The 51,328-nt window shown below is 67.0% G+C and carries 47 protein-coding genes (1 of these 47 running past the window's edge); 22 read left to right on the top strand and 25 right to left on the bottom strand.

Annotated elements, in window-relative coordinates; translation table 11 throughout:
- Together N5E02_RS02405 and N5E02_RS02400 are read right to left on the bottom strand one after the other, a co-directional pair.
- A partial coding sequence (locus N5E02_RS02405; protein ID WP_279945791.1) for an ATP-binding cassette domain-containing protein occupies positions 1 to 662 on the bottom strand: 662 nt, incomplete at its 3' end.
- A gap of 2 nt (positions 663 to 664) precedes the next feature.
- Positions 665 to 1,846, bottom strand: coding sequence for an efflux RND transporter periplasmic adaptor subunit (locus tag N5E02_RS02400; RefSeq protein ID WP_279945790.1), 1,182 nt, complete (start codon positions 1,844 to 1,846; stop codon positions 665 to 667).
- Positions 1,847 to 2,083: 237 nt separating this feature from the next.
- Here N5E02_RS02400 and N5E02_RS02395 point away from each other — a divergent pair, with 237 nt between their 5' ends.
- The 4 genes from N5E02_RS02395 to N5E02_RS02380 all read left to right on the top strand — a co-directional run bounded on the left by N5E02_RS02395 (position 2,084) and on the right by N5E02_RS02380 (position 5,606).
- Positions 2,084 to 2,650: a hypothetical protein gene (locus tag N5E02_RS02395; RefSeq protein ID WP_279945789.1), complete on the top strand. Its 567-nt coding sequence runs from the start codon at positions 2,084 to 2,086 to the stop codon at positions 2,648 to 2,650.
- A gap of 41 nt (positions 2,651 to 2,691) precedes the next feature.
- Positions 2,692 to 3,408, top strand: a complete 717-nt coding sequence (locus N5E02_RS02390; protein WP_032954218.1) for a response regulator — start codon at positions 2,692 to 2,694, stop codon at positions 3,406 to 3,408.
- 3 nt (positions 3,409 to 3,411) lie between these two features.
- On the top strand, positions 3,412 to 4,488 hold the full coding sequence (locus N5E02_RS02385; protein ID WP_005416672.1) for an ATP-binding protein: 1,077 nt from the start codon (positions 3,412 to 3,414) through the stop codon (positions 4,486 to 4,488).
- 191 nt (positions 4,489 to 4,679) lie between these two features.
- Positions 4,680 to 5,606, top strand: a complete 927-nt coding sequence (locus N5E02_RS02380; RefSeq protein WP_279945788.1) for an ABC transporter six-transmembrane domain-containing protein — start codon at positions 4,680 to 4,682, stop codon at positions 5,604 to 5,606.
- Between the two features lie 96 nt (positions 5,607 to 5,702).
- Here the strand turns inward: N5E02_RS02380 and N5E02_RS02375 are convergent, their stop codons facing one another.
- From N5E02_RS02375 to N5E02_RS02365, 3 genes are all read right to left on the bottom strand, one after another.
- Positions 5,703 to 6,815: a crosslink repair DNA glycosylase YcaQ family protein gene (locus N5E02_RS02375; RefSeq protein ID WP_235649644.1), complete on the bottom strand. Its 1,113-nt coding sequence runs from the start codon at positions 6,813 to 6,815 to the stop codon at positions 5,703 to 5,705.
- Positions 6,816 to 6,886: 71 nt separating this feature from the next.
- The gene (lepB, locus tag N5E02_RS02370; RefSeq protein WP_315973896.1) at positions 6,887 to 7,489 is read right to left on the bottom strand and encodes a signal peptidase I; all 603 of its coding nucleotides are present in this window, start codon (positions 7,487 to 7,489) and stop codon (positions 6,887 to 6,889) included.
- A 162-nt stretch (positions 7,490 to 7,651) separates the two neighbouring features.
- Complete coding sequence (locus tag N5E02_RS02365) at positions 7,652 to 8,245, bottom strand: TetR/AcrR family transcriptional regulator (protein ID WP_139727151.1); 594 nt, start codon at positions 8,243 to 8,245, stop codon at positions 7,652 to 7,654.
- A gap of 254 nt (positions 8,246 to 8,499) precedes the next feature.
- On the opposite strand from N5E02_RS02365, the gene N5E02_RS02360 reads away from it, so the two are divergent.
- Positions 8,500 to 10,695, top strand: coding sequence for a TonB-dependent siderophore receptor (locus N5E02_RS02360; RefSeq protein ID WP_188238547.1), 2,196 nt, complete (start codon positions 8,500 to 8,502; stop codon positions 10,693 to 10,695).
- A 121-nt stretch (positions 10,696 to 10,816) separates the two neighbouring features.
- On the opposite strand, the gene N5E02_RS02355 is transcribed toward N5E02_RS02360, so the two are convergent.
- Both N5E02_RS02355 and N5E02_RS02350 read right to left on the bottom strand, forming a co-directional pair.
- Positions 10,817 to 14,164 carry an autotransporter outer membrane beta-barrel domain-containing protein gene (locus N5E02_RS02355; RefSeq protein ID WP_188238546.1) on the bottom strand — a complete coding sequence of 1,116 codons (3,348 nt, stop codon included), beginning with the start codon at positions 14,162 to 14,164 and terminating at the stop codon, positions 10,817 to 10,819.
- Between the two features lie 191 nt (positions 14,165 to 14,355).
- Positions 14,356 to 17,034: an autotransporter outer membrane beta-barrel domain-containing protein gene (locus N5E02_RS02350; RefSeq protein ID WP_188238545.1), complete on the bottom strand. Its 2,679-nt coding sequence runs from the start codon at positions 17,032 to 17,034 to the stop codon at positions 14,356 to 14,358.
- A 373-nt stretch (positions 17,035 to 17,407) separates the two neighbouring features.
- Between N5E02_RS02350 and N5E02_RS02345 the strand changes: the two genes are divergently transcribed.
- The gene (locus N5E02_RS02345; RefSeq protein ID WP_139727154.1) at positions 17,408 to 18,796 is read left to right on the top strand and encodes a phosphatase PAP2 family protein; all 1,389 of its coding nucleotides are present in this window, start codon (positions 17,408 to 17,410) and stop codon (positions 18,794 to 18,796) included.
- 79 nt (positions 18,797 to 18,875) lie between these two features.
- Here the strand turns inward: N5E02_RS02345 and N5E02_RS02340 are convergent, their stop codons facing one another.
- Together N5E02_RS02340 and N5E02_RS02335 are read right to left on the bottom strand one after the other, a co-directional pair.
- Entirely contained in the window at positions 18,876 to 19,247 is a 372-nt protein-coding gene (locus N5E02_RS02340) for a hypothetical protein (RefSeq protein ID WP_069138447.1), read from the bottom strand.
- A gap of 460 nt (positions 19,248 to 19,707) precedes the next feature.
- Positions 19,708 to 20,373, bottom strand: coding sequence for a TraX family protein (locus tag N5E02_RS02335; RefSeq protein WP_188238544.1), 666 nt, complete (start codon positions 20,371 to 20,373; stop codon positions 19,708 to 19,710).
- Positions 20,374 to 20,487: 114 nt separating this feature from the next.
- On the opposite strand from N5E02_RS02335, the gene pip reads away from it, so the two are divergent.
- The 8 genes from pip (at position 20,488) to N5E02_RS02295 (ending at position 28,567) form a co-directional block, all read left to right on the top strand.
- Complete coding sequence (gene pip, locus N5E02_RS02330; RefSeq protein ID WP_065177733.1) at positions 20,488 to 21,435, top strand: prolyl aminopeptidase; 948 nt, start codon at positions 20,488 to 20,490, stop codon at positions 21,433 to 21,435.
- 206 nt (positions 21,436 to 21,641) lie between these two features.
- Positions 21,642 to 21,941, top strand: a complete 300-nt coding sequence (locus N5E02_RS02325) for a hypothetical protein (RefSeq protein WP_065177732.1) — start codon at positions 21,642 to 21,644, stop codon at positions 21,939 to 21,941.
- A 293-nt stretch (positions 21,942 to 22,234) separates the two neighbouring features.
- Complete coding sequence (locus tag N5E02_RS02320) at positions 22,235 to 22,534, top strand: hypothetical protein (RefSeq protein WP_005416698.1); 300 nt, start codon at positions 22,235 to 22,237, stop codon at positions 22,532 to 22,534.
- 63 nt (positions 22,535 to 22,597) lie between these two features.
- Positions 22,598 to 25,357, top strand: coding sequence for a magnesium-translocating P-type ATPase (mgtA, locus tag N5E02_RS02315; RefSeq protein ID WP_188238542.1), 2,760 nt, complete (start codon positions 22,598 to 22,600; stop codon positions 25,355 to 25,357).
- Positions 25,358 to 25,388: 31 nt separating this feature from the next.
- Positions 25,389 to 26,126, top strand: a complete 738-nt coding sequence (locus tag N5E02_RS02310; RefSeq protein ID WP_065177730.1) for an MgtC/SapB family protein — start codon at positions 25,389 to 25,391, stop codon at positions 26,124 to 26,126.
- 239 nt (positions 26,127 to 26,365) lie between these two features.
- A complete protein-coding gene (locus N5E02_RS02305) occupies positions 26,366 to 27,421 on the top strand; it encodes an ATP-binding protein (RefSeq protein WP_164092826.1) in 1,056 nt (351 codons plus the stop codon).
- Positions 27,414 to 28,055 carry a response regulator transcription factor gene (locus tag N5E02_RS02300; protein WP_065186490.1) on the top strand — a complete coding sequence of 214 codons (642 nt, stop codon included), beginning with the start codon at positions 27,414 to 27,416 and terminating at the stop codon, positions 28,053 to 28,055. Before N5E02_RS02305 ends, N5E02_RS02300 begins: the two co-directional genes overlap by 8 nt.
- Positions 28,052 to 28,567 carry a DUF1697 domain-containing protein gene (locus N5E02_RS02295; protein ID WP_188238541.1) on the top strand — a complete coding sequence of 172 codons (516 nt, stop codon included), beginning with the start codon at positions 28,052 to 28,054 and terminating at the stop codon, positions 28,565 to 28,567. Before N5E02_RS02300 ends, N5E02_RS02295 begins: the two co-directional genes overlap by 4 nt.
- Here N5E02_RS02295 and N5E02_RS02290 read toward each other — a convergent pair.
- Both N5E02_RS02290 and N5E02_RS02285 read right to left on the bottom strand, forming a co-directional pair.
- Positions 28,564 to 28,956: a DUF3224 domain-containing protein gene (locus tag N5E02_RS02290; RefSeq protein ID WP_065177726.1), complete on the bottom strand. Its 393-nt coding sequence runs from the start codon at positions 28,954 to 28,956 to the stop codon at positions 28,564 to 28,566. The genes N5E02_RS02295 and N5E02_RS02290 overlap by 4 nt on opposite strands.
- A gap of 31 nt (positions 28,957 to 28,987) precedes the next feature.
- Positions 28,988 to 29,422: an EamA family transporter gene (locus N5E02_RS02285; protein WP_279945787.1), complete on the bottom strand. Its 435-nt coding sequence runs from the start codon at positions 29,420 to 29,422 to the stop codon at positions 28,988 to 28,990.
- Between the two features lie 303 nt (positions 29,423 to 29,725).
- Here N5E02_RS02285 and N5E02_RS02280 point away from each other — a divergent pair, with 303 nt between their 5' ends.
- From N5E02_RS02280 to N5E02_RS02270, 3 genes are read left to right on the top strand one after another with little or no spacing between them, the layout of a single operon-like run.
- Entirely contained in the window at positions 29,726 to 30,922 is a 1,197-nt protein-coding gene (locus tag N5E02_RS02280; RefSeq protein WP_139727160.1) for a cell surface protein, read from the top strand.
- A 13-nt stretch (positions 30,923 to 30,935) separates the two neighbouring features.
- Complete coding sequence (locus tag N5E02_RS02275) at positions 30,936 to 32,423, top strand: DUF6384 family protein (RefSeq protein ID WP_188238646.1); 1,488 nt, start codon at positions 30,936 to 30,938, stop codon at positions 32,421 to 32,423.
- 16 nt (positions 32,424 to 32,439) lie between these two features.
- Complete coding sequence (locus N5E02_RS02270; protein ID WP_188238540.1) at positions 32,440 to 33,873, top strand: hypothetical protein; 1,434 nt, start codon at positions 32,440 to 32,442, stop codon at positions 33,871 to 33,873.
- Here N5E02_RS02270 and N5E02_RS02265 read toward each other — a convergent pair.
- Complete coding sequence (locus N5E02_RS02265; protein WP_188238539.1) at positions 33,870 to 35,048, bottom strand: low temperature requirement protein A; 1,179 nt, start codon at positions 35,046 to 35,048, stop codon at positions 33,870 to 33,872. The genes N5E02_RS02270 and N5E02_RS02265 overlap by 4 nt on opposite strands.
- Positions 35,049 to 35,057: 9 nt before the next feature.
- A complete protein-coding gene (locus N5E02_RS02260; protein ID WP_005416705.1) occupies positions 35,058 to 35,324 on the bottom strand; it encodes a hypothetical protein in 267 nt (88 codons plus the stop codon).
- 203 nt (positions 35,325 to 35,527) lie between these two features.
- Here N5E02_RS02260 and blaL1 point away from each other — a divergent pair, with 203 nt between their 5' ends.
- Positions 35,528 to 36,397, top strand: coding sequence for a L1 family subclass B3 metallo-beta-lactamase (blaL1, locus tag N5E02_RS02255; protein WP_065186493.1), 870 nt, complete (start codon positions 35,528 to 35,530; stop codon positions 36,395 to 36,397).
- A 116-nt stretch (positions 36,398 to 36,513) separates the two neighbouring features.
- Here blaL1 and N5E02_RS02250 read toward each other — a convergent pair whose 3' ends face one another.
- Together N5E02_RS02250 and N5E02_RS02245 are read right to left on the bottom strand one after the other, a co-directional pair.
- Positions 36,514 to 37,053: a DUF411 domain-containing protein gene (locus tag N5E02_RS02250; protein WP_081275831.1), complete on the bottom strand. Its 540-nt coding sequence runs from the start codon at positions 37,051 to 37,053 to the stop codon at positions 36,514 to 36,516.
- A 481-nt stretch (positions 37,054 to 37,534) separates the two neighbouring features.
- On the bottom strand, positions 37,535 to 39,820 hold the full coding sequence (locus tag N5E02_RS02245; RefSeq protein WP_188238538.1) for an FdhF/YdeP family oxidoreductase: 2,286 nt from the start codon (positions 39,818 to 39,820) through the stop codon (positions 37,535 to 37,537).
- Between the two features lie 244 nt (positions 39,821 to 40,064).
- Here N5E02_RS02245 and fdhD point away from each other — a divergent pair, with 244 nt between their 5' ends.
- The gene (fdhD, locus tag N5E02_RS02240; RefSeq protein ID WP_188238537.1) at positions 40,065 to 40,904 is read left to right on the top strand and encodes a formate dehydrogenase accessory sulfurtransferase FdhD; all 840 of its coding nucleotides are present in this window, start codon (positions 40,065 to 40,067) and stop codon (positions 40,902 to 40,904) included.
- 204 nt (positions 40,905 to 41,108) lie between these two features.
- Positions 41,109 to 42,107, top strand: a complete 999-nt coding sequence (locus N5E02_RS02235; protein WP_164229117.1) for a TraB/GumN family protein — start codon at positions 41,109 to 41,111, stop codon at positions 42,105 to 42,107.
- A gap of 56 nt (positions 42,108 to 42,163) precedes the next feature.
- Here the strand turns inward: N5E02_RS02235 and N5E02_RS02230 are convergent, their stop codons facing one another.
- Positions 42,164 to 42,700: a peroxidase-related enzyme gene (locus tag N5E02_RS02230; RefSeq protein ID WP_065177715.1), complete on the bottom strand. Its 537-nt coding sequence runs from the start codon at positions 42,698 to 42,700 to the stop codon at positions 42,164 to 42,166.
- 106 nt (positions 42,701 to 42,806) lie between these two features.
- Between N5E02_RS02230 and N5E02_RS02225 the strand changes: the two genes are divergently transcribed.
- A complete protein-coding gene (locus N5E02_RS02225) occupies positions 42,807 to 43,688 on the top strand; it encodes an AraC family transcriptional regulator (RefSeq protein ID WP_065186496.1) in 882 nt (293 codons plus the stop codon).
- A 251-nt stretch (positions 43,689 to 43,939) separates the two neighbouring features.
- Here N5E02_RS02225 and N5E02_RS02220 read toward each other — a convergent pair whose 3' ends face one another.
- The 8 genes from N5E02_RS02220 to N5E02_RS02185 form a co-directional block, all read right to left on the bottom strand.
- Entirely contained in the window at positions 43,940 to 44,497 is a 558-nt protein-coding gene (locus N5E02_RS02220; RefSeq protein WP_065177713.1) for a TetR/AcrR family transcriptional regulator, read from the bottom strand.
- Between the two features lie 4 nt (positions 44,498 to 44,501).
- Positions 44,502 to 46,034: an MFS transporter gene (locus N5E02_RS02215; RefSeq protein WP_065186497.1), complete on the bottom strand. Its 1,533-nt coding sequence runs from the start codon at positions 46,032 to 46,034 to the stop codon at positions 44,502 to 44,504.
- Between the two features lie 150 nt (positions 46,035 to 46,184).
- Positions 46,185 to 46,928: a hypothetical protein gene (locus N5E02_RS02210; RefSeq protein WP_065186498.1), complete on the bottom strand. Its 744-nt coding sequence runs from the start codon at positions 46,926 to 46,928 to the stop codon at positions 46,185 to 46,187.
- The gene (locus N5E02_RS02205) at positions 46,928 to 47,548 is read right to left on the bottom strand and encodes a DUF3299 domain-containing protein (protein ID WP_065177710.1); all 621 of its coding nucleotides are present in this window, start codon (positions 47,546 to 47,548) and stop codon (positions 46,928 to 46,930) included. The genes N5E02_RS02210 and N5E02_RS02205 overlap by 1 nt, the downstream gene beginning before the upstream one ends.
- The gene (locus tag N5E02_RS02200; RefSeq protein ID WP_065177709.1) at positions 47,538 to 48,089 is read right to left on the bottom strand and encodes a DUF3299 domain-containing protein; all 552 of its coding nucleotides are present in this window, start codon (positions 48,087 to 48,089) and stop codon (positions 47,538 to 47,540) included. The genes N5E02_RS02205 and N5E02_RS02200 overlap by 11 nt, the downstream gene beginning before the upstream one ends.
- A gap of 2 nt (positions 48,090 to 48,091) precedes the next feature.
- Positions 48,092 to 49,345, bottom strand: a complete 1,254-nt coding sequence (locus N5E02_RS02195; RefSeq protein WP_188238536.1) for an ABC transporter permease — start codon at positions 49,343 to 49,345, stop codon at positions 48,092 to 48,094.
- Positions 49,338 to 50,033, bottom strand: a complete 696-nt coding sequence (locus N5E02_RS02190) for an ATP-binding cassette domain-containing protein (RefSeq protein ID WP_065177707.1) — start codon at positions 50,031 to 50,033, stop codon at positions 49,338 to 49,340. Before N5E02_RS02190 ends, N5E02_RS02195 begins: the two co-directional genes overlap by 8 nt.
- On the bottom strand, positions 50,030 to 50,563 hold the full coding sequence (locus N5E02_RS02185) for a DUF2796 domain-containing protein (protein ID WP_095377519.1): 534 nt from the start codon (positions 50,561 to 50,563) through the stop codon (positions 50,030 to 50,032). The genes N5E02_RS02190 and N5E02_RS02185 overlap by 4 nt, the downstream gene beginning before the upstream one ends.
- 32 nt (positions 50,564 to 50,595) lie before the next feature.
- On the opposite strand from N5E02_RS02185, the gene N5E02_RS02180 reads away from it, so the two are divergent.
- A complete protein-coding gene (locus N5E02_RS02180) occupies positions 50,596 to 51,069 on the top strand; it encodes a MerC domain-containing protein (RefSeq protein ID WP_164229112.1) in 474 nt (157 codons plus the stop codon).
- Between the two features lie 175 nt (positions 51,070 to 51,244).
- Here the strand turns inward: N5E02_RS02180 and N5E02_RS02175 are convergent, their stop codons facing one another.
- On the bottom strand, positions 51,245 to 51,328 hold the 3' portion of the coding sequence (locus N5E02_RS02175) for a LysR family transcriptional regulator (RefSeq protein ID WP_005416723.1). It continues 819 nt past the right edge of the window; only the last 84 of its 903 coding nucleotides appear in the window; the start codon falls outside the window, past its right edge; its stop codon occupies positions 51,245 to 51,247.

Genomic DNA, 51,328 nt, shown 5'->3' with positions numbered 1-51,328 from the left:
CGGCCGTCGGCGATCTCGATCACCCGCGCCGCGTTGGCGGCGATCGCCGCATCATGCGTCACCAGGATCACCGTGTGGCCCTGCGCGTGCAGGCGCTTCAGCTCGGCCATCACCTGCTGGCCACTGGCGTGATCGAGCGCACCGGTCGGCTCGTCGGCCAGCACGATCGCGCCGCCGTTCATCAGCGAGCGGGCAATGGACACGCGCTGCTGCTGGCCACCGGACAGCTGACCCGGCCGGTTCCCGGTGCGTTCGCCCAGCCCCAGCGCTTCCAGCAGCGTGCGTGCGCGCGCAGTGCGCGTCTGTGCGTCCACGCCCGCATAGACTGCCGGCAGCGCTACGTTCTCGGTGGCACTCAGGTTCTCCATCAGGTTGTAGCGCTGGAAGATGAAGCCGAAATGCTCACGGCGCAGGCGTGCCAGCGCGTCCGGCGCCATCTGTTCGGTGGCCTCGCCGTTCACGCGATAGCTGCCCTCGGTCGGCCGGTCCAGGCAGCCCAGGATGTTCATCAGCGTGGACTTGCCCGAACCCGAGGGGCCAATGATGGCGATGAACTCGCCGGCGTTGATGCGCAGCGAGACCTCCTTCAGCACCACCACCTCGCCGGCGGCCGAGCGATAGGCGCGCGATACGCCCTCCAGTTCCAGCAGTGCATGGGCCATGCTCACATCCCCAGCAGGCTGGCGCGTTCGGCGTCGCCACCGCTGGGCGCCTGTCCAACCACCACGTTATCGCCCGCTTTCAGGCCAGACAGGATCTGCACGGCGGTGGCGGTGCGCAGGCCGGTCGTCACCGCACGTTCCTCAGCGCGGCCCTTGGCATCGACCACGCGCACGGTGCCGCGGTTGCCATCCTTGTCATCCGGCTCGGCCAGTGCCGTCAATGGCACCTGCAGCGCGTTGGCGACCCGCGCCAGCTGCAGGGTCACTTTCACCGTCATCGAAGGCTTCAGCTTCAGGCCAGGATTGGCTACATCGAACAGCCCGGCGTAGTACACCGCTTTCGGCGTCTGCGCAGAGCTGCCCGCATTGCCGGAAGCGGCCTCGGCAATCGAGGTCGGCGCTGGCTCCAGCTGCTGCAGATGGGATTCATAACGGCGCCCGCTCGGCCCCAGCGTCGAGAACCACAACGGCAGGCCGGGTGCGACCAGTTCCACATCCGCCTCGGCGATCTCGGCACGCACGGTCATCGTATCCATCTGCGCCAGCATCACGATGGTTGGCGTGGTCTGCATCGAGTTCAACGTCTGCCCGGCCTTGGTGACGATGGCCACGATGTAGCCGTCGCTGGGCGAGACGATGCGGGTATAGCCCAGATTGATCCGTGCAGTTTCGACCTGGGTCACAGCCTGGTCGATCTGCGCCTGCAACGAGGCCACCTCCGAACGCGCCGCATCGCGTGCCACGCGCGCGGCTTCGAAGCCTTCCTGCGACACCAGGCGCGATGCCACCAGCTGCGACTGGCGCTGGTAAGCACGACTGGCCTGCGCATAGCGCGCCAGGCTGGCCGCATGCTGGGCACGCAGCGTATTGGTGGCCGCCTCGGCGCTTCGCAGCGCGATCCGCTGCGGTTGTGAATCGACCTCGGCGATCAGATCGCCGGCCCGCACGCGCTGGCCCAGCACCACATGAAGGCGCTTGACCTGGCCGGACACCTGCGCGCCCACCGCCACCAGCTCCTTCGGATGGACCCGGCCGACCGCCTGTACGGTCTTCTCCAGATCCGCCACCCTTGCCGGCGCGGTGATCAGCGCGGCATCATCGCCGCCTGCAAACGTCCACCATCCAGCACCGGCGGCCAACGTGGCCACGGCGGCAGCAATCATCCAGGTCCTGCGGTTGCTCATCGAAACGCCCGGTTGCGGGCAGTCACCCAATGCGACCGCCGGAGCCGCAGTCTGGAAGACACTGATGGACGTTTCTTGGAGCCACCGTGGAGATTGCATGGAGGCGCCGCGGCCGTTCAGGCACCAGCGCCACGCCTGAACGCGATAGCTCCGCGTCCACGCAATCTCGACACAATCTCGACCGAATCTCCATCAACGGTCGCTAGCCTCGTCGGCCTCGCCGACCGCCTGTTTGCCGTGTCCCTTTCCTACCCGGACCTGCCACCCATCGATGTGCGCCGTGCCTACGTGGCATGGTGTGCGCCTTCGCCATGGTTGATAGCACTGGTGCTGGCATCGACCAGCACGTGGATGTGGGTCGCGCCGTATCCGGGCCTGCCATTGCTGGCCGGCTTCGGGGCCGCCGCACTGGTGGGGTTCGGCAGTGATGGGCCCGGCCGCACCCGCCGCACCGGGTCCCTCGCATCGCTGGCCTTGATCGGCCTGGCGGTCTGGGCGGCAATGCACCCGGCCGCCAACGTCAACCTGCATCTGCTGCTTGCCCTTGCCACCACCGTGGTGGCCGCCCTGCTGGCAGTGCGCCTGCACACCATCGCGCGCATGGCTGCACGGCTGCAGGCCCGGGTGGACGCCACCCCCATGGCCTCGCGCTGGAGCAAGCTACCCTCGGCGGTGTCCACCCTGATGCAGCAGCAGCTGCGCGGCGCGGCTGCGGTGGAACCCAGCCTGCAGCGCACGCTGGTGCTGGCCACACTGGCCTGGGCAGCCAACGAGGAAGCACAGGCCATGGAGCGCCGCCGATGACCCAGCCCCTTCCCGCCCTGCCCTCGAACCCGCAGCACGCAATGAGACATGAACTCCGTAGCCGACCCGCGCCCCTGGTCCTGATTGCCGAAGATGAAGGCGAAATAGCCGATATCCTCGGTGCCTACCTGGCCCGTTCCGGCCTGCGCAGCGCACGCGCCGCCGACGGCGAGGCGGCGCTCGCCAGCCATCGCCAGCTGCGCCCGGACCTGGTGCTGCTGGACGTGCAGATGCCCAGGCTCGATGGCTGGCAGGTATTAAGCGAACTGCGGCGGCGCGGCAACACGCCAGTGATCATGCTCACCGCGCTCGACCAGGACGTGGACAGGCTGACCGGCCTGCGCGTGGGTGCCGACGACTACGTGGCCAAACCATTCAATCCCGCTGAGATCGTTGCACGCATCCAGGCCGTGCTGCGCCGCAGTGCCCCCACCGCCGCCGAAGAACCCAACGGGTTGATCCGCCAGGGGCCGTTCGAGATCGATCTGCGCAGCCACGAGGTGACGGTGCGCACCGGCGAGCAGGTGCACGCACTGAGCGTCACCCTCACCGAGTTCCGGCTGCTGGTGCATATGGCGCGCGCGCCGCGCCAGGTGCATGCGCGCGCGGACCTGCTGCATGCCTGCCTGCCCGAAGGTGATGCGCAGGAACGTACCGTCGACAGCCACGTCAGCAAGCTGCGGCGCAAGCTTGAAGAGGTGGGCGTGATCGGCATTCCCGCCACCATCCGTGGCGTCGGCTACCGTTTCCTGGACTGATCGATGAATCCCAAAGGCAAGAGCATCGGCCGCCAGATCACCCTCTCCATCACGGTCGCCTCGTTGTGTTCGACGGTGCTCTCGATCAGTGGCTTCTATCTGTTCTATTACCTGCTGGAGGTGTTCTATCCGCGCTGGTACGACGCGCCGGAAACGATCATGCCGTCCGGGCTGGAATGGCTGTGGATCGGCTTGACCGCCACCGTGGTGGTCATCTTCGCCACGCTGGTCGCCTCGCGCCTGACCCGGCGCATCATCACCCCGTTGAACTCGGTGGCCGAGAGCCTGCGCCGGGTGGCCAGCGGGGATCTGGAAGCGCGTGCACGTGGCGGCAACACCACGATGGCCGAAGCGGCCACGCTGGTCAGTGATTTCAACTCGATGGCCGAACGGCTCAGCCGGATGTCCGAGAACCGTGTGTTCTGGAACGCGGCGATCGCGCACGAACTGCGCACGCCGATGACCATCCTGCGCGGCCGCCTGCAGGGTATTGCCGAGGGTGTGTTCGAGCCGGGCCCCGAGCAGTTCAACAGCATGCTCACCCAGCTCGAAGGACTCACCCGCATCATCGAAGACCTGCGCGTGGTCAGCCTGGCCGAGAGCGGTCACCTCGATCTGCGCCTGCAGCGCAGCGACGTCAGCGTGCAGGTGGCCGCGGTGGTGGAAGCAATGTCCGACGCACTGGCCGAAAGCGGGTTTTCGGTGACCCTGGAGGCACGGCCGTCACTGGCGGACTGCGATCCGGCCCGCATCCGCCAGGCGGTGCTGGCGCTGCTGGAAAACGCACGACGCCATGCCGTCCCCTGCCCACTGCGGGTTCGTGTCACGCTGGCCGAAGGCCATTGCACCGTGACAGTGGAAGACGGCGGCCCCGGCGTGCCCGACGAGCTTCGCGACAGCATCTTCGAGGCGTTCCAGCGCACCGATGTCTCGCGATCGCGACAGAGCGGAGGCTCCGGCCTAGGCCTGGCCGTGGTGCGGGCGATTGCCGTGGCCCATCACGGAACGGCGCAGTGCCGCCCGACCGAACGCGGCGGCAGCGCGTTCGAGCTCCGTTGGCCGGTGCATGCGCGTCGTTGAGGACGCGGCAGACGCTGCCCTGGTAGCGGCCCACCTTTGATGGGCATTCGCTTCGCTGAACGGCGCCGGTTTCTCCACGCAATCTCCATCGATCCTCCATGCCCGCTCCAAAGGGCCGCAGATACTGGGCGCAACCCGGGAGATGGCAGGCATCCGTCCCCTGCCCTGTCCCCGACCCACCCAGGCATCCCATGAAACACCCCAACGATCCAGCGGCAGCCGCCGGCAGCATCGGGCAGCAGAATGCGGCCGCCACTCTGAAGGCGATCCTGCGCACCTATCCCTGGCAGCTCACCGGCACGTTCTCGCTGGTGGCGCTGGAGAACACCCTGCTGCTGGCCTATCCGTTGTTCGCCGGCTTCGCGGTGGACGCGATCATCAGCGGCAACATCGGCCATGCCGTTTCCTATGCCGGCGTGGTGCTGTTGTTCTGGTTGGTCGGCGCCGCCCGTCGAGCGGTCGATACCCGCACCTTCACCCGCATCTATGCCGATCTGGCAGTGAGCGTGGTGCAGGCACAGCGCCGCCTGGGCCAGGCCACGTCCACCTCGGCGGCACGCGTGGTGCTGGCCCGCGAGTTCGTCGACTTCTTTGAAAAGCACGTCCCGATCATCGCCACCGCGCTGGCATCCATGTTCGGTGCGGTGGCCATGCTGCTGGCGATCGAACCGATGGTCGGTGCCGCTGGCCTGGTCACCCTGCTCGGGGCCCTGCTGGTACTGCCGTCGTTCGCACGCCGCAACGAGCAATTGCATGTCCGGCTGAACAACCGCCTGGAACACGAGATCCGCCTGGTCGACCGGGTCAGCCCCTCGGTACTGCGCCGCCACTACACCACGCTGTCGCGCCTGCGCATCCTGCTGTCCGATCGCGAAGCCGGCGCCTATGTGGTGATCGGGCTGGCTGCTGCGGCATTGTTCGCGCTGACCATCGGCCGCCTTGCCACCACCGACGGAGTTACCCCGGGCCATGTGTACGCGGTGATGACCTACCTTTGGACGTTCGTCGGCAGCCTGGATGATGCACCGTCGATGGTGGATCAGCTGGCACGGTTGAAGGACATCGGCCGCCGCGTCAGCCCCGGCATGGAGGATGCGGAGCGCAAGGACGCCGCTTGACCGGTAGATGCCCACCTTGGTGGATACCGGTGGAAGCCAGCGCCAACCAAGGTTGGCGGCTGACAGGAGCGATAGGCGCCCATGCGCCGCTTGGCGCTACAGGAACTCCGCCATGCGCTGCAGTTCGTCTTCAAGCGCGCCACGAAACACCTTGTCGCGGGCCAGCGACTTGCCGGCATAGCCCACGCTGGACACCAACTCACCCTCGCGCACGCTGAGATTGGCCCAGCCCACCACCTGGTCGTGCCACAACACCGGCAGTGCGTAGTAGCCATACTGGCGCTTCGGTGCAGGCGTGTAGGCCTCGAACTTGTACACCCATCCCCACAGCAGCTCGAAGCGACGGCGGTCCCACACCACCGGGTCGAACGGCGCCAGCAGGCGCACCTGTTCGTCCGGTGCATAGCGGCGCGAACGCGGATTCTCGTCCGCCGGCCAGTACCAGGTGGTGCCCTCCAGCGTGCAGCTGGCCAGCTGCTGCTTGGCCAGCGCCAGTGCCTTGCGGGTCTGCTCGGCCAGATGCGGTGCACCATAGCCCAGCAGGCGCACCAGATAGGTCAGGCTGGCCGATGGCAGCGGCGCGTACTTGCGCACCACCAGGTCGATCAGCGCGGCCGCGCGCTCGACCTGCGCTTGTTCGCTGGCATCTGGCTCGGCATGCGCGGCCACTGCATAGATGCGGGTGCCACTGTCGCGCCGCTGTACGCGCAGCAGGCCGCGGTAGTGCATGCCGTCCAGCAGGTGCGTGCTGGCATTGCTGGTGCCGCCCCAGTAGTTGGTCACCCGGCCATGCGCAAACGCCTGGTCAACCTCGCGGGGGTGCACACTGCCGCGCTCGCGCACGAACGCCAGCACCTCGGCAGCGCGGCGATGGGTCTCGGCGTCCCACTCGCGCTTGGCCGCGCGTGGGTGCATCAACGCCAGATGCTCGCGCGGCAGGAAGCCGTAGTTCACCAGGCAGTCCTCTTCCACCGGCAGGCGCGCATAACGACGTTCAAGATCACCTGCGCGGTAGTCCTTCACCCGGTGCCGCAGGGTCAGGTCCTGCGCGCGTGCCGGTGCCCGGATCGGGTCGGCCTGCACGAAGCCCAGCTTCCGGATCGCGGTCAGCAGCGTGGTCGGCTTGAACAGGGTGCGCGCCACCGCATAGCGGCGCAGATCTTCAAGGGTGGGCGTAGCTGGCATGGCCGCATTGTAGATCCACGCCATGCGTGGATGGGAACACGGCAATTCCCCCGAGGGCTAGCGCTCATCGCACCCGGACACTTCACCGGGCCCAACTACAGGCGCTGCCAGACCACGCCTTCACCGCGGCGAAAGTACACCGCCACGGCGCGGCCGTAGATCCGGTCCGCATCGACCCAGCCGAAGAAGCGGCCGTCCAGGCTGTTGCCACGGTGATCGCCCAGCACCAGCACCTTGCCGGCAGGTACCCGCAGATCGGCAATGTCCGGGCCTCCGCCATGCGTTAGATCCAGTCGGGCCTGCCGCTTGCCGAACCGTTCCACGTCAGTCATGGCAGTCATCTGCAAAGGCTGGCCATTGATGGTCAATCGTCCCTCCTGCAAGCGCACGCGGTCCCCGGCTACTGCGACCACGCGCTTGATCATGCGCACGCCATCGGCCGGGGAAGCGAACACCACCACCTCCCCGCGTTGCGGCACGTTGTCGCCCATCAGCTTCAGCCCGGTGAAAGGCAGGCGCAGGCCGTGCGCCCGCATGTCGACAACCACACGATCACCCGGCTGCAGGGTCGGCTGCATTGAACCGGTTGGCACCACGTAGTGATTTGCCAAGGTGTCGCGTGCAGCCAGGAACAGGCTCAGCAGCATCAGCAGCGGCAAAGCCTGCTTCTTCAGCCACAGCAGCGCTCGCTGGGGCAACGCGCGCGGGAAGGGGCATGCATTGAGGGCTCCGGAAGATGATGGAAGGGTCCAGCCCCCAGCCTAGACGTACGGCTCTGGGCCATGCATAGGACAAATTCCAGATGTCCTCCCTGGGCGCATGAAGTGCCCATCCGGAGGGCTGTCCGGCCTGGCTCGACGTTACAGCGCGCCGTCCGCATCCAGCATCTGCAACGACCCGATCACCAGCGCCCGCATGCCCTGCTTGAACTCGGTGATCACCTGGCCCTCTTCGTCATCCGCAATCGCGTAGATGGTGTCGGCGCCGGCGATGCAGTAGAACGCGATTGTGGCCAGCAGCCAGCGTGCCTTGTCCATCGGCAGGCCGAAGACTTCGGCCACGTGCGCCTGGTGGGAGGCGATCTTCTCCAGCATCGGCGCGGTCGCCACCGTGCGCCGCAGCAGGTACGGCGGCAGCCCGGGATGCGCCTTCACCACCTCGCACAACGATTCCACGAACACCATCAGATAGCCCTGCAGGCCGCCCGCCGCATCGGCCGAGGCGCGCGGAATCTGCCAGCGCTGGAACACCGCCTCGGCCACCAGGCGCTTCAGCGCCTCCAGGTTGGCCACGCGCTTGTACAGCGCGGCCTGGGTCACCGCCAGTTCGGCGGCCACGTTGGCCATGGTCAGGTTGGGCAGGCCCAGGCGGATGCCGATGTCGGCCAGGCGCTCGGGGGTGATGGTGGGCGGGCGGCCACGGGTCGGCGCCGTTGGATCGGGGTGCGGGCTCATACGGTGCGTGTTCATACCCTGCCGAGGGTGCCAGCAAAGGGACCCTCTTGTCCGCTTCGGTCTATTTAGTTTAATTTACTCAACTAATTCGGAATGCGTCTGGTTCGCACTCATGGCGCCGCCCGAACCGAGCCCCAGGCTCACTTCCCGCCAGGTCCCCACCCAGCCGACAACCCTGCGCTGCGCGCTCTTCCCGTGCTTGCCGATGGCAGCGCGCCAGGCGCGCTCGCCCTCGCGATTCACAGGACTCTGGCATGACCGTGTACCCCTTCTCCTCTCCACAAACCCGAGCTGCCGCCGCGTCCTGCAGCCAGCCACTCCCACACGGCCTGGCCCGGCGCTACCGCGCATCGGCGCTCGCGCTTGGCCTGATGGCATCGTGCGCCGCGCTGGCCGAAACCGCGCCGTCCACCCTGCCCTCGGTGCAGGTGCAGGAACAGCGCCGGGTCACCGCAGACTATGCCGGCGGTCAGGTGGCCGCCGGCGGCCGTATGGGCCTGCTCGGCGACAAGGATTTCATGGACACGCCGTTCAGTACGGTCAGCTATACCGAGTCCTTCATCCGCGACCGCCAGGCCAAGGACCTGACCGACGTCATCGCCGCCACCGACCCCACCGTCTTCAGCAACGGCGTCACCGGCGCATGGAGCGAGAACTACGCGATCCGCGGCTTCGCCTCCAGCACCAGCGACACCACCTTCAACGGCCTCAGCGGCATGGCGCCGTACTACCGTACCTCGCCGGAGATGTTCGAACGCATCGAGGTGCTGAAAGGCCCCTCCGCGCTGCTCAATGGCATGCCGCCGGGCGGCTCGGTGGGCGGCGCGGTGAACCTGGTGCCCAAGCGCGCTGGCGAGCAGCCGCTGTTGCGGGTCAGCGCCAACTTCGCCTCCGATGCGCAGTTCGGCACCCATGTGGACATGGGCCGTCGGCTCGGCGCCGACAAACAGTTCGGCATCCGCTTCAACGGCGCGTACCGTGATGGCGATGGCGCGGTCGGCAAGCAGCGCAAGAAGGTGCAGCTCGGTTCGCTGGCACTGGACTGGCGCGGCGAGCGTGCGCGGCTGTCGGCCGATCTGTACAGCGCCGATGACCGTGTTGATGGCCCTGCACGTGGCGTCGGCCTGGCGCCCGGCGTCGCCATTCCGCGGCCGCCGCGTGGCGATACGCTGATCAACCCGGACTGGGCCTACGTGGACAGCCAGGACAAGGGCGCGATGCTGCGCGGCGAACTGGACATCAACGATAGCCTGATGGCCTACCTCGCGTACGGCACCAGCAGGACCGACTACCGCTACAACGGCTCGATCAGCGCGCAGATCCTCAACCCGGCGGGTGACTTCACCACCGTGATCGGCCAGCTCGCGTTCGACATCAAGAAGCAATCCGGTGACGCCGGCCTGCGCGGCAGCTTCCGTACCGGCAGCGTGGGCCACCAATGGGCCGCCAACGTGACCCACTATCAGCATACCCAGAACGACTACGGCCGCCGCAGCGTGCCGGGCTGGGACTGGACCACCAACCTGTACAACCCGGTGTGGGGCCCGGCCGCGCCGTTCGTAGCACCACACATCTCGCATACCGAACTGCGGCTGGACAGCATCGGCTTCGCCGACACCTTGTCCTTTGCCGATGAACGTGTGCAGCTGACGCTGGGTGTGCGCCGCCAGCAGGTGGTCAGCGAGACCTTCAACGTGGCCACGGGTGCACGCACCTCACGCTACGACGAGAGCGCCACTACCCCGGCAGCGGCGCTGCTGGTGAAGGCGACCGACACGGTCTCCCTCTACACCAACTACATCGAAGGCCTCAGCCAGGGCGCCACCGCGCCGATGACCGCTGCCAATGCCGGTGAAGTGTTCGCACCGTTCCGCACCAGGCAGAAGGAGCTGGGCCTGAAGCTGGACCTGGGCCGCTTCGCGCACACCTTCAGCGTGTACGAGATCAAGCGGCCGAGCAGCTACACCGACCCGGTCACGAATATCTTCTCGTTTGGCGGCGAGCAACGTAACCGCGGTGTGGAATGGGGCTTCTTCGGCACACCCATCGACGGCGTGCGTCTGCTGGGTGGCGTGGCCTACGTGCAGCCGAAGCTGACCCGCACGGCAGGCGGCGTGAATGAAGGACGCATCGCCACCGCCGTGGCGCAGCGGCAGGCCAAGCTGGGCGTGGAGTGGGATGTGCCTGCGCTGGAAGGCCTGACCCTGACAGGTAATGCCACGTCGATGTCGCAGCAGTACATCAGTGCCGACAACCGCCTGTCGGTGCCGGGCCGCACGTTGTTCGACGTGGGCGCGCGCTACAGCACCACGCTAGCCGGGCGGCCCCTTGCGCTGCGGGCCACCGTGAACAACGTGACCAACAAGTCTTATTGGGGCATGCCGTTACTGTCCAGCCTGGCACTGGGTGCACCGAGGACGGTGCTGCTGTCGGCAACGATGGATTTCTGAGAAGGCATCCACGCATGGCGTGGATCTAATGTGGAGCCGAGCATAGGCTCGGCTCCACAGCAGAAGTTGGGGCCGGATTCCGTTGCCGAGCCAAGAGGATGAGACCCCGATGCAGGCTCACCTACCAGGCCATGCGCAAGCCCACTTGGCCACCCACGTTCCGATAGCCGCGGTCACCGCGCTGCACGCTCACGCCACCCCACGCACCCCAGCGCTGGCCCAGCTTCAGCTCGGCACCGGCCTGCACCTCGTAGCGGTTGCGCGGCACGTCCGCACCCGGCGTGTCACCGTTGAACTGCAACGTGCTGGCGCCGCTGTCACGCAGCCAGTTTACGCTGAGGTAGGGCTGCACCGTGTTGCCCGCTGCAGTCGCATGACCAAACACGCGCACGCCCAGGCGCCCGCTCAGGCCACCGGCATCGGCATGGTCAATCACCGTGCCATTGCTCTCCACGTGGCGATCAGCGCGGAAATCGACATGGCCCAGCTGCAGCTGCGGCTGCACGTACAGCGCGCTGGCGTTGCCCTGCCACACGTTGAAGGTGTAGCCGGTCTCCAGCGACGCACTGGCCATGCGGGAGTCGTAGTGCTCCGGCGCCAGGCCCACGCCCTGCACGCGGTTATCGAAACGGCCGTACTGCAGGGCCGCATCGATGTATGCACCCTGCGTGCCGTCAGCCGCCTGCAACCAGGTGCCGTACACACCTAGCGCGCTGCCACGCACCCGACCCTTGGCGCTGTAGCCGGTCAGATCGGACACTGCGCTGCTGTCGGCACGCCCCGTACCCAACATCACGCCGAATGCAGCGTTGCCTCGGCGAACAAGGTCACTGCCGATCTGCAGCACCGAGGTGTTGCCATCGATCGACAGCTGACCGCCGACCGCGCTGAAGTCCGCCTGCTGCCGGCCCACGAGCGCCCACGCGGCACGGCCTTCATCCAGCGGGACGGTACCGATGCGGTCGTTCATACGATGGGAAAACATGTTGATGGCTGCCGACTGGTTTGCCAAGTACGCACCGGCTTCCGGGCGCAGCAGCCGAGGCGGAGTGATGGGGTCAACCGGATCGATCGGGTCAATCGGCGCACAGCCCGGCAGCGACGGATCGACCTGGCACGGGTCGGGCGTCGTCGGCAGTTCGGAACGCAGGTACCAGTTGCCCTCGCCACCAGCCACACCACCCTTGTGCAGGAAGTACTCATACGTACCGGCCACGGCACGTCCGGCCAGCGTGTAGCGGGCCAGCGACGCGCCATCAACCCGGATCAGTTCGATCCCGTCCAGCGTTTGCGCACCGAGGCCGCCGACGTTGTTTACCACCACCTGCGCATCGCCCCGCGCGTCGCCATGCACGTAAAGGCGGTCGATGGCCGAATCGTCCCCCTGCAATGCACCGTTGAACAGGAACGTCGCAGCGGTCGTATCCAGATCACCGGCCACGGTCAACGTGTTGAAACCGCGCCCGTCGGACAGTGCAAGGCCACTGCCGTTGACCTGCAGCGATTCGACCGCAGTATCGCCGGTCAACGTCCATTGGCTGCCACTGTCCAGCGAGACGCCGTGCAGCCGATCCGAGCGGCCCACCCACAGCGAGCCCTCCGACAGGTGCACGTGCAGCTCCGACTGCGGCGCCCGGCCCGCCGCCAGATCGTCGGGATTGATGACGATGTCGCCCTGCATCCGCGCGCCCTCCGCCAAGGCCACGTCGAAGCGACCGGCCACGGCCGCATCCAGCTGCACGGCGATGCCGTTGCCACCGTACAGCACCGCGCCCTTGCCCAGCGCCAGTCCGGCATCACGCGTGGAACGGATCCAGGCGCCGCCGTGCTGCTGGCTTACCAGCGATCCGCCATCGATCTGCAGGCGCCCGCCATCGTTGATTACTGCCGTCCATGAGCCCTCACCCTCGGTCAATACGTGGGTGTCGTGCAGCACAACTTCGCCAGTGCCACCGGCCTTCACACCGGTCGCGTCTGTACCGGAGGTACGTACCACCGAGCCGTCCAAACGGATAGTGCCGCCCTGTCGTGCAACCACCGCCGAAGCCTGGTCGCCCTCGGTCGTGATCCAGGAACCCACCATGTCTACCGTGGGAGGCGTTGCGCCGACACGGCTGCCATCAGCCAGGAGGGCCGTTGCTCCGTGGCCCGATGCCTGCAACACACTCTCGTGGACCGTGGCCTTGCCACCTTCCAACCACAGGGCCACGCCGGAATCGGCCAGCGCGCTGAGGCTGGAACCGCGCACCTCCAGCGCGTTGTTGCCCGACGAGCGAATACCGTTCCCGCCACTGATGAAACTCGATTCAACCTTGGCCGTATTGCGCTCTCCGATGATGGAGAGGCCTGTGCCGGATCTGGCGCCTTCTACGCCTGCAGCAGCCTCAAGCCGGCTCTCGCCGACCAGGACGGTATGGTCACTACCCGTTATTGATACTGCATTGCTCCCGCTGGAAGAAACAATGCTGTTTCCAAGGGTGAGCTGGCTTCCGTCGCCGCGGACGTCGACCGCTATGTAGGTAGCGCTCAGCTGGCTGCCGGATACCGTGCCCATGCCACTGTTCAGGTCCAACGCGATGACCCCGCTCAGCTCGCTGCCGGCGATATCCAGCTGCCCCTTGTAGATACGTGCCGCCACGCCGCCTCCAGCATGAATCCGGCTGGCGTAGACCTGTGCCATCCCTCCGTCGGCCAGCGACAGGCCCGCCGGACTGAATCCCTTTTCCTGGTCGCTCAGGACGATCTCAACGCCATGCAGCGCCACCCGTGCACTCTCGCGTACAACAATGCCCTCGGGCTCGAAGAACGACCCCGGTGCAGCCGGTTGTTCAACGATGCGGACATTCCGCAGCACGACCTCCGATGTTCCCGTGGCCAGGATGCCGGTGCCCGAACTCCCCTGCAGGTCCACCTGCACGCCCTCCAGCAGCGACGTTCCACCGGTCGCTACGAAGGCCGTGTCGCTGTTCGAGGTGATCTTCCCGCCCCGCATCTGCAGGCTGCCGTCCTGTACCGAGATACCAGCGCCACTGCTTTCGGCCGTCGTGATACCGACGTTCTCGAGGATAACGTCCCCTCCGTCCACCGAAACTCCGGTGCTTCGCCAACCTCCCACCGAAATGTCCATGTTCGAGACATGCACCGATGCCGCGGACCTCGCGGAAATGCCGTGTGCATCGCTTCCATTGGTCTGGATGCTGCCGCCATCCAGCACGATCCGGCTGCCGTCGCCTTCCGCCAGGACCGCTGGACGGCCGCTGCCCGACTGGTACAGGTTCACCGCGCCTGCGGGGACGATGGAACCGCCGTTGAGCGCGTGAAAGAGTGGACGGCTGGAGGCTCGATAGTCACCGGCTGCAGGCGTCTGCTCATCGCCATCGGCGATGACCTGCTGCGCCAGCACCGGGAAGCCGGCGAGCACGCCAGCAAGCAGCCCCAAAGAGGGGACGACACGTTGATTGCGACACATGAAAGCGCTCCGACGAAAGGCAATGTCGCAAATGGTGCTTTCTGTCGCAGAGCTCATCCATGCAACTTGTTGCAATCAGGCAGTACAGGGGTCGGCGGGTTCATCTGGCGTTGCGCGGCCCGCATTGCAGACCCGCGCTGGCAGCCAGGAACGCCGCCGGGCGTGGGCCCGGCGCTACAACGATGCTGTTGCTACCAGCGCCGTGCCACGCCCAGCTGTGCGCTCGTCTGGCGGTAGCCGTGATCACCACGCGAGACGTTGAGGCCACCCCAGGCGGACAGGCCGCTCCGGAACTGGATGCGTACCCCACTTCCCACTTCGTAGCGACTGCGCGGTGCAATACCGGCGATTGTCTCGTTGCCGAAACCGAGCTCGGATCGGCCAGTATCGCGATACCCGTGGGCGGCCAGCCATGGACTGACCACTGCGCCCTGTCCTCCGGCACCCTGCCCCTCCAGGCGCAACCCCAGGCGCCGTGACCACGCGGTACGGGTTGGATGTGCGATCGAGGTGCCGGTTGCCTCCACGTGCAGGTTGCCGCGATCGCGGAACCGGACGATCTGTACATCCGGTTGCAAGGTCAGCACAGTGCCGCCAAGCGTGCCCAGCGGCAGGCGGTAGCCGGCCTGAAGCGATGCCTGGCGTGCGCGCGACCGGTACTGCTCGGGTGCCAGGGCATCACCCTGCACGCGATTGCGGAAGCGGGCATGCACGACCGCAGCATCCACATGGGCCGCCTCGCCCTGCCAACCGGCGTACACGCCGAGGGCATTGGACTGCACCCGGCCGCGGGCGGCATAGCCGGTCAGCGACGAGCGCGACTGCGCATCGGCACGCCCGGACGACAGCGACACGCCAGCGCGGCCACGCCCGGCGTCGAACACGCCCAGGTCGGCGCCCAGCTGCAGGCTGTTCCACTGCGCGGATTGCTGCAGCTGATCCACCAGTCCCGGCAGCTGCGCCTGACCACTCTCAACCCGGGTCCACCCGCGTACGCCCTCCCGCCCCTCATTCGTGGCCAGAGGCTGGCGTGGCTGCAGCAGCGCCTGTCGCACCCACCGGTTGGCCAGATAGGCACCCGCTTCCGGTCGCAGCACGCCTGCCGGGTCAGGCAGCGATGGAACTTCCGGGGTCGGATCAGGGCCCGGCTCCGGTGTCGGATCGGGTGTCGGCTCCGGCGCCGGATCGGGATCGGGTACTGGATCGACACCGCAGCCGGGCAGCGTCGGATCGTCATCGCATGGGTCAACGGCGGACAACTGCGAGCGCAGGTACCAGTCACCATCGGCGTTATCACGATGCAGGAAGTACTCATACATGCCGCCGACCGCACGACCGGACAGGGCCAGCGTCGCCAGCGACTGCCCGCCCACGGTGATCAAGGGGATCCCCTTGTCGGTTGCGGCCCCGTCGCCAACGCCGACCACCGAGACCGTGCCGTTGCCCAGGAAATCGCCCTGGACGTCGAAGCGATCACTGGCCGCGGCGTCACCGCCAAGCACCGTATCCAGGCGCAGGTGACCGTCATCAAGAAGCAGATCGCCGCGCACGACGAAGCGATCACCTGCATGGCCGTTGGCCAGCGACACCTCGCTGCGCTGCACACTCAACTGATCGACCATGGCGTTGCCGTCCACCTGCCAGACGCTGCCCTCGCGCAATGCGACATCGAGCCGGCCAACATCGGCGACGCGGGCGCACCCTTGCATCAGGCTGCCGTGCACCTGGACATCGGCCTCGGCGAAGCGGCCGATATCGAACAGTGCCCCGCGCTCGTTCGCCAGTACGCTGCCCGCCTGCGCGCGCAGCTGCACCCGGGTATCGGGTGCCTCCAGGACGATCGCCGCAGCCCCTCCGCCAAGCAGCTGCGATGCGTGCAGGTTCAGCTGTGCCTGGCCGTACCGCACCGCCATGCGCAGCGCCGCGTCGCTGCCCTCTGCCACGCTGTTGATCATGTCCAATCGATTGGCATCGCCATCGAGGAAGCGCACTGCATCGCCCTGCAGCGCCTGTACCTGGCTGTCCTGCAACATCAGTTCGGCGCCCATGCCTGCACGGCCCGCGTCGGCGCCGCGATAGCCTGCAACGATACCATTGCTACGATTGCCCTCGGCGCGAACCTGCACGCCGTACAGCTGGGCACGACCCACGTAGGCGTACGACGGGCCTCCGAAACCAATGTGACCCGACTCGACGTAGAGCCCCGTACTGTCTTCCCCCGCTGTGCGAATGCTGCCGCCCTGCATGGCCACATCCGATCGATAGTTCCAGAGGCCGAACGCCCTGTCACCCTGGGTCGCGATGTCCACGTTGCGCAGCTGCAGCCACGCACTGGGATTGAGCGCGACGCCCGCACTATCCTGGCCCTGCGTGAAGATCGAGCTGTCGATCACGGTGGTCGTATTCGCCTTGGCGATGAATCCTGACGCGTCCGGCGAAATATTGCCTACGTACAGCCCCGTCGAAGCCTCGCCGGAGGTCCGCAGGTGCGACCGGCTGATCCTTGCGCCGTCCACATGGTTGCTGGTCATCACCAAGGCGTCGGACATCGTCCCTGCAGTCTCGACCAGGCTGTCTTCCATCACCAGATAACCACGCTGATTGATATCCATCTCCACGCCTGGCCAGCGATCGCGACTGCCGATCACGGTGGCGTCGTAGACCTCCAGCGACCGATCGAACCAGAGATCGTGGGCGGCGATTTCAACGCCACACAGGTAGGACACCTCTACAGCAGGATCACCCGGATCAGCCGGGCGCGGAATGCTCGGGCAGGGCACGCCGGGAGGAGCGGCGGCAACCGATGCTGCGGGTAGAACCAGGGCCAGCATCAGTGCTGCCGCCAGAGGCTGTCGGGTGAGGTTGTTCATGGCGTCCAGGAATCGAAAGGTGGTATAGGCAGGAACTTTCGCCCCGTACGCCACCGAATGCCATGCAACTTGTTGCAAATCCATCCGCAGTACGAAAGCTGCAACCAGCCAAACAAGACATGCGCCATCGCGATTGTCTTTTCTCGCAGTACGCCCGCACAGCGCTGTTCCTGTAGCGCTGAGCCATGCAAGGTTCCGTCTGGTCCGAGGAGCCGAGCGCGGGCACGGCTCTACGGATCGTCAGGCAATCCGCGATCGGCATCCACGCAGGGCGTAGATCTACAAAAGCGCACTGTCGGGTTCGTACGAATCCGATAGTGTCCTTCCCGGCCGGACTCCACCATCGGCGTGACCCTCCTCACGCGGTGGTGCCATGCGCCTTCCAGCCTTTCCTTCGTTCACCACGTCGTTGCGACATGTGCTGCTCGCAACACTCCTTCTCGTACCCTCGCTGGCAACCGCCGCCTCGATCTGTGTCATGCGCTCGGGTGAGCGCCTGCTGCTGGTGCAGGATGTCACCTCGCGCTGGCAGCTGCCTGGCGGAACGGCAGAACACGGTGAATTGCCGCAACAGACCGCTGCTCGCGAAGCGCTGGAAGAAACCGGGCTTGCCGTCGCCACCACCGACCTGCTGGACGACAAGTTGGGTGTGCATGTATTCGCCTGCCGTGCCCTCGAACCCGTCCAGGTGCACGGCAATGCGGTGAATGTGCTGGATGCGCCGCACCTCGGGCGGGAGATCATCCAGGCGCGCTGGGTCAGCCGCGACGAGGTGCGTACACTGCGCACGCGTTTCCCGCAGCAGTTGGAGCGCGCGTATCAGCGGCTGCACGCAGTAGCCGAGAGTGAAGTACGCCCCGTCGCGCGCTTCGGGGCCGCCTCGGCCTTCCGCCAAGCGGAACTGGATTGCGTGCAGCGCACCCAGCAGTGGCCGGTGCGCGGGCTGGCGATGATTGGCAACGTCCTGGGCGAATTCTGGTTCTATCTGCTGGCAATGCCCGTGTTGTGGGTTGCGTTCGGCGCGCAGGCATCCCGCCTGATGCTGATGGCGTTGATGGTGGTCACGCTGGCCGTGCAGAGCATCAAGGTCTTCGCACCGGTGCCACGCCCCTTCAGCTTCGACGCCACGCTCAGCCTGGCCGGTGCCGCCGGCCCTTCCCTGCCCAGCGGACACACCACCAGCGCCACCTGCTTCTTCGTGCTGGTCGCGCTGTGGTTGTTGGCACGCCAACACATCACCGGAAGGTTCAAACGCTCGGCAGTGCTGGGTATCGCGCTGCTGGCCGGGGTGATCGCTGGAATGGCCCGGGTCTGGCTGGGGGTTCACTATTGGAGCGATGTTGCTGCAGGGTTGCTGTTGGGTAGTGCGATCGCGGCGGGAATCCATGCGCTGGGGACATCGCTGGCACGCCACGAACACCCGGCGGTGCGCGAGCGGATCTGCTGGGCTGCCATTGCCTGCGTCAGCCTGGCCGTGGGTGTGGCCTGGCAGGCCCTGCCGCTGCTATTGCCGTTCTGCGTAGCAGCCGCCTGCGCGGTGCTGCCGCGTGCAACCCGGGAGCGAGCGTCGATGGGCTCGGCAGCATGGCTGCTGGCCGGCCTGCTGGTGCTGGGTGGCGTATGCCTGCCGATGGCACAGCGCGCCGAACCGTTCGTGCTTGCGGCCGGCCTGCAGGCGCTGGACTACGTGGGGCTGGGCGCGTGGGTGGCGTGGGGTGCCAGTGCGGCTGCCGCGTGGTGGCCGCTGAGGTACCCGCGGTAGCGTCCACGCATGGCGCCGAGCCATGCTCGGCTGCGTTTTGTCCGGCTCTATATGAACAGCATCCGCGCATGGCGTGGATCTACTCGGGGTGCAGCCGGAAGATGGCGTGGTTGGTCAGCGCCAGCGCGGCCAGCTTCAGCCCTTCCATCACGCGGTCGCCCACGTAGTGCTCCGGGCCGCCGTTCTGGCGGGCGCGCTCGGCGGCCAGCAGGATCTCGTTGATGATGCGCAGGCCGGCCAGGGCGCCATCGCTGTCGGCCAGCGCCAGGCAACGGCCCGGCAGCTGGTGACGCTCGGGCCAAGGCTGGCCGTCCGCGGCCACGCCGCGGCCGATCTGGTGCAGCAGCGCGATCAGGTTGTTGGGGTCGGGCGTTGCGCTCGCTTCCTCGCCTTCATCGGCGTTGGCCGGGGCGTACTGGGTGCGCAGAGGGGGAATGTCCGAAGGGTTCATGGCAAGTCTCCGTACAAGGCTACGGTGCCACCGCCCTTAACAAAGGCGGCGGACGGTACGTGGCTGGAAATCCGGCGGTCGCGTAAGCACTAACCGGCAGGTGGGCTATCGCCCACCTCCACGCACCGCCCGCCATAAAGCACGGGCGAATTGCCAGCCGGCACCGCACAAAGCGGCGCCGGCTGGCGTGCGCAAACTACACGCGACCAACGGGGTTTCCAGGCCCCGGCCACCCTTTTCCGGCGGCACCCCATCATGTGCACAACGGGGTGGCAGGCGCCAACAACCCACGTGCAAAGACAGCAACGTTCACGCAGTGGCAGCATTGTCGCATATCGACAATCGAGCCGAAATTCAACAACTTGCACCATGCCGATGGCGCCTGGCTTCACCTGCATCGGCACCATGCGTTCCTTGACCGCATCCGGCTTTCAAGACGCGCGACACGCCAGTTCCGACATTACGCAAGCAGATGTGCAATCAACGCCAGCACCGCCAGATGTCCCACGTAGTACCCGTAGAACACCCACCGCCAGCGCGGCAGTGGCCATGTCACCCGCGCGGCCAGCAGCACCACCGGTACGGCCAGCAATGCCCAGCCGTTGTGGTTGGCCCAGCACACCGCTGCGAGCCCGACCAGCAACAGCCACCACGCGCGATGCCGGAACGCGATCCATCCCAGCAGCACGCATCCGACACCCGCCCACTGGTAGTCCACGAACATCGGCAGCACGCCGGCAGCCAGCAACAGCAGAACGGGCCGATGGTTCGCCAGCGCATGAACGGCCACGGCCGCCAGAGTGAAAGTAAGCAGGATGTTGAGCGGCAGCCAGGAACCAAACGCGAATGCGTGCACTGGCTGCGCGATCAGCCCCCACAGCGCGAGCCGACGCATCGACTTGCGCAGGTCGGCCCCGGGCTGGGCCAGGTTGCAGGCCATCACCAGCGCGAACAGCGGGAAGGCAATGCGCCCCAGTTCGCTGACCACCGGTACGTAGCCGCCAAAGACCACCTTGGCCACGTGATCACCGGTCATGGCCAGCAGTGCGATCCACTTCAGCAGCTCGCGCGCGCCGCTGCCAAGGGTGAAGTTGAAGGTTGACGTCCCGGTCGTGGTCGCTTGCATCGCGGAAGCTTATGCGCATCGGCCAACCCATTTCCAGCGCCGCGCAGGAGTCCGTCGCTGCAGCCCGCAGGTGGCGGCGCTATGCTGGCCGCCCCAGCTTGTGAGACACCTGCCATGCGTACCCTGTACCCCGCCATCGAACCCTACCGCGAGTTCACCCTGCCGGTGAGCGATCTGCACACGCTGCATGTCGAAGAGTGCGGCACACCGGACGGCATTCCGGTGGTGTACCTGCACGGCGGCCCAGGCGCGGGCATTTCACCCACCCATCGCCGTTTCTTCGATCCGGCACGCTACCGCATTGTGTTGATCGACCAGCGTGGCAGCGGCCGCTCCACCCCGTTCGGCGAGCTGCGCGACAACACCACGCAGGACCTGGTGGCCGACATCGAGAAGGTGCGTGAGCACCTGGGCATCGAGCGTTGGCTGGTCTATGGCGGCTCCTGGGGGTCGACCCTGTCACTGGCCTACGCACAGGCACATCCCGAGCGCGCCACCGGCCTGATCGTGCGCGGCGTATTCCTCGGCCGCGAAATGGAAAACCGCTGGTTCGCCGAAGCCAACGGCGGTGCGCGCTGGATCTTCCCGGAGCGCTGGGACCGCTATGAGGCCTACATTCCGGAAGCCGAGCGCGGCGACATGATCGCAGCCTACTGGAGCCGCATGGACAGCCCGGATGTGGCGATCCGGATCGAAGCCGCGCAGGCCTGGCTGGGCTGGGAGGACAACGCGGCCACCCTGCAGCACGACGTGGATGCGCAATCCACCGACGACCCGCTGGACACATTGGCAAAGGCCCGCATTGAAGCGCATTACTTCCGCAACAGCATCTTCCTGGAGCCGGACCAGCTGCTGCGCGATATCGATCACATCCGCCACCTGCCCTGCGTGATCGTGCAGGGGCGCTACGACATCATCTGCCCGCCGCGCAGTGCGTGGGATCTGGCCAAGGCCTGGCCGGAAGCCCGGCTGGAGATGGTGACCTCCGGCCACAGCGCGAACGAGCCGGCCACGGTGGATGCGCTGGTGCGGGCCACGGACGCCTTTGCCGACCGTTTCTGAGCAGATGGTAGTGCCGGCCGCTGGCCGGCATCCCACCGTTCGAGGGTAGCTTCGACTCCGCGCAATCGCTGCTGCGCGGCCAGGTGAATGGCGACCCACCGGCAACGGTCCACGGCCCCATTCTTCGCAGCCCGCTTACAGCTCCGCGCAGAAGATCCGGCGGTGACCACCGCACCGGTGGTTCGCCCTTTCCCCAGGAGCACGCCATGACCGGTTATCGCTGCCTTCCCATCGCTCTCTCGCTATCTGCGGGCCTGCTGCTGGGCGCCTGTTCCAATCCCCAGGAGGCCAGCAAGGCCACCGCCGCCGAGGACGTGACAGAAGTAAGGCTCATCCCTGCCTACGAATCGCTGGACAAGGACAAGGACGGCATCGTCACCCTGGCGGAAGTCGATGCGGTAGCACCGGACTGGGCCGAACGGCTGCATGCCTGCGATACCGACCGTGACAAGACGTTGACCCGTGGCGAGTACGACGTGTGCAAGCAGACCAGCGCTTCGCATTGATCCATCACTGAACCCTCGATTGGCGCTGTGCATGCCCGGCTATACCAAGGTATAGCCGGGCTAACCCACGAGTCTCTAGGCCTGTCCCATTCAGGGGCGGACAATAGCACCACTGGCCAGGGCAACCCTGGCTGCCAACTTCCCCTCATGGAGACGCAGATGGACCCCGACCCTGCCGGGTGCGCCGCACCCCGGATCACCGCCTGTTGCCTGTTCCTGGCGCCTGCCCGCCGGTCCCTGCCTGCCTGAGTGACGGGGGACCGCCAGGCGCCGCCTGCCTGGAGATCGCCCCCATGTCCTACAAGATCCTCTACATCACCCTGCGCCGCCTGATCGGCGAGCGCGATGTTGCCGCCCTGCGCAGCCAGCTGCTGCAATACGGCCCGGTCATGTTTGCCCGTTCGCTGTCGCTCGGTTCGCCGCGCGTGGTGGCCGACGCCTTGTCGCTGCTGCCGATCAGCGAGCGCATCACTGTGCTGCGTCATCTGCCCTATCCCCTGCGCGATGCGATGAAGCCGCTGTGCATCGGTGGCAGCCAGCGGCTGCACATGCAGCCATGGTCACCGGCGGTGCTGGCGATGCGCCACGCCTGATCTGTGTCACCCATTCCGTTCGTGTTCCCGCTGCGGCCGGCTCTGACATTCGAGGAGCGTCCCATGAGCCTGCTCAACGCCTGGTTCAACGCCTTCCTGCGCAGCCGTCGCGCAGGCAACCTGTTCCGCCGCCGCGCGATGCCCGAAGTCGGGTTTGGTCCGGGCAGCGCCGAAGCGGCGCCGTTCGCGCTCACCACCGGCCTGGTCACGCTCGCCCAGCAGGACGAAGCCGAGCTGCTGGCCACGCTGGGCTCGCATGCCGATGGCCTCAGTCCCCATGAGGCCGAGGAGCGACTGTCCACGCTCGGCCCCAATGAGGTGGATCACGAGAAGCCGCTGCCGTGGTGGCGCCACCTGTGGCAGTGCTACCGCAATCCGTTCAACCTGCTGCTGACCGTGCTGGCGGCGGTGTCCTGGCTGACCGAGGACATCAAGGCGACGATCGTCATCGGTGCGATGGTGCTGCTGTCCACGCTGATCCGCTTCGTGCAGGAGGGTCGTTCGAACCGAGCGGCCGAGCGGCTGAAGGCACTGGTCGGCAACACTGCGCGCGTGCTGCGCCGCAATCCCGGCACCGAGGCTGCGGATGTGGCAGACCAGTACTTCGGCGCGCGCCTGCACAGCCGTCGCCCTGCACGCCTGCTGGACCTGCCGATCCGTGAACTGGTGCCCGGCGACCACATCGTGCTGTCGGCAGGCGACATGATTCCGGCCGATTGCCGCGTGCTGAACGCCAAGGACCTGTTCGTGGCGCAGGCGGCGATGACCGGCGAGTCGCTGCCGGTGGAGAAATTCGCGCACCCGGGCGATGGCCTGGCCGGCCTGCTGGAACAGCACAACCTGCTGTTCATGGGTACCAACGTGGTGTCCGGTACGGCCACCGCCATTGTGCTGGCCACCGGTAACCGCACCTACTTCGGCACCCTGGCCCAGCGCAGCACCGCCACCGACCGTGCGCCCACCGCATTCCAGGCCGGCGTCAACAGTGTCAGCTGGCTGCTGATCCGCTTCGCGCTGGTGATGGTGCCGTTCGTGCTGCTGATCAACGGCTGGACCAAGGGCGACTGGACCGAGGCGTTCCTGTTCGCGCTGTCGGTGGCGGTGGGCCTGACGCCGGAAATGCTGCCGATGATCGTCACTTCCACCCTGGCCAAGGGCGCGGTGCTGCTGTCGCGGCGCAAGGTGATCGTCAAGCGCCTGGATGCCATCCAGAACTTCGGCGCGATGGAAGTGCTGTGCACCGACAAGACCGGCACCCTCACCCAGGACAGGATCGCGCTGGAGCGCCACACCGATGTGTTCGGCCACGATTCGGAAGACGTACTGAAGTTCGCTTACCTCAACAGCCACTTCCAGACCGGGCTGATCAACCTGCTGGACCGTGCGGTACTGGAGCACGTGGAGCTGCAGAGCTCGCTGCGGCTGTCGCAGGACTACCACAAGGTGGATGAGATCCCGTTCGACTTCGAGCGCCGCCGCATGTCGGTGGTGGTCTCCGAGCGCGAGGACCACCATGAGCTGATCTGCAAGGGGGCAGTGGAAGAGATGCTGGCGGTGTGCAGCACCGTGCGCGAGAACGGCCAGGACATGCCGCTGGACGAGCGCCGCCTGGCGCGGGTGCGGCAGACCACCGAGGAACTGAACGAACAGGGCCTGCGCGTGGTGGCGGTGGCGATGAAGGAGACCGCAGCCAGCCAGACCACCTACTCGCAGGCGGACGAGTGCGGGTTGACCCTGGTCGGCTACGTGGCGTTCCTCGACCCGCCGAAGGAATCGGCCGCGCAGGCGCTGCAGGCGCTGGCCGCGCATGGCGTGGAGGTCAAGGTCTTCACCGGCGACAACGAACTGGTGACCGCGCGTGTCTGCGCGCAGGTGGGGCTGGACGCCGACACCATCCTGACCGGGCCGCAGATCGAGCGCATGGATGACGGCGCGCTGTCGCGGGCGCTGCACCACCATTGCGTGTTCGCCCGGCTGACGCCGCTGCACAAGGAGCGCCTGGTGCGCGAGCTGCGTGCTCAGGGCAAGGTGGTCGGCTTCCTCGGCGACGGCATCAATGATGCACCGGCGCTGCGCGCAGCCGATATCGGCATCAGCGTGGACAGTGCGATGGACATCGCCAAGGAGGCCGCCGACATCATCCTGCTGGAAAAGAACCTGATGGTGCTGGAGGAAGGCGTCATCCAGGGCCGGCGCACGTTCAACAACATGCTGAAGTACATCCGCATGACCGCCAGCTCCAACTTCGGCAATGTGTTCTCGGTGCTGGTGGCCTCGGCCTTCCTGCCGTTCCTGCCGATGCTGCCGCTGCAGCTGCTGGTGCAGAACCTGCTGTACGACATCTCGCAGATCGCCATTCCGTTCGACAACGTGGACGAAGAGCTGGTGCGCAAGCCGCTGAAGTGGAACCCGGCGGACATCGGCCGCTTCATGGTGTTCTTCGGGCCGATCAGCTCGATCTTCGACCTGAGCTGCTTCGCGCTGATGTGGTACGTGTTCGATGCACGCACGCCGGCCGACCAGGGCCTGTTCCAGTCCGGCTGGTTCGTGGTCGGCCTGCTGACCCAGACCCTGATCGTGCACATGATCCGCACGCCGAAGCTGCCGTTCCTGCAGAGCATCGCCGCGCCGCCACTGCTGCTGATGACCGGCCTGATCATGGCCATTGGCGTGGCCCTGCCGATGAGCCCGCTGGCCGGCTACTTCAAGCTGCAGGCGCTGCCGGCCGGCTACTGGCCGTTCCTGGTGGCGATCCTGTTCGGCTACGCGGTGCTGACCACTGCGCTGAAGCGGTTCTACATCCGTCGTTACGGCTGGCAGTAAGCGCCCGCCGCTTTGTCCAGGGAGAAACACAATGGACATCAATCCGAACCTGCCGGCGTTCGACGCCGGTGCCACGCTCAGCTCGCTGATCAGCCTGTCGGTGGCGTTCGTGCTGGGCACGGTCATCGGCCTGGAACGCCAGCTGCGGCAACGCACCGCGGGCCTGCGTACCAACACGCTGGTGGCGGTGGGAGCGGCGGTGTTCGTCGATCTGGCCGTGCGCTTCCATGACCTGTACGGCGGCCCGCCGTCACCGCTGCATGTGGTGGCCTATGTGATCTCCGGCGTCGGCTTCCTCGGTGCCGGCGCGATCATGAAGGACGGCGCGCAGGTGTCCGGCCTGAACACCGCCGCTACCCTGTGGGGATCGGCGGCGGTGGGAGCATGTGCCGGTATCAAGCTGCTGCCCGAAGCAGTGCTCGCCGCGGTGTTCGTGCTGGCCGCCAACACCCTGCTGCGGCCGGTGGTGAACCGCATCCAGCGGCAGCCGCTGCCGGAAGCGTTCAGCGAAGCGACCTATGCGATCAACGTGGTCTGCCAGCGCGAGCAACAGGCAGAGGTGCTGGATCAGCTGTTGCTGCTGCTTGAGCAGGCGCAGTACCCGGTGCGCGCGGTGGACCAGCGCCCGTTCGGCGAGCGCGACGTGGAAATCGAAGCGGTGCTGTATGCCACCACGGTGGATGCCGGCGAACTGGATGCGGTACTGGCGACGCTGGCGACCACGCCCGGCGTGCTGCAGGGGTTCTGGAACGCCAGCCTGGAGGAGTAGTGCCGGCGGCTGGCCGGCAACCTGATGATCCGCGGACGCCCCATGCATCGCCTCGGCATGCCCACCGCTGGGGGTAGTGCCGGCCGCTGGCCGGCAACCCCGTGATCTCCGGAAGCACCGTGCAGATGCCGGCCAGCGGCCGGCACTACCAGGCATCGCTTTGACCGGTGCCGACCAAGGCCGGCATCCACCGATGGCGGCTTTGCTATCCTTTCACCCCACGCCAGGGAGCCGTCCCGATGCCATCGCTGTCGCCCCGCCGCCCACTGGTGCTGCTGGTCCTGATCGTTGTGATGGCGGCGATCTTCCTGATCGACACCGTCACCGATTACGCGGTTGCCGCCGCCTGCTTCTACGCGGCGGTCATCCTGGCCGCATCGCGCGTGCTGGGCGCACGCGGGTTGATCACGCTTGCCCTGGCCTGCATCGCGCTGACCGGGCTGAGCTTCTTCCTGACCCGCTTCGGCACCTACCGCATCGGCCTGGTCAATTCGGTCATCGGCATGCTGGTGATCGGCATCACCACCTACCTCGCGCTGAATATGGAAGCGGCCAAGGCCGCCGTGCAGGAAGCACAGGGCCGCCTGCTGCGGGTAGCGCGCGCCTCCACCGTGGGCGAGCTCACCACCTCCATCGCGCATGAAGTGAACCAGCCGCTGGCGGCCATCGCCAGCAGCGCCGAAGCCTGCCAGCGCTGGCTCGCGCAGGACCCACCGAACGTGGACAAGGCACGGCAGACCGTGGCCCGCATCCTGGCCGATGCGCATCGCGCCGGCGACGTGATCGCCCGCATCCGCGGCCTGACCCAGGGCGCGGCACCGCAGCGACGCGCCTTCGATCTGAACCAGGCGGTGGAGGAAATGCTGGCGCTGTCGCGCAGCGAGCTGGACCGGCATGGCGTGGCCGTGGCGCTGCTGCTGGACGCCGAACTGCCACCGGTGCAGGCCGACCGCGTGCAGGTGCAGCAGGTGATCGGCAACCTGATCCTCAATGCGGTGGACGCGATGGAGACCGTGCCCACCGCCGACCGGCGCTTGTCCCTGCTGACCCGGCGCGACGGCCAGCGGGTCAGCCTCAGCGTCCGTGATCGCGGTGTCGGCCTGCCCGCCGACCATCCCGAACGCGTCTTCGATGCCTTCTGGACCACCAAGTCGCACGGTCTGGGGCTGGGTCTCAGCCTGAGCCGCTCGATGATCGAAGCCAACGACGGCCAGATCCGTGCCGAACGACCGGCAGGCGGCGGTGCCTGCTTTGTGTTCGACCTGCCCATTGCCACGGACGCCCACCATGCGTAAGCCCACTGCCGCCAACCCCGATCCGGCACCCATCGTCTATGTGGTCGACGACGATCCGTCGGTGCGCGCGGCACTGGAAGACCTGCTGGCCTCGATGGGCCTGCAGGTGCGGGCCTTCGCCTCCACCCAGGCCTTCCTCGAACACGCGCTGGAAGACGCACCGGCATGTCTCGTGCTGGACGTGCGCATGCCCGGCCAGAGCGGTCTTGAATTCCATCGCACGATGGGCAGCCACGGCCTGCAGCTGCCGGTGGTGTTCATCACCGGCCACGGCGACATCGCGATGGGCGTCAACGCGATCAAGGACGGCGCCATCGAATTCCTCACCAAGCCCTTCCGTGATCAGGAACTGCTCGATGCCATCCACAAGGGCATCGAGATCGACCGCCAGCGCCGCCGCGAGGGCGAGGCACTCGGCGCGCTGCAGCTGCGCTGGGACACCCTCAATGCCGGCGAGCGCGAGGTGGTCGATGGCGTGGTGCGCGGCCGCCTCAACAAGCAGATCGCCGGCGACCTGGGCGTCAGCGAGATCACGGTGAAGGTGCGCCGTGCGCAGGTGATGCGCAAGATGGGCGCACGCACCCTGGTTGACCTGGTGCGCATGTACGACCGCCTGCAGGCGGGTACGCCATGAACGTCCACGTCGCGCTGCTGCGCGCGGTCAACGTCGGCGGCACCGGCAAGCTGCCGATGCGCGAACTGGTGGCGATGTGCGAGGACGCAGGCTTCGCCGATGTCCGCACCTACATCGCCAGCGGCAATGTGGTGTTCCGCAGCGGGCTTGATGAATCCACCGTACGGGAGGCCCTCGCCCAACGGCTGCAGGCGTACGCCGGCAAGCCGGTGGGCGTGCTGGTGCGCTCGGCCAACGAGATCGTAGGCGTGGTGGCACGCAACCCGTTTGCGCAGGCCGCCGGCAACGGTGTGGTCGCGCTGTTCCTCGACGGCAGCCTGCCTGCCGATCCGCTGGACGGCGTGACCGGCCGGCGCGATGAACAGCTCGCACTCGGCACGCGCGAGATCTTCATCCACTACGGTGCCGGCATGGCCGACTCGCGCTTGCGTATTCCCGGTTCGGCACAGGGCACGGCACGCAATCTCAACACCGTCGCCCGGCTCGCGGCGATGGCAGCGGAACTGCGCTAGCGCTCTTCCGGCAGGCTGTACAGGAGCCGGTAGTCATGGCGACCCTCGCTGATGGTGATCTCCAGCGTGCCGACCAGGCCCAGCAAGCCGTCACTGCCGGAATCAGGCACCACCACCACGCTCAGCTGTGGCGTGCCACGGGTCATCAACCCATTGTGCTGCAGGGTGAACGCGCCGTGGCGCCCGGCCAGCGTGGCCGTCACCCGCTCCATCGCCACGTAGCCGGCCGAGCCCTGCACCGGTGTGCGGAAGGCCAGCATCTGGCCGACGCTGCTGCCGTGCAGGTCGCCGGCAAAGGTCTTGTTGATCGACATCACCGCGATCGGGCCGTCATTGCCACCGATCGCTCGCAGATCCACTTCAAACGTACCGTGTGCTTCACCCTGCATCCTGCTCTCCCCTCTGGTCGCTTGAACGCTGCTACTTCTTCGTGGCCAGCACGATCACCCTGGTCAGCACCAGGCCAATGCCGCTCCACTCCCGCAGGCGGGGCCGCTCGCCCAGCAGAAGATAGGCCAGCACGATCACCAGTACCACGCTGAACTTGTCCACCACCGCCACCTTGGCCAGCTCACCGCTCTGCAATGCGCGGAAGTAGAACAGCCACGACGCTCCGGTGGCCAGCGCCGACAGCACCAGGAACAGCCGGGTGCGCCCCGGCAGCAGCAACGGGTTGGACCATTTGCCGGTGACCACCACCAGCGGCAGGACTACCGCTGCCACCACCAGGGTGCGGATGGCCATGGCCAGGTCCGAGTCGACGCCCTTGACGCCGACTTTGGCGAACAGCGCGGTCATCGCCGCGAAGGCGGCAGACAGTCCAGCCCATATCAACCACTGCGGTACGTTCTGCACGAAGCCCTCGCTTGCCGGAACGGATGAGCGTGCGCCAACGCTACTCCACCCTGCCATCGGTGGGGCTTCACCTGCCCATCACCACCGCTACAATGGGTGAGGAATCGCCAGGGGGGCGATCTGCAGGGAATGCGCCATGCGTGAACAGGACACCACCCTCGCCCTTGCCGGGCCGTCGTCCCTTGACCGGGCCCGCCTGCCGTGCACCGCACGGCTGCTGCTTCCCCTCCCCTTCGTTTCGCAGCAACCTGCCCGTTCCGCATGGCAGGTTCCTCATCGCTTGCCCTGACCGGAGCCGTCGAAATGCCCGAGAACACCCTCCTTGCCACGCCGGCCGCCACCGCGCCGATCAAGTACCTCGACCGCGCCATGGCCACGCTGCGCAGCCTGGGCCTGGCCGCCCCCCAGGACAACAACGCACCGGCCATCGCGCTGGTCTCGCAGCTGTCCACCCTCGACCAGGGCCGCGTGGTGGCCATTGCCCGCGTGCTGCAGCAGTCCGGCCATTTCAATGCCGTGATGCGTGATGAAATCAGCTCGGCCAAGGTGTCCGACCGCTATACCGAGATCATCCGCGCCTTCGACAGCATCCGTGATGACGCCAGCACCATGGTCGAGCAGGTGCGTGACGGCAAGATCGACATGGGCGAGCGCCTGCAGAACCTGTGGATGAAGGTCACCCGCGGCGACATTCCGAGTCGGTTCGAGAAGATCCGCCGTACGTTCCTGGACGTCAGCCGCGATTCGGCCGAGCAGCTGCAGCGTGAGTCGCGAGTGCTGGAGATGTACGGCGACTTCCGCCTGTCGATCAAGGATGCCGAGATCCAGGCCCATGAGCTGTTGAAGCTGCAGGAGCAGGCGCTGGCCGATGCGCGCGAGGCGCTGAAGCAGGCGCAGCAGCGCGTGGAATCGGCCGACCCGTCCGCCGATGCCGCCGACACCGGCCGCCTGGTCATGGCCCGCGACGAGGCCCTGCGCAACAACCAGGCCGAGGAGTCGCGCTACCAGCTGGCCAAGGACCTGGCCGAGAACCTGCAGGTGAACTACGCCACCTCCGAGGCGATCATGCTGCGCGTGCACCAGTCGCATGAGGTCAAGCGCCGCGTCAACGAGCGCTCGGTGGTGTTCTTCTCCACCAATGAGACCAGCTTCACCGCCTTGAACCTGGCATTCACCACGCAGATGGGCCTGCATGAGTCCACGCAGGCGCTCAATGCGATGACCGAGGGCACCTCAAAGGGCCTGGAAGCGGTGGCCAACATTGGCGACGACGTGCTGCACGAGGGCCTGAAGGCCGGCTACGGCGCCACCATCGGCGTCGATTCGGTGCGCAAGCTGGTCGATGCGGTGGTGCGCTTCCAGGAGACCTCGCTGCAGGAGATCGAGCAGCTGCGTGGACAGGCCACGCGCGATTCGGCGGAGATCGCCGAGTATGTCGAACAGGGCAAGCAGCGTTTCGCTGCCCTGCTGCAGGCACCGCCGAGCCCGGAGTCGCGCTGAGGTGAGTGCGACGATGGCCCCTGCCGAGCTGCAGGATGCGCTGCTGACCATGGATGTGGTCGACCAGCTGCGTTACCGCAATGCCGAAATGAAGGCGCTGGCCGACAGCGGCCATGACAAGGCGACGCTGAAGCAGCGCCTGCTTGAGTTGTACCGCTCGCAGGGCATCGAGGTCTCCGACGAGATCCTCGAGGCCGGCATCCAGGCCCAGCGTGAGCAGCGCTACCTCTACACCGCGCCGCGAGGCTGGAAGGCCTGGCTGGCGCGGCGCTGGATCGACCGCAGCCGGCTGCTGAAATGGGCGCTGATGGTAGCCCTGGTGCTGCTGATGCTCGGTGTCCTGCTGGTGATGGCGCGCAGCTTCGGCGCGTTCGTGCACGAGAGCAACGTGCAGAAGAACGTGCAGCTGCTGAACGACAAGGTGGCCGCGCAGCAACAGGAGGCTGCCGCAGCGCGCGCCCTGCTGGCCTCACAGGAACAGGCCCTGCAGGGACTGCTGCCACGTGCCACCGCCAGCGGCGAGCGCCTGCAGCCGCTGACCGAAGGTGCACAGACCGCGCTGGCCGAAGCACAGCGGCGCTTTGCCGACGTTCCCGCCGCGATGGCAACGCTGCCGACCCTTGTGCGCAAAGACAAGCTCACCCGGCTCAGCAGCGGTGGCAGCGCCACCGGCGAGCAGGCGGCCGCGCAGGTGGAACAGCACCGACTGGCAGCGGCGCAACTGCTGGCGCAGGCCAAGGACACCCTGCCTCCGCTGACCGAGCGGGTGAACACCCTCGGCCAGGCGATCGAGGCCAGCGAGCTGCTGGATACCACCAACGCCGCTGCAAAGGCAGCACGCCTCGCGCCGGATGCCGAGCAGGTGCGCGCACGCGCCTACACCGGCGGCGACGTGGCACTGCGCGCGGGCGACATCGCCGCAGCCGGGCAGGCGGTAGCGACCCTGAAGGACCTGATCGGCAGCGCCGACAAACTGGCCGCGCTCAGCGAGCGCCTGGCCCAGCTCAAGGCCGATGGCCTCGCCACCGGCGTCACCGGCGAAGACCGCAAGCGCTTCGAGCGTGCGCTGGAGCAGGCCGCCCGCCTGATCCGGGTCGAGACGCTGGCCGAAGCCGGGCCGGCCCTGGACGAGGCCAGCCAGCTGGTGGCGCTGCTGTCGCAGACCCTGGTCTACCGCATCGTCAACCGCGACGATGAACGCACCGGCGTCTGGCGCTACAACGAAAAGGCCAACGGTGGCCGCAATTACTACCTGGTGACCGAAGCACTGGACGAGGCCGGCAAGGCCACCGAACTGCTGATCCGCAACGAGGAAACCGGCAAGGACGAATGGACCTCGCTGTTCGCCGTGCGCGTGCCCGAGGCCACCTACAACCGCGTTGCCGCCGACAAGCAGGACAACGGCATCATCGAAGACGACCAGATCGGCAGCAAGCCGCGCGGCAGCCTGTCGCCGCGGTTCCGCATGCCCACCACCGGCGGCTACATCACCGAATGGTGATGGGTAAGGAACTGACATGAGAGATCTGAACGAGGCCATTGCTGATGTCGAAGCCGATATCGGCCAGGTGCAGGCACAACTGGCCGCGCGTGGCGACCAGTGCCGGGAACTGATCAAGGAACAGGAAGCGCTGCACGGCGGGGTCCGCGACGACTTCAACACCTTGGCCCGCCTGCAGGCCGAGGCCGCTACCGATGCGCCGCCGATGCTGGCCCGGGACCTGCTGCAGCAGTCCAGCGCCGATCTGCAGCGCCGTGACCGCAAAGCGGCGGTGCTGGCCGACGAACTGCAGGCGCTGCTGGACATCGAGCAGTCGCTGCAGCAGCGGTCGCAGGAGGCCGTTACCGCGCGCGACGCCGCCGGTGGACGCTGGCAGGCCCTGCAGGATCAGGTGGACACCGCGCTGCAAGCGGAACCCACCTACAGGGCCCTGCAGGACGATCTGCAGCTGGCCGTGGCGCGCGCTGACACGGTGGAGCGGATGGCCGCCTCCGCGCAGTCGGAGCGTGACGCCAAGGCCGGCGCCTACCAGGCCGACCCGATCTTCATGTACCTGCATCGACGCGGCTTCGGCAGCACGGCCTATCGCGGTTGGCCGCTGGTGCGCACCGTCGATGGCTGGTTGGCCGAGCTGTGCGGCTTCGACCGTGCCCGCCGCGAGTACGCCACGCTGGTGGAGCTTCCGCCCTATCTGCAGGAACATGCCGGACAGGCCCGTGCCGACATCGAGGCGGCCCGCCAGCCGGTACAGCAGGCCCGCGACGCCGCTCTCGCCCATGCCGGTGGCGACCCGCTGCGCCAGCAACTGCAGGCGGCACAGAGCGCAGTGGCGCAGGCACTGTTGGCCGAGCAGCTGCATCGGCAGACCGTGGATGCCAAGCAGGCACAGATCGATGGCTTCCGCAGCTGGACCGATGCCGAAGGCGGCGCCCTGCTCACCGCGCTGGCGCGCACGCTGTCTGCCAAGAGCATGGACGACCTGTACCGCCGCGTCGCCGCCACCGCCTCCGGCGAGGACGATGCCGTGCTCGAACGCATCCATGGCAGTCGCCTGCGCCTGGGCGAGATCGACGGCATGGTGGCTGAGCACACCCGTGAAATGGCCGTGCTGAAGAAGCGCCTGGACAGCCTGCAGGCTGCGCGCAGGAGCTACCAGGCAGCAGCAGACATCGAACGCCAGGCCTACGAGGCGCCGAGCTACCGGTCCGCCGCGCCGGCCACCGTCGCCGCATCCTTCTTCAGCACCACCCGCGGCCAAAGCACCACCCGCTCCTCTGGCAGCCTGTTCGACCTGCTTTCGGGCGGTTCCAGCAGTTCCAGCTCGAGGTCAAGCTCGCGTTCGAGTTCCAGCTCAAGCTCCAGTTCCGGTTCCAGTTCCAGCGGCAGCAGCTTCCAAAGCGGCGGCGGTATCAGCGGCGGCGGTGGCTTCAAGACCGGCGGCGGGTTCTAGCCCGGCAACGACCGGGTGCGCCGCTTCAGCCGCGCATCCAGCACGCCCACGCCCAGCAGCACCAGGCTGGTCAACCATCCGGCGGCCAGCAGGTGCGTCCATGGCAACACCAGGCACAGCACCAGCAGCGCGGCAGCGCCCAGCAGATGCGAGCGCGGCGCGTGCCCATAGACCACGCGCTTGTACAGGGCACTGCCCAGCAGACAGATCAGCGGGCCTGCCACCATCACGGTCACGTAAACCGGGGTGACGGCCACCCCCGGATGGTCCATGACCAGATCATTGCCCACCGCCGTGGCGATGATGCCGGCGATCAGCAATGCATGCACGTAGTGGAAGTTGGCGCCCATCCGCCCGGGGTCTTCGGCGTGGGTGATGGCCTCTGTGGCATCGCGGCTGGAGATGCCGAAGTACAGCCACCACATGGCAATCGTGCCGGCGAAGGTGGCCAACACCGCTGAAACCACTTCCAGGCTCCAATGCTCGACGTCGCTGAGCACGCCCCCGGTTGCCAGCAACGTCTCGCCCAGTGCGACGATGACGAACAGCTGGCAGCGTTCGGCCAGGTGTCCGCCCTCGATGGTCCAGTCGCGGGTGTGCGAACGGCCCATGCCCGGGAACGCGAAGCCGAACATCGGCGAGATGTATTCGCAGGCCACCGCCACCGCCCACAATGCCAGGCGGAGGTTGCCCTCGGCCGCCGCGCCGGCCAGCCAGAAGCAGGCCGACACGCTGACCCAGGCCAGCATGCGGCGGAAGTTCGGTGCCAACGGATGGCTCCGGCCGACCTCCAGCAGCACGAACGCGGTGCGTCCGACCTGCATCGTGGCGTACGCCCCGGCGAAGATCCACGCACGATCGGCAAACGCCTCGGGAATGGACGAGGACATCAACAACGCCAGCAGCATGGTGGCGAACAGCAGGCCGCGGATGCGCGGCACCTCCGGGTCGAACCAGTTGCTGACCCAGCACGCGTACTGCCAGCCGAGCCAGACCGCGAACCACAGCACCAGCGTCTGCAGTACACCGGCCAGGTCCAGGTGGTGCAGCAGATGGTGGCTGAGCTGGGTGACCGCGAATACGTAGACCAGATCGAAGAACAGTTCTTCGTAGGTCACGCGGGCATGGTGGCCGTCGCGGTGGCGCAGCGCGGGCAAGCGCAGTCGGGTACGCATGGAACTCCTTCAGCGCGCCAGGCGCCAGTACAGGAAACCGGCCAGCAACGCCGGCGCGGCAAACACCAGCAACAGGATCGGCAACTCCTCGCGTACCGCGTAACCGGCCTTGCTGACCCCCACCCACATGTTGGCCACGGCCACCAGCAGCCAGGTAGCGATGAAGGCGATCAGTGCCGTGGGCAGCTGCGAGGTGCCCACGCTCCAGAGACGGCCAAACAGCAGGAACACGCCCAGCAGGAGCACGCCGCCGAGCATCACCATGAGCACATGCATGGTCCACCTCCTTGAGCCTGGGAACAGGCTAGCCCCGGCCGATTGTGCGCAACAGCCCGTGGAGATGGATTCACAGTCCAGAGCAAGCGAACAATCCCGGCATCGGCTGCGGCGAACCTTATGGCAGCCATGAGTTATTCGCGAAACGGGCCGTCCAGGGTACATGCTAGCTTCATCCGACCCTATCCAGACCCCTCTCCGCCATGCGCCGTTGCCTGACGACCCTTGCCCTGACTGCCACACTTGCCTTTGATGTCACTGCCGCCGACACACCGCTGCCACAGCTGCAGGCCTACACCGTAGACCCATCCTGGCTGCAGCCGATGGCGCCGCTGCAGATCGCCGACCATACCTGGCAGATCGGCACTGAGGACCTGACCGCGCTACTGGTGCAGACCGCCGACGGCGCGGTGCTGCTCGACGGCGGCATGCCGCAGATGGCCAGCCACCTCATCAGCAACATGAAGGTGCGCGACGTGGCGCCGCAGGACCTGCGCTTGATCCTGCTCAGCCATGCGCATGCCGACCATGCGGGCCCGGTGGCAGAACTGAAGCGCCGTACCGGTGCGATGGTGGTAGCCAACGCCGAATCAGCGGTGCTGCTGGCGCGCGGCGGCAGCAACGACCTGCACTTTGGCGACAGCATCACCTTTCCGCCGGCCAGCACCGACCGCATCATCATGGATGGCGAAGTGGTCACGGTGGGTGGCATCGCGTTCACCGCACACTTCATGCCGGGGCACACCCCGGGCAGCACCGCCTGGACCTGGACCGATACCCGCGATGGCAAGCCGGTGCGCATCGCCTACGCCGACAGCCTGAGTGCGCCGGGCTACCAGCTGCAGGGCAACGCCCGCTATCCCCACCTGGTCGAGGACTACCGGCGCAGCTTCGCTACGGTGCGCGGCCTGCCCTGCGACCTGTTGCTGACCCCGCATCCGGGCGCCAGCAACTGGAACTATGCCGCTGGCAGCAAGGCCAGCGACAAGGCACTGAACTGCAAGGCCTACGCGGATGCGGCCGAGAAGAAGTTCGACGCGCAGTTGGCCAAGGAAACGGCCGCAGCACGCTGATCCCGTAGAGCCGAGCCCATGCTCGGCTTGCCGGCCAAACACAGCCGAGCGTGGGCTCGGCTCTACACAGGATGCGTCGAAGAGTGCCGGTCAGAACGACCGGCACCCGCCGTCCATCAGCCACCCTGTCCGTGCTGGGCGAACGGCTCGGTGCTGCCGTCGGTGCGCACCAGCTCGACGGTGTACGGCTGCACGTAGCCATCCGGCATTTCCATGCCCGGCGAACCGGCCGGCATGCCGGGCAGCACCAGCCCGCGCGCGGCCGGGCGTTCGGCCAGCAGGCGCTTGATGTCCTCGGCCGGAACGTGGCCCTCGACCACATACCCGCCGATCTCGGCGGTATGGCAGGACGCCTTGCCGACCGGCACGCCCAGGCGAACCTTGATCGGGTTCATGTCGTCGGTGTCATGCACCTCCACCTGGAAGCCGGCGGCCTTCAGGTGGTCGACCCAGATGCCACAGCAGCCGCAGCTGGCGGTCTTGTGCACGATGGCCACCGGCAAGGCCGGATCGACCTTGGCCGGGCTGGCCTGGATCGGTGCCACCGGTGCTGCGCTGGCGATCGGTGCGGCGGCGGATTCTTCGGCGGCACGTGCACAGGCGGTCGTGGCCAACACGGTACCCAGCAGCAGGCCGAGGGAGAGAGTACGGTTCATTGCGTGATTCCTTTGCAGAGGCGGGCAACGCGGCCCGTCGCCCGCGCATCGAAGGCACAGGCAGAGTCGAGAAAAGTCGAGCAACTACGGCAGGCGCTTGAGGCCTGCAGGGAATCACGCGATAGGGGGCCGCAACGGGTCCGGCATCGGCGGCGGTGCGCGTTGCCGGGTACTGGCGGCTACCGGCGCCTCGCGCCACGGCGAGGCGGGCATACCGCTCGACATGGCCAGCATGCCAAGGCAGGCCGGCGGGCATTCACACTCACCACTCTGGCAGGCCGCCGGGGCCGCATCATCGCAGCAGCCGGCTGCCGCCATCGCGGCCGAGTGCGGTGCAGCGCAGTGATCCTGGTTGGCCGACCCGCTGTACGAAGATGAGGCAAGCGCGAGCGCCGGTGCATTCAGCACCAGGGCGACAAGCAGCATCCATCGCAGCAGCAGGCCAGGCAGGTTCACCTGCCGATGATAGCCGATGCGCGTGTCACGCAGTCGCCGCCGCCATTGCACTCATCCGCACCGGAATCGACTTGGCAGCGGGCGTGCCGCTGATGCGGTCGTAGTAGTCCAGTGGCAACAACGGGTTCAGTTCCGGGTAGTAACCGGCCAGCGCGCCGCGCGGCATCGGGTAGTCCAGTACGGTCAGGCCCTCGATGCGCCGCTGCACGCCATCGCGGCTGATCGTCTCCAGGCTGACCAGCGCCTCCTTCTCCAGACCGCGCGCCAGCCGGTCCTCGATGTTCATGAACAGCACCATGCGATCGTTGTACACGCCGCGATAGCGATCGTTGTAGCTGTAGATGGTGGTGTTGTACTGATCATGCGAGCGCACGGTGGCCAACCGCAACATGTCCGGATCGTGCACCGGATCGTCCACGTCCAGGCCGGGCATCACCAGGATGTTGGCCTTGCCATTGGGCGTGGGCCACACGCGGCGGCGCGGCGGAATGTCCAGATGGAAACCGTGCGGCTGCTGGATGCGCGCGTTGAAGCCGGTGTAGATCTCCGGGTACACGGCAGCGATCAGTTCGCGAATAGGTGCATAGTCGTGCATGCAGCGGGCCCAGTCGACCTTGCTGTGCGGCAGCGCAGCCATCGCCATGCGGCAGACGATCTCGACCTCGGGCAGCACCTCCGTGCTGACCGGTTCGAGCACGCCGCGCGAGGCGGTCACGTTCGACATCGCGTCTTCGATGGTGACGAACTGCTCGCCGGCCGGCGTGACGATGCGCTCCGAGCGCGCCACTACCGGCAGGATCAGCGCATCGCGGCCATGAACCAGATGACCTCGATTGAGCTTGGTGGCGATGCCCACGGTCAGGTCCAGCCCACGCATCGCTTCATACGCGCGAGGCGTATCGGGCACCGCATGGATGAAGTTGCCCCCCAGGCCGATGAACACCTTGGCGCTGCCGTCCAGCATCGCCTCGATGGACTCGACCACATGGTGGCCATGCTCACGCGGCGGATCGAAGCCGAACACCTGCTGCACGCGGTCCAGGTAGGCCGGCTTGGGCTTCTCGTCGATGCCGACGGTGCGGTCGCCCTGCACATTGGAATGACCACGGATCGGCCCTATGCCAGCACCGGGCTTGCCGAAGTTGCCACGCAGCATCAGCAGGTTGGCGACCTGCTGCAGCAGGCGCGAGCCGTACTGATGCTGGGTCAGGCCCATGCCGTAGCAGATCACGGTGGCCTTGGAGCGGATGTAGATCTGCGCACAGCGGTGTATCTGCGCCTGCGAGATGCCGGATACCTGCACGATCTGGTCCCAGTCCTGCGCCAACACATCCTCGCGCAGCGCCTCCAGGCCCACTGTGTGTTCTGACAGGAAATCATGGTCGAGCACGCGCTCGCCCTGCGCCTCGCGCTCGAACATCACCTTCATCATGCCCTTGATCAGGGCCAGGTCGCCGCCGATGCGGATGTGCACGAACTCGCTGGTGATCTCGGTCGAACCGAACGTGGCCATCTGCACCACGTCCTGCGGCTCGGCAAAGCGGATCAGCGCGCGCTCGGGCATCGGATTGACCGCCACAATCGGGATGCCGCGTTTGCGCGCATCGACCAGGTTGCTCATCATCCGCGGTGAATTGGTGCCGGTGTTCTGGCCGATCACGAAGATCGCCTCGGCGTGCTCGAAATCCTGCAGCACGATGGTGCCCTTGCCCACCCCGATGGCCGGCGGCAGCCCGCGGCTGGTCGGCTCGTGGCACATGTTCGAGCAGTCCGGGAAGTTGTTGGTACCAAACTCGCGCACGAAGATCGAATACAGGAACGCCGCTTCGTTGGGCGTGCGCCCGGAGGTGTAGAACTCGGCCTGGTGTGGGCTGTCCAGCGCCTGCAGGTGGCGACCGATCAGTGCAAAGGCATCGTCCCAGCTACACGGCACGTAGTGGTCGGTGGCTGCGTCGTAGCGCATCGGCTCGGTCAGCCGGCCCTGCATCTCCAACCAGTAGTCGGTCTGCGCCATCAGCTCCGTGACGGTGTGGCGGGCGAACAACTCGCGGCCGGCCCGGAACTCCGTAGCCTCCCAGGCCAGTGCCTTCGCGCCGTTCTCGCAGAACTCCAGCTTCCTGCGTTCGTCGGCATCGGGGAACGCGCAGCTGGGGCACTTGAAGCCACCGGGCTGGTTCATCGCCAGCAGCGCCTTCGACCCCTTGCCGATCACACTCTGCTGCAGCAGCACCTTGGCGGTGGCACCGGCGGCACCCCAGCCGCCGGCAGGCTGGTTGTAGGGCTTGTAACGCGGCGGTTTCTGCTCGGACATGTTCGGGAACCTTACGGAAGGAACGCAGCAACAATCGGCACAACGCGGTCCGGCGGCGCAGTCAATGGCACGACCAGCCGCACAGTCAAGCACGGCCTGCGCGGCTTCGCCAGAGGGTACAGGCGGTTTTCAGCACAACCTGCCATGGCAACGGTTACAGCCGCGTCTGCGCGCGACCACTGCGCTATCCTCGAAACCGCAGGCGGTGGCCCGCCCGCGTTTCTCCCTTGTCCGGACGCGCTGCATGCCTGATTCGATCCCGCCGCACACCCCACCTGCCGGCACCGCCCAACGCCCGCTGCAGCGCTGGCGCAACGAGGGGCAACAGCAGCAGGTCGATGTGGTGGCCGAAGAAGTGCCGGTGGCGCTGCGCTACAACGGCGCCGCCTTTGCGGTGATGATGGCCACACCGTGCGACCTGGAAGACTTCGCGCTCGGCTTCTCGCTCAGCGAAGGCCTGATCGACACCCCCTCGCAGCTGCTGTCGATCGAGATCCGCCCGCAGCTGGAAGGCATCGAGTTACAGATGACCGTGGCTGAGGAGGCACCCGGTGCCGACCTGGACCCGTCCAATGGACGCCTGCTGCCCGGTCGTGGTGGCTGTGGCCTGTGCGGCACGCGCCAGCTGGAAGAAGTGCTGCGCCCACTGCCGCAGATCCGCGAGCGACGCAGCTACTCGCCCGCCGCTCTGCAGCGCGCGCTGGCCACGCTGACGCAGCACCAGCCGATGAATGCGGCAAGCGGCTCCACCCACGCCGCGGCCTGGGCCGATGCCAGTGGACGCATCGGCTGGGTGCGGGAGGATGTCGGACGCCACAATGCACTGGACAAGCTGATCGGTGCGCTGCACCACAACGAACACGCCATCGAAGGCGGCCTGCTGGTGATTTCCAGCCGGGCCAGCTACGAAATGGTCAACAAGGCGGTGCGCGCCGGTGCCAGCGTACTGGCTGCAGTCTCGGCACCGACCGCGCTGGCGATCGACCTGGCCCGCAGTGCCGGCCTGTGCCTGGTCGGGTTCGCGCGGGAGAGCGGGTTCAATGTGTATACCCATCCGGACCGGTTGCAGGCGGACGACCGGTAATCTCCGCTGCGTAGGGTCGACTATCACTCGTGGCGCGAGGTTTCCGGGCACCTGAAGGACGAGCAGTCGATTAACTGTCGACTCTACCGCAACGGCTTCCGGGCCCCTCGCCCAGCCAAGGCGAAATCGTCGTAGTTCGATAGCCAGCAATCGGCGCGCCACGCACCATCGAGGACACTCATCATGGTCCTTTCTGGAGTTCCCATGTCGGCTGCCCGGCAACCACGTTCACTGCTGTCGGTTTCCCTTGATGTTTCCGTGCACCGTACGTTGGCAGGTGCGCCGGCTTCCGGAAGCCGCGGAACCAAGGTAACGGATGCCCTGCCTCCCCCCACGATCCGTGCAGAAGGTCCGGCGCTCTGGCAGGCAAGGCGTGAAGAGGCCCACCTGTGGATCCTGCCCGTCCCCACCGCGCTACCCGGATCGATGCGATGCGTGACGGGCGAAGCAGGACGCATTGCCGCGGTTGCGCACACCATTCTGGGCCGGCCGAAGGTGGACATCACCGGCAGATGGGAGGGCTCGGGACTGAGCGCGTTGTTTACACTGGCCCGTGCGGTGTCTGAAGCCGAAACCATCCACCACAATCCCGACAACCTGACCCTGAAGGATGTTCTGCCGGCGGACGTCCATGCAGAATGGCAAGCGGCATTGAATGAGTGCGGAATCGATCCAATCGAGCTGGAACGCCTGCGTCCCCACTTCGCGGCCAGAGCGCTGCGCAAGGCCGTCATGGCCAGGCATCAGCTGGAGTCGCCGAAGGCATTCTGCAAGGAGCTGCGCAGGATAGGACGCGCGGGTGGAGCCCGCTACTTCGTGCCGCGCACTGAACTGGCTATCGACATCGCGGCAGCTGACGACTGCGGTAAACCGCATCCTGCACTGGATGACACGACACGGTTTGCGGTGCAGGTCGAACGACTCCGTCGCCTTCACGATACCGCCCGTGTTCAGTCCAAGGCCTGGGCGCATGGCGATGCCCTTGGCATGGGTGGGCATGACGTGCCTATGGATATGCACGTGACAGCGACTGGCAGCAACGAGCTGGACACGCTTCGACGCGAGGCCTGGCTCAGCGCAGTGGAAGCCGTAACTGCGGGAAGATCAACCACGCTTGCGATGCTCGATATTGCAGATGCGTTCGACGGGAACGGCTACATCAGAGCGCTGCGCGAACGCGGTTTCAGCTTCCAGCCGGCGTAGCCACTGAGCTGCGGGCCTGAGTCCGGGCAGCACTCTGCTGCCCGGAGCAATTGCACTCAGCGCAGCGCGACCTTCGGGAAGTCCACCGGCACGTCGAACGCCACGTTGACGTAGTTGGTGAACAGGTTGAGCGCCACATGCGCGAGGATCTCCACGATCTGCTCATCATCGAAGCCAGCCGCGCGCAGCGCCTGCACGTCGCCGTCGGCGATCTGCGCACGCTGCTCGACCACCTTCAACGCGAAGTCGAGCGCCGCCGCAGTGGCCGGGTCGCTGGACTGGCCGATCTGCGCGGCGGTCATCTGCTCGCTGCTGGCGCCGGCCTTGCGGCCCAATGCCGTGTGCGCGGCCAGGCAGTACTCGCAGGCGTTGCGGTTGGCGATGGCCACGGCGATCTGCTCGCCCAGCAGCGGCGACAGGCGACCGCCGCCCAGCGCGCCGAACGAACCCCACATGCTCTGCAGGGCGGCTGGCGAGTTGGCCACGGCGCGGAACATGGCCGGGGTGGCGCCGAAAGCGGCGTGGACCTGACCCAGCAGGGCCTGGCGGTCGGCGGTGGTGTTGGCGGCATCGATCAGGGGGACACGGGACATGGTGGATCTCCTTGGGAAAGCGCCCGGGATTGGACGACCCGCTCATCCTAGGTAGACTCGCTGGACGCTTCAGGCGCAATCAGCCACACATGTTGTCCATTCATCCATGAGCACGCCCACCGACACCTCCCCACCCGACCGTCTCTCCTCCCTGCTGGAGCGCTTCCGGGTGCAGGCCGCGCTGTTCCACAGCGGTCCGCTGTGCGGGCGCCATGTCTTCGAGCCGCAGCCCGGTCGTGCCTTCCTGCACATCCTGCGCCAGGGTGAAATGGAGGTCCGTCATCCCGACGGCGATATCGCGCTGCCCCGGTTGAAGATCGACACACCCAGCCTGCTGCTGTATCCGCAACCGCTGCACCATGTGTTCTTCAATGCACCGCTGGAAGGCCCGGATTTCACCTGCGCCACGCTGGATTTCGATGGCGGCGCGCGTAATCCGATCGTGCAGTCGCTGCCGCCGGTGATGGTGGTGCCACTGGCCGCGATCGGCGAACTGGATGACACCCTGCAGCTGCTGTTTGCCGAGGCCGATCGCCAGCGCTGTGGTTCACGGCTGCTGACCAATCGCCTGTTCGAGGTGGCGCTGATCCAGATCCTGCGCTGGGTGGTCGACCACCCGGATGCAGCGGGTGTCAGTCATGGACTGATGCGCGGGCTGTCCGACGCGAGGCTGGCACGCACGCTGGTGGCGATGCACCAGGCACCGCAGGACGAATGGACGCTGCCCCGTATGGCCGCGATCGCCGGCATGTCGCGCAGCGCATTCGCGGCAGTGTTCAAGGAGGTGATGCAGGCGACGCCGGCCGCCTATCTGCTGGACTGGCGGCTGAGCCTGGCCTGCGCGCAGCTGCGGGCCGGCGTGGCAGTCAAGCAGGTGGCGGTCGAGGTGGGGTTTGCCGATACCGCGTCGTTGTCGAAGGCGTTCCGCAAGCGGTTGGGGGCGTCGCCCAGGGCCTGGTTGGCCGCGAGCGCCGCCCAGGCTGGGTAAAGGGTGAGGGGGTAGAGTCGGCCGCTGGTCGACTATCGCGCGACGCGCGGGATGTTCGTTGTCCGACCGAAGGACAGTCGACTAACGATCGACTCTACCGATGTGGCATTTTCGTGATCTGACCGAAGAGCAGCCGACCAGCGGTCGGCTCTACCACGGACGATCGAAGCGGCATTTTCATGGCCTGACCGAAGGGCAGCCGACCAGCGGTCGGCTCTACCACGTGCGATGTCTGCGCGCCGACCGGCCGCTCAACGGGACGTGCCGTCAGACTTCGCCAGCAGCCCGGCGATGCGCTCGGCCACCTGGGCGCGCACGCCTTCATCCAGCTGCCCTTCGTACATCGCCTCGTAGATCCACAGGCCGTCGGCGGCCAGCCGTGCTACGAAATTGTCGAGCGCGGCCGGGTCATTCAGCCCGGCCGACGGCGGCAACGGCGCCCAGCGGCGTACCGCCGGGCCCCACGGGCGCTCATCGGCGTCCGGGTCGGCCGATTCGAGCATGAACATCAGCTCGGCACGGGTAGCGCTCTGCGCCGAGACGCGCACGAAGGTCTGGTAACGCTCCAGCGCCGAGGCTTCGTCCGCACGCTTGCCCAGCAGCGTTTCCATCGACGACTCCCAGGCCTGCACCAGGTGCTCGTCGATGCCGCGCAGCAGTGCCTCGCGCGACGGGAAGTGGTACAGCAGGCCGCCGCGGGTCAGCTTGGCCTCGGCCGCCACCGACTCGAAGGTCACCGCTCGCACGCCATCACGATTGATCACGTTGACGGCGGCGTCGAGGATGCGGTCGCGTTTGCTGGTTCTCATCGTTTCATTTTACGCGATCGGCCGCGCCCTCGCGGCCGCCGATGCGGCCGCGCAGCAGGCGCGCGATGATCGCCGCGCCCACTGCCAATACCGTCGTGATCACCAGCAGCACGATCTGGTAGCCACGGTCATACGCGGCCGCAGCCAGTGCGAACCACTCACCCTGCCCGCTCTCGCGCGCGACATGCAGCGCCTGGGTGAAACCCTCGCGGGCAAGCACCGGCATATCGGCCGAGACCGGCAGGAACGCGCTGTACATCGCCGCGCTCAAGCTGCCGAGCATCGCCACCGCCAGCAGGCCACCGAATTCGTAGGACACCTCTTCGACCGACGAGGCCATGCCTGCGCGGTGTGCCGGCACATTGTTGAGGATGGCGGTGGATGCCACCGAGATGGCCGAGCCCATGCCGAAGCCGGTGATGGCCATACCAGCCACCACCCAGCCAAGGCCGTGCGGGAAGCCGAACGCCACCATGCCGACGCCCAGCGCACCTGCGGCCAGGCCACCACAGATCAGCGGGCGCAGGCCCACCCGGTGCAGGATGCTGCCGCCCAGAAGCGCGCTCGGAAGGCTGCCCATTGCCGCCACCGAGACCAGCAGACCCGCCTGCAGCGGCGTGAAGCCTGCCACCAGCTGGAAGCGCTGGGTGGTGACCAGCTGCAGGCCGGCCATCGCGAACAGGGTGAACACTGCCGACAGCGTGCCGGCCAGGAACGCAGGATTGCGGAAAATCGCAAAGTCCAGCAGCGGGTACGGCAGCTGTTGCTGGCGGCGCGCGAACGCCGCACCGCTGATGACGGCCAACAGCAGCGCGCCTGCGCCCAGCGCGTACGACGGCGGCGTAGCGATCAGCGACTTGATCGCCAGCACCACGCCGGACAGTGCGGCCAATGCCAGCACCGAGGACACAAGGTCCCATGGCCGCGAGGTGTCACGCTGTCCTTCCGGCGCCAGCAGCAGCGTGGCCACGAACGCGACCACCACCACCGGCACGTTGATCAGGAACACCGAGCCCCACCAGAAGTGCTGCAGCAGCCAGCCGCCGATGATCGGCCCGAGCGCCGCACCGACGATGGCCACCGAACCCCAAATGGCGATGGCGATGTTGCGTTCGCGCTCTTCGTGGAAGCTCAGGCCGATCAGCGCCAACGTGGCTGGCATCATCGCTGCGGCACCGACTGCCAGGAGGGCTCGTGCGGCAATCAGCTGAGCTGCGGTGTCGGCGAACGCCGCGGCCAGCGAGGCGACGCCGAACACCACCAGGCCGATCAGGAACATGCGGCGATGACCGATGCGGTCGCCCAGCGTGCCCGCACCCAGCAGCAGGCCGGCCATCACCAGCGGATAGGCGTTGACGATCCACAGCGCCTGGCCGGCACTGGCCGAGAGTTCCTCGGTCAGCGTAGGCAGTGCGGTGTAGAGCACGGAGTTGTCGAGCGTGACCAGCAGCAGGCCGGCGGCGACGGTAAACAACAGCGCCCAGCGACGGGCACGCGACAGGGCCGGAGCACCGGCCAGGGGCTGGGACAAAGCCATGGGGAAACCTGATGGGGAGCGGAAAACGGCCATAACTATACAGGATGTCCTGTATAGTTATGAAAACAGCGCCGCCGATTCAGATTGGGGCCCGGGCAATGTTCATGTTGTCGTGCCCTCATGCCGGGTCGTGCCCGGTGTCAGGGATCATCACCGACAGTCTTCCGGCAGCGCGGCAACCGCCGATACCACCGCCGCCTGCATGCCCTTCCCCACAGCCATGTCCAGTTCCCCGCTAGTTCCGCCATGCTGGCGCCGCAGTTCGTCCTCGCACAGCCCGCGCACCCGCGCACGGGCCTGTGCGCGCAGGCTGCTGCACCGCCAATCGGTGCCGCCCAAAGGCAACACCGAGTACACCACGCTGTTGCAGGCATTGCCGGCGCGCTGCTGCAACGACAGCCCGCCGAAATCCCGCGGTTCGCTGCTGCGTTGCGGGTCGAAGTAGCTGTCCGGGAACGTGCGCGCGTACTGTTCGATGTCCACGGCCATGCGGCGTCCACCGGCCAACGGCATCTGCAGCGTCTGCCCGCACGGCGTCGCGTCGGCGCGATGCTGGATGTACTGGTAGATCGGCCGGTCCAGCGATGGATCCTGCTGGGTCACCGCGCTGACTGCCGCCAGCACAGGCAGCGATGCACGATTGGCCATGCGCGCCAACACTCCCGCCTGCGCCGGCTGGCAGCGGTCGCGCAATGTTGCCGCGAGCAGGAACAGCACGTCGTTGCGGAATGCGTGGTCGTCACCCAGGCGCTGTTCGATGCGCTGGCTGGCATTGGACGTCGGCGCCGGAAACGCGACCGCAGGCGGCGCGATGGGTGCGCGCTGCCGCTGCCACCACAGCAGCACCCCCGCGCCCAGCAGCACCCCGGCAGCCATGATCCATCGCCTGCGCATCAGTTGCGGATCGCCGTCAGCGTGGCCGCCGCGGCATCGTAGGACGCGCTGGCGATGTCCGCGTCGAAACGCTTCACCTGCAGGCGGCCGGCAAGCCGGTACGGATCCCACAGATCGCCCAGCGCGATCGGCGTGGCCAGGGTCACGTGGATGATCTGGTTCGGTGGCGGCGGCGGCACGTGGATGCACGCGCCGTAGAACGGCACGAACAGCAGTTCATCCACCAATCCTGCATCGTTGGTGCCGAGCGGCACCACGTAGCCATCCAGATCCACCGCGCGACCATCGACAGCATCGACCACCCGCGAAGAGCCGAACTGCTTGGCGCGATCCGGGCTGGAATGGTCGATCTCCTGCCCCGGCGGCGTGCCCGAGCCGGTGTCGTCGATCAGGCCACCCACGCCCTCCATCCCATTGCGTGACAGGCCGATCTGAGGGGGCGGTCGCTGGTAGGTCACTTCGTCGGGCCGCAACGCGTCCCAACGGTCGATGGGGGCTTCGCCCGTGGCCGAGGGTGCCGCTCTGTCCTGCGGCGTGACCACCACGGCGTCGCTGCCCGGCGCCGTACAGCCCGCCAGCCACAGGCATCCCAGCATGAGCAGCAGGTGGCTACGGTTCATAGGGCCTCAGCTGTGCATCACGCATGGTGTAGGCCGAACCGGCCAGATCGTCATCCAACCGTTCGGCACGCAGTGTGCCGGCCAGGAAGAACGGCGAGTACATGTCGGGCATGTCGATCGGGCGTGGCAGCACCACGTGCACGATCTGGTTCGGCGGCGGGGGTGGCACGTGGATGCAGGCGCCGTAGTACGGCACGAACAGGAATTCAGTCAGCCGCCCGTCCTGCGCGTTGGCCAGCGGTACCACGTAACCCGGCAGGCGAACCGGTCGCTGCAGCACCGTATCCACCGTACGGAACGTTCCGAACTGCGGCATGCGCCGGTTGCCGTTGTGCTCGACCTCCGGGCCCTCGCCCCGCTCCAGCGCGGCCAGCTCGTCCTTCGGCATCATCTGCAACCAGTCCAGTTCCTGCTCTGCCGCATCCGCAGCGTCAGCGCGGTCGACAACCGGCGAGGGTGGCAAGGCCTGCACACCGGTATCCACCGGCCGCTCGCAGGCGGCCAGGGCCAACACCATCGGCAGCGACAGCATCCAGCGCATGCTCAGCCTCCCGGCGACAGGCCATCGGCCAGCGTGCGCCGGTAGGCCAGCAACGCCGGCACCAGCCCGGCCACAGCGCTGATCGCCAGCACGCCTGCCACCCAGGCCAGCTCGCGGCCGTCCGGCCAGACATGGGTGATCGACAGGCCAAAGTTGGCCAGCGCCCAGCCGCGCCCGGCAATGCTGGCGGCAACCAGAAGCACCAGCGCCAGCGCGCAGGCCACCGCGCTGGTCGCCACCGCCTCCACCACCAGCAGGGCAGCGATGTAACCCGGCCGTGCTCCGGTGGCACGCAGGATCGCCATCTCGCGCCGCCGCTCCTGCAGGGTCGAGACCAGCAGCGTCACCAGCGAGACCATGCCGAGTGCCACCACCATCGCGCTGATCAGCTGCAGCGCCCGTTCGGCCATGCCCAGCGACTGCCACAACTGCTGCAGCGTGACGCCGGGCAGGATCGCCAGCATCGCCTCGTCGGGATACTCGTTGATCCTGCGCTGCACCGAAAACGTGGCAATGCGCGAGTTCAGGCCGAGCATGAAGGCGGTGATGCTGGTCGGGATCAGATCCAGATGACGCGCCCGCTCGGCGCTGACGCTCTGGCTGCGCAGCCGCACGCCCGAGCGCCAGTCGACGTGGATCGCCTCGATGGCCGCCAGCGAGACCAGCAGCGACGAATCCACCGGCGTGCCGGTGCGCTGCAGGATGCCGGCAACACGGAACGGCTTGTCGGCATGCGTGACCAGGGTGACCGCGCCGGTACCGTGCGCCAGCACGATCTCATCGCCGAGGACGACCTTCTGTGCCTGCGCCACCTCGGCACCGATCACCACGTCATACAGGTCATCGAACGGCCGTCCATTGGCGAACGCAAGCGCATGCCCGGCGCCATAGCGGTAATGCTCGAAATAGCCATCGCTGGTACCGACCACGCGGTAGCCGCGCCAGGAATCGCCCAGCGACAACGGCACCGCCCACTTCACCTGCGGTAGCGAGGATAGCTCCTGATACGACTGCCAGGACACGTTGTTGGTCGGGTCGCCGATATGGAACACCGAGTACAGCAGCAGGTTCACCGGCCCCGAACGCGCACCGACGATCAGGTCGGTGCCCGATACGGTGCTGGCGAACCCCTCGTGCGCCTGCGTGCGTACACGCTCGACGCCCAACAGCAACACCACGCTGAGGGTGATGACCAGCACGGTCAGTCCCACACTCAACGCACGGCTGCGCAGGCTGGCCCAGGCAAGCTCAAGCATGGCCGGCACCTGCCTGGTTGATCTCGGACAGTGAAATCGTGCGGTCGAACAAGGGCTGCAGGCTGTCGTCATGGCTGACCACCAGCACCGTGGTGCCGGCCGCCTGGCACTGCGCGGACATCAGCTTCAGGAACGCGGTTGCCGCGTCGCGGTCAAGCGCCGAGGTGGGCTCATCGGCCAGCAGCAATGCCGGACGACCAATCAGGGCGCGTGCTGCCGCCACGCGTTGTTGCTGGCCGACACTGAGCGTGCCTGCGCGCCGCTGCATCAGCGCCGGGTCCAGCTGCAGGGCCTGCAGCAGGCGGGCGATCTCGGCATCCAACGGGCCACTGATGCGTGCGCTGCGCAGGCGCGAGAAGCGCAGGCCCAGCGCGATGTTGTCGCGCACGGTGAGGAACGGCAGCAGGTTGAACTGCTGGAAGATCACACCCAGGTGGTCGGCGCGGAAGCGGTCCCGCGCGGCACCACGCATCGCCTGCAGCGCGTGACCGGCGACCTCGATGCTGCCCTTGCAGGGCAGCAGCACGCCCGCGAGCAGGCCCAGCAGCGTGCTCTTGCCACCGCCACTGATCCCGCGCAGCAGCACGCTGCTGCCCTGCTCGATCCACAGCCGCGGCACGTCCAGCACCAGCTGCCGGCCGTAGCCGAACTGCACGCCATCCAGCGCGATCACCGGTCGCATGCTCACGGAGCCAGCACCACGCGCAGGTTGTCCGGGGTCAGCACGCTGCGGTTCTGGCCATGGGCGGTGGCGCTGTTGACGATTACTTCGTGCAGGCCCGGGAACAATGCGGGCAGGCGCACGACAATGGCCCGCAGCTCGGCAGGCTTGGCGCAGTGGTACTGCAGCGTTGCGCTGAACCCCGCGTGCCGATGCTGACCTGATGGCGGTGCGGCAGCCGTCGCATCGAATCCCTCGGCCTTGGCATCGTTGCCTGAAAGGCGGCAGCCCGCGGCGGTAGGCAAGGTGACCCAGCTGCCGCCCTGCAGCAGCGCAGTCGCACGCGCCAGCGCGGACTGCTCGGCCGCATTGGCCGGCGGCCGCTCGAAATCAAGGATGCCGATGCCGGGGGCCTGCAGGGCGAATTCCAGCGTCTGCTGGTCAAGCGCAACATCGACGCTGGCCTGGCCGTGCACGTGCGGTGCGTGCTGGCGGATATCGTGGGCCTGCGCGGCGCTGGCGGCCAGCAGCAGGAAAAGAGCAGCAGAAAGCTTCATGGGGGACACTCCAATTGTTACTATGTAACATTATGGACCACATGCCCACGACGCCCGCAAGGGCCCTGGCCCAGCCGCCAACTTCGGCACGCTGGCACCCCCGCTTCGATCTTGCCGGTGCCTGGCTGTCCCTGGCCTGCGCCGCCCACTGCATCGCCCTGCCCCTGCTGCTGGCCTTCGTACCGGCGGCGATGATGGCGCTGCGTTCGTTCCAGCACCCCGGCCATGGCGCGATGACGTTGCTGCTCGCGATGTCACGCTGGGAATGGCTGTTCGCGCTGCTGGCCTCGTCGCTGGCCTTGGCGAGCACCTCGGCCGGGCTGCACCGGCACGGGCGCGGGCGGCCCCTGCGGCTGGCGTGCGTCGGCGCGATCCTTCTACTGTCAGCCTCGCTGTACCTGCCGCTGAAGGAATCACTGCTCTGGCATGGCGTCACCACCGCGTGCGGCGGCATGATGCTGGCGGCAGCACACATCGGCAATCGGCGGGCGCTGCACAACCGCTAACACCGGCTGCGGGTCGGTTGGAACACGCCATCCACGCATGGCGTGGATCTACTGAAACATGCAACACAGCCAACGGTAGCGCCGGCCGCTGGCCGGACGGAAAACACCATCCACGCATGGCGTGGATCTACTGATGCACTCCCGGCAGCCGGCCAGCGGCCGGCTCTACCCCTCCTTATTCGTCAAACGGACGCTGCCCCAGCGTCTGCGTCACGTGGTCGACGAAACAGGTGATGCGGGCGGCCAGCGCGGTGTTGCG

The sequence above is a fragment of the Stenotrophomonas sp. GD03777 genome (assembly GCF_029842485.1).
GTDB lineage: Bacteria > Pseudomonadota > Gammaproteobacteria > Xanthomonadales > Xanthomonadaceae > Stenotrophomonas > Stenotrophomonas sepilia.
The sequence above is the reverse complement of the archived record's forward strand: the minus strand, read 5'-3'. Positions and strand labels throughout refer to the sequence as shown.

Excerpts from the sequence above, each read along its gene's own strand:
- N5E02_RS02380 (WP_279945788.1), top strand. The coding sequence starts at position 4,680 with ATGAAACACCCCAACGATCCAGCGGCAGCCGCCGGCAGCATCGGGCAG.
- N5E02_RS02390 (WP_032954218.1), top strand. The coding sequence starts at position 2,692 with ATGAGACATGAACTCCGTAGCCGACCCGCGCCCCTGGTCCTGATTGCC.
- N5E02_RS02195 (WP_188238536.1), bottom strand. The coding sequence starts at position 49,345 with ATGCTTGAGCTTGCCTGGGCCAGCCTGCGCAGCCGTGCGTTGAGTGTG.
- N5E02_RS02215 (WP_065186497.1), bottom strand. The coding sequence starts at position 46,034 with ATGGCTTTGTCCCAGCCCCTGGCCGGTGCTCCGGCCCTGTCGCGTGCC.
- N5E02_RS02375 (WP_235649644.1), bottom strand. The coding sequence starts at position 6,815 with ATGGCGTGGATCTACAATGCGGCCATGCCAGCTACGCCCACCCTTGAA.
- N5E02_RS02205 (WP_065177710.1), bottom strand. The coding sequence starts at position 47,548 with ATGAACCGTAGCCACCTGCTGCTCATGCTGGGATGCCTGTGGCTGGCG.
- N5E02_RS02265 (WP_188238539.1), bottom strand. The coding sequence starts at position 35,048 with ATGCGTACCCGACTGCGCTTGCCCGCGCTGCGCCACCGCGACGGCCAC.
- N5E02_RS02295 (WP_188238541.1), top strand. The coding sequence starts at position 28,052 with ATGAACGTCCACGTCGCGCTGCTGCGCGCGGTCAACGTCGGCGGCACC.
- N5E02_RS02340 (WP_069138447.1), bottom strand. The coding sequence starts at position 19,247 with ATGAACCCTTCGGACATTCCCCCTCTGCGCACCCAGTACGCCCCGGCC.
- N5E02_RS02325 (WP_065177732.1), top strand. The coding sequence starts at position 21,642 with ATGACCGGTTATCGCTGCCTTCCCATCGCTCTCTCGCTATCTGCGGGC.
- N5E02_RS02275 (WP_188238646.1), top strand. The coding sequence starts at position 30,936 with ATGGCCCCTGCCGAGCTGCAGGATGCGCTGCTGACCATGGATGTGGTC.
- N5E02_RS02250 (WP_081275831.1), bottom strand. The coding sequence starts at position 37,053 with ATGAACCGTACTCTCTCCCTCGGCCTGCTGCTGGGTACCGTGTTGGCC.
- N5E02_RS02185 (WP_095377519.1), bottom strand. The coding sequence starts at position 50,563 with ATGAAGCTTTCTGCTGCTCTTTTCCTGCTGCTGGCCGCCAGCGCCGCG.
- N5E02_RS02225 (WP_065186496.1), top strand. The coding sequence starts at position 42,807 with ATGAGCACGCCCACCGACACCTCCCCACCCGACCGTCTCTCCTCCCTG.
- N5E02_RS02245 (WP_188238538.1), bottom strand. The coding sequence starts at position 39,820 with ATGTCCGAGCAGAAACCGCCGCGTTACAAGCCCTACAACCAGCCTGCC.
- N5E02_RS02400 (WP_279945790.1), bottom strand. The coding sequence starts at position 1,846 with ATGAGCAACCGCAGGACCTGGATGATTGCTGCCGCCGTGGCCACGTTG.
- N5E02_RS02290 (WP_065177726.1), bottom strand. The coding sequence starts at position 28,956 with ATGCAGGGTGAAGCACACGGTACGTTTGAAGTGGATCTGCGAGCGATC.
- N5E02_RS02235 (WP_164229117.1), top strand. The coding sequence starts at position 41,109 with ATGTCGGCTGCCCGGCAACCACGTTCACTGCTGTCGGTTTCCCTTGAT.
- N5E02_RS02260 (WP_005416705.1), bottom strand. The coding sequence starts at position 35,324 with ATGCATGTGCTCATGGTGATGCTCGGCGGCGTGCTCCTGCTGGGCGTG.
- N5E02_RS02350 (WP_188238545.1), bottom strand. The coding sequence starts at position 17,034 with ATGAACAACCTCACCCGACAGCCTCTGGCGGCAGCACTGATGCTGGCC.
- N5E02_RS02365 (WP_139727151.1), bottom strand. The coding sequence starts at position 8,245 with ATGAGCCCGCACCCCGATCCAACGGCGCCGACCCGTGGCCGCCCGCCC.
- N5E02_RS02355 (WP_188238546.1), bottom strand. The coding sequence starts at position 14,164 with ATGTGTCGCAATCAACGTGTCGTCCCCTCTTTGGGGCTGCTTGCTGGC.
- N5E02_RS02345 (WP_139727154.1), top strand. The coding sequence starts at position 17,408 with ATGCGCCTTCCAGCCTTTCCTTCGTTCACCACGTCGTTGCGACATGTG.
- pip (WP_065177733.1), top strand. The coding sequence starts at position 20,488 with ATGCGTACCCTGTACCCCGCCATCGAACCCTACCGCGAGTTCACCCTG.
- N5E02_RS02270 (WP_188238540.1), top strand. The coding sequence starts at position 32,440 with ATGAGAGATCTGAACGAGGCCATTGCTGATGTCGAAGCCGATATCGGC.
- N5E02_RS02210 (WP_065186498.1), bottom strand. The coding sequence starts at position 46,928 with ATGCGCAGGCGATGGATCATGGCTGCCGGGGTGCTGCTGGGCGCGGGG.
- N5E02_RS02220 (WP_065177713.1), bottom strand. The coding sequence starts at position 44,497 with ATGAGAACCAGCAAACGCGACCGCATCCTCGACGCCGCCGTCAACGTG.
- N5E02_RS02305 (WP_164092826.1), top strand. The coding sequence starts at position 26,366 with ATGCCATCGCTGTCGCCCCGCCGCCCACTGGTGCTGCTGGTCCTGATC.
- N5E02_RS02320 (WP_005416698.1), top strand. The coding sequence starts at position 22,235 with ATGTCCTACAAGATCCTCTACATCACCCTGCGCCGCCTGATCGGCGAG.
- mgtA (WP_188238542.1), top strand. The coding sequence starts at position 22,598 with ATGAGCCTGCTCAACGCCTGGTTCAACGCCTTCCTGCGCAGCCGTCGC.
- N5E02_RS02300 (WP_065186490.1), top strand. The coding sequence starts at position 27,414 with ATGCGTAAGCCCACTGCCGCCAACCCCGATCCGGCACCCATCGTCTAT.
- N5E02_RS02280 (WP_139727160.1), top strand. The coding sequence starts at position 29,726 with ATGCCCGAGAACACCCTCCTTGCCACGCCGGCCGCCACCGCGCCGATC.
- N5E02_RS02335 (WP_188238544.1), bottom strand. The coding sequence starts at position 20,373 with ATGCAAGCGACCACGACCGGGACGTCAACCTTCAACTTCACCCTTGGC.
- N5E02_RS02385 (WP_005416672.1), top strand. The coding sequence starts at position 3,412 with ATGAATCCCAAAGGCAAGAGCATCGGCCGCCAGATCACCCTCTCCATC.
- blaL1 (WP_065186493.1), top strand. The coding sequence starts at position 35,528 with ATGCGCCGTTGCCTGACGACCCTTGCCCTGACTGCCACACTTGCCTTT.
- N5E02_RS02200 (WP_065177709.1), bottom strand. The coding sequence starts at position 48,089 with ATGCGCTGGATGCTGTCGCTGCCGATGGTGTTGGCCCTGGCCGCCTGC.
- N5E02_RS02360 (WP_188238547.1), top strand. The coding sequence starts at position 8,500 with ATGACCGTGTACCCCTTCTCCTCTCCACAAACCCGAGCTGCCGCCGCG.
- N5E02_RS02310 (WP_065177730.1), top strand. The coding sequence starts at position 25,389 with ATGGACATCAATCCGAACCTGCCGGCGTTCGACGCCGGTGCCACGCTC.
- N5E02_RS02180 (WP_164229112.1), top strand. The coding sequence starts at position 50,596 with ATGGACCACATGCCCACGACGCCCGCAAGGGCCCTGGCCCAGCCGCCA.
- N5E02_RS02230 (WP_065177715.1), bottom strand. The coding sequence starts at position 42,700 with ATGTCCCGTGTCCCCCTGATCGATGCCGCCAACACCACCGCCGACCGC.
- fdhD (WP_188238537.1), top strand. The coding sequence starts at position 40,065 with ATGCCTGATTCGATCCCGCCGCACACCCCACCTGCCGGCACCGCCCAA.